Below are 41515 nucleotides of genomic sequence, written 5' to 3'. Positions count from 1 at the left end.
ATCACGCCAGAGGAGCACTGCAGGCGTTTTGCCGAAGAGTATCCTGACAAGGGAAGAAAGGCTGCATAAGTAACACGGTACTCTGGATATTTAGTTCCTGACCACTCCTATATCGGGGATGGTCTGTTAAGGTTGCCTTTTTTGCTCTGTTGTAACAAATTTAACTTTTTTATATCACCTCTTGACATTTCTTAGCTGGACTTTATGCCTTCCATCTGGTTGATCCTGCTGGCCAGATAGCCGGCTCCAAATCCATTGTCAATATTCACCACGCTGCACCCGGACGCGCAGGAGTTCAGCATGGACAGAAGGGCTGACAGTCCTCCAAAGCTGGCTCCGTACCCCACACTGGTGGGCACGGCGATCACGGGGCAGTCCACCAGGCCGCCCACCACCGAGGCCAGGGCCCCCTCCATACCGGCCACCGCCACCACGCAGCGGGCGCTCATGAGCACATCCAGGTTGGAGAGGAGCCGGTGAAGGCCTGCCACGCCCACGTCATAGAGCCGGGTCACCTGATTTCCCATGGCCTCCGCCGTGAGGGCCGCCTCCTCAGCCACAGCCATGTCGCTGGTCCCCCCTGTGGCCACTACGATATTGCCTCTCCCGGGCCGCTCTTCCGGAAAGGCGATGGCCAGTCCGGGAATGGGGTGATAGTCCACCGGGACCACTGCCGCCAGCTCGTCTGCCGCCTCCTGTCCGACCCTTGTGACGAGGATGTTGCGGCATCCTCTCTCTCCCATGGTCTTCACAATGCCGATGATCTGCTCCGGCGTCTTCCCGGCACCGTAGATGACCTCCGCCGCCCCCTGCCGGACGCTGCGGTGGAAATCAATCTTGGCGTAGTCCAAATCCTCAAAGGGCTCCTCCTTCAGAGACAGAAGGGCGTCCTCCGGGGAAGTCTCCCCCTGGGCCACGCTCCGGAGCAGCGCAAGTATATCCTGTTTATTATCCATTTTTGTCTACCTCCTCTGCACAGACGGACTCCGCTCTTCCAGGTCAAGGAACACAGCCGGGAAAAGGGGCTTCAGCGCCTGCATGATGTCATTTCTTCTCTCCACGGCCAGGGACATCTGATCCCCGGTCATCTGAAGCCGGGCCCCCTCGCGGGAGAGTCTCACCCGGAAGTCTTGAAATCCCAGCGCCATGAGAGCCATCTCCGCCTGCTCTGCCCTCTGGAGGTCCCCCCGGGTGATCTTTGTCCCTGTCGGGATCCTGGTAGCCAGACAGGCGTAGGCCGGCTTCTCCCAGGTGAAAAGTCCTGCCTCCCTGGAAAGGCTGCGCACCCTATCCTTTGTGATGCCGCACTCCCGCAGGGGGGAGCGCACCTGCAGCTCCCGCAGGGCCCGCATGCCCGGCCGGTCCCCGGCGTCGTCGGAGGCGTTGGTGCCGTCCAGCAGGACCGTATACCCGTCCTCTGCCGCCTGCTCCTTCAGCCTCGTAAAAAGAGCCCTTTTACAGTAGTAGCACCGCCTGGGGCCGTTTTCTGCCGCCTGCTGCACGCCCAGGATATCCATGTCTATCACCTGCATGGGGATATCCAGCTCTCCTGCCAGCCTCCTGGCATCCTCCAGCTCAAACTCGGGCTGGAAGGCAGTATGTATATAGTAGGCCTGTATCTGGCAGCCGTATTTTTTTGCCGCCCACAGGAGGAAGGCTGAGTCCGTTCCCCCCGAGAAGGCCACGGCCGCCCGGGGCACTTCCCTGAAAAATGTTTCCAAAGTCATATCATCTCTCCTGTCTTTTTGAAAAATAGCAAAATAAAAAGGCACCTGCCTCTCTTCTGAGTGCAGATACCTTCCTGGTATCCATTTCAAATCTGTCTCATCTTACGCTGGATTTATTTCACACTGGCTGCAGGCAGGCGCTTTCCTGTGCGCTGTGCCTCTGATACCTCCGGGGCTTCTGCCGCCGCATCCCGGCTTCCTGCCGGATGTCATCTGTCTAGTCCATCAGATCAGCCAACGCATCCACTGCGCTCTCCACTCTTTTTGCCATGGTCAGATCTGCCACGCCCACTACGATGTTGTCGCACAGATTGACCGGTATCAGTATCCTTTTTGCCGGGCTCTGCCCGATGGACACCGCCATCCGGGGGGTGATCTCGCCGAGCATGGAGTCAGCGATCACAATCCCTACAGGTCCCATGATCGCGTCCGCCTTCCTGCATGCCACGGCCACGGAGTTCTCCCCTGTGGCCGCCTGGTCCGCCCCTGCCTTCAGCATGGCGTTTGTGGCAGCGCTGTTGGTCCCCACCGCCAGGACCTCCGCCTCGGGATACCGGGCTTTCACAGCCGTCACGAGCTGACGTCCCAGCCCGCCGCCCTGGCCGTCTATAACGAGAACCTTCATACATCCACCTCCGCTGCTCTTCCTCCAGGATTTCCCTGTACAGGCATATTTATGCAGTAAAACAGTCTTTCTATAGTTTACAGAAAAGTATTTTAGCTGTCAAGCAACAAAACATCTGTTTCCATTACAGTCTGTTTCTATTACAGTTTACCGCCGGACGGGCGCAATGGCAAATACCTGTTCGGCATATGCCTGTATACCCGAAAGGCAGAGTACGGTCCGGAAAATGCTATCGCCTCAATCCTGTTGACCTTTACATTCAATTATCTGATTTTCCAAAACATCTTTTTAATGTACGATAATTTCTGTATTCTTTTGTCACCATATTGTTGGAATACTTTTCTTTCTGCATGCTATACGCCTTGTAAGAACCTTGTAGCACCTTGTAATTACCTTTTATTTTAATGAATAAGTATGTGCTGCATCATATTTATTACTATAGCAGGCATCTTCAAGAGACAAAAACAGCCGCCACTACTGCAATAGTGACGGCTGGTGCTGTAAAGCATTAAGTTCGTTCATTGTCAAGGGTAGACTGCTTCTGTGGTTTTTCCTTTTCTATTATCAACATAGCATATCTGACAGCCGGGTTCAAGCCCAATTCTCCGCCGATAAATGCCTTATACCTTAGTTCTGCTGACTCTGCTGGTTCTGCTGCGCCTCGCTGGCGGAGCCAAGGGTGACGCTCACAGTCTGCTCCTGGTACTGTCCCTGGTCAGATCTCTGGACCGTTATGTCCACAGTCTCGCCTGAAGCATAGTACTGGAGTGTATCCTGGAGCTGTGACATGCTGCTGATAGAGCGCCCGTCAAATCCTGTGATGACATCGCCGGCAAGGATACCCGCCTGGTCCGCAGGACCGTTTTCCACAACTGCGGAGACAGCCACACCAGTGGGCATGCCGTACATCTGGGCGGCCTCCTCGGAGACATCTGCTCCCTGGATGCCGAGATAGGATGCCTGGCTCTCGTCCACCTTCTCACGGGTCGTCTGGTTCATCAGATTCTGCAGGCTCTCCTCTGCCTTGTTGATGGGGATGGCAAATCCGATGCCGTCCACGGTGGTTCCGGACTGGGTCGTGGAGCTCTTGGCCTCGTTGATGCCGATGAGCTCACCGCTCATGTTCAGCAGAGCGCCTCCGCTGTTGCCGGAGTTGATGGGAGCGTCTGTCTGGATCAGTCCTGTGGAGTTGATGGTATTGCCGCTGTTGTCTGTGAGCTGGAGATCACGGTCCAGCGCGCTCACGTAGCCGCTTGTCACGGACTGGCCGTAGCCAAGGGCATTTCCGATGGCCACGACCTGCTCGCCCAGGACGAGGTCATCTGAGTTGCCGATGGTGGCTATCTTGATCTGGCTCATGGTATCGCTGGAGATATCGGACAGCTTCACGGCCACGACCGCCAGGTCATTGTCTGCATCTGTACCCTTGATCTGTCCTTCCACTGCCGACTCGTCTACAAATCCCACGGACAGGCTGTCCGCCCCTTCTATCACATGGTTGTTCGTGGCGATGAGGAGCTCTGTGTCGTTCTTTCCCACGATGACACCGGTCCCGGCTCCCTCCACCTCATACTCCTGGGTGCCGCCAAAGAAGCTCTGCATCTCCTCGACGGACATGGTGGAGATGGTCACAAGGGAGGGCATGGCGTTCTGGGCCACCTGGGCCACTGTACCCTTGTCCTCAGTACTTTCCGAGCTGGACACGGTCTCCGTGTTTGACAGGTTATTCTCCGCATTTTGCCTGTCGTAGATGCTGCTGGCCGCCACATTGACTCCAAAGGCCGTTCCCCCGGCCACAGCGCCGAAGACCAGGGCCATGGAGACCAGAACAGCCCATCTCTTCTTCATGCTCATGGGACCCCCGGATGCTTTCCTTGCTTTTTTAGCTTTTTTCATCTTCTTTTCCGGAGCAGCTCCCCCGGCCTCTGCGTATTCCATATACCCGGCAGCATCTGTCTGCCAACCGTTCTCCTGACCAGACTGCTGGCCTGCCTCCTGGTTCGCCTCCTGACCAGCGCTCTCCAGCAGTTCGTGCTGCTGCTCCGTCTGTCCGCCGGTCTCCCGCGTCTCCCTGTTTTCTCCTGTATATCCTTCTGTATATCTTTCATCCATCATATGCTCCTGCCTCTCTTCTTCTGCGAATAGTCTTTTTCTTTTTACAAGACCGATTATAGGCTGGTTCTGTGATGGAATTGTGAAGAACTTTTTATGTTTTTGTGTTTTTTAGGATGCCTCTTCCTTCTGCTGGTTCACATTCATGACAAGCATCTGGAGGCGGTTCTCAATGTTAGCGAAGCTGACATCCGGGTCATAGTCCAGAGGCAGGATCTGCACATCCGGGTACATTTCCTTCAGCTTCTTGGCAATGCCCCTTCCCACCACGTGGTTGGGCAGGCAGCCGAAGGGCTGCAGGATGACAAAGGCCCGGCAGCCCTTTTTGGCGTGGTGCAGGATTTCCCCTGATATCAGCACGCCCTCCCCCGCGTCAAAGGTGTGATGGATAACTGCATCGCTGTCCTTCACCATATCCTCCATCCGCAGGGCCGGCTCGTAGAGAGGATGCCTCTTCGCGATCCGGTCTGTCATGTCGTGGGCAATGTCAAAGGCTTTGTTTGCCACATGATACCAGATCTTCTGGATGAGAGGACGCTTCAGGTGGTACTCCCTGTTCTGGCTGTCGTGGTAAAAATAGGTCTTTCGGATGACGTCCGTCATGCGGGCCTCAATGATCTCAAACCCGTTCTTTTCCAGATAGGCCTCGATGTCGTGGTTGGCGCCGGGATGGAAGTTCAGCAGGTACTCTCCAACGATCAGCACGCCCGGCCTGGGGCTGGTTCGGTCGTACTCTATCTGGTTCATAATATCCACGGCCTTCTTAAAGCCCCTCCTGGCGCCCGGGATGCCCTTTGTCTCCAGCCCTTCCACCACCGCGTCCATGGCTTTCTCAAAGGCCTTATCCGCGCTTCCTTTTACCTTCTCGTAGGGCCGTATCTTCCGCAGGAGCTCCTCCAGCACATCGATCATGGGCAGAGAGAAGGCGATCTTCAGGGAGGTGAAAAGATTCATCTTAAATCCAGGATGCAGGTTGTGGGAGTCCGCATCATCATTGGTAAGGATGGGCACCTGGGAAAATCCCGCGTCATCCAGCGCTTTCCGAAGAAGGGCGCTGTAGTGGGTCAGACGGCAGTCTCCCACGTATTTGCCCATGGCGATCGCCGTGTGGTCCGGGTCGTACTTTCCGCTGCGGAGGGCCTCCAGGGCCTCACCGATAACGATCTGGGCCGGGAAACAGATGTCGTTGTGGACATACTGCTTTCCAAGCCGGATGGCCTCCCCTCTTCCAATCTCCAGGGGCACGGTCTTCACGCCCTGCCCCGCAAAAGAGGCGGCCATGATCCGGCTGAAGGCGTGGGACGTGTTGGGCACCAGCACCACTTTGTCCGCCCTGTCCTTCTTTTCAAATTTCACTGGATAGGGGTCCTTAAGCTCCCTCGTCTTCAATCTTTTCTTTTTCTCTCTTCCCATGGCCACTGTCTCCAGGAAGGACCGGACGCGGATACGCAAGGGGCCCTGGATGTCGCTCTCGTCCAGCTTCAGGACAAGAGGGATTTTCCCGGATATCTCGTGCATCAGCCGGATGATCTCATCCGACAGGTAGGCGTCATGGCCGCAGCCAAAGCTCACCACCTGCACGTACTCCAGGCAATCGCTCTGAGCCGTCAGGATGGCGGAGGAGAGCATCCTTGCGTGGAAGTTGTTGACAATGTCGATCCTGCTTTTACTGAGATCCACATCCTCGATACCCGGAACCGAGTCCGCTGTCAGCACGGGAATTCCCATGGTGACAAACATCTCCGGCAGGTCGTGATTAACAAGGGCGTCGTTCTGATAAGGCCTGGACGCCAGGACAACAGCAAACTTCCCTTTCTCTTTCACTCTCTCAATGATGGCGGCTCCCTGCCTTTTCAGCTCTGCCCGGAAGCTCTTCTGGGCCTGCTCTCCCGCTGCAATAGCTTTCTTTGTCTCCGCCTCCGGTATCTGGAAATGCTCTTTCATATAGATGGTAAGCTGCCGGTCCCGGTCCTCTTTTGAGGGCCAGTGGAACAGCGGTTCGTCAAAGGGGATGCCGAACTGTCTCTTGGGGTTGTCCGAGTTTTTCACCACAATGGGATAGCCCTTCACCACAGCGCACATGGACTCGCTTGTCTTCTCCCTGTTCTCTGTGGGAATAGTGGTCACAGCGGGCATGAAGATGCGGTCCACCTTCTTCGCCGCCAGGTTCCGGAGATGTCCGTGTACCAGCTTGGCCGGGAAGCAGACGGTGTCCGAGGTGACAGCGGAAAGTCCCGACTCGTACATTTTTCTCGTGCTCATGTCCGAGAGCTGTACCTTGTACCCAAGGGCTTTCCAAAAGGTGCTCCAAAAAGGCATGAACTCCCAATTGGAGAGGACTCTGGGAAGGCCGATGGTGAGATCCCTCTTTACAGCCGGTTCCGGACAGGGATAGTCTTTGAAGAGAAGTTCTTCCCTTCTTCTGTACATATTGGGCACTCTGTTGACTTTCTGGGTCTTCTCCCTGAGCTGTTTTCTTGCCTGGGCGTCCTCCGGTCTGCCCAGCACCTCTCCCCTCTCGCAGCGATTGTTTGTCACCCAGGAATTGCCGTTTGAGAAAGTGACAATGGTCCTGCGGCAGTGGTTGGTGCAGAAGGGACAGGGGGCGTTGGACTCCTGTGTGTAGGAGAAGTCGTCCAGGCTGTCCAGGTCGATGAAGGTGCGTTTTTCGGGCTCTCCTGCATGCCGCTCTTTGGCGATGAGGGCCACGCCCACTGCACCCATAAGACCTGGATAGGGGGCTCGGACAACCTGGCGGCCTGTGTACTCTTCCATGGCCCGCACAACGGCGTCATTTTCAAAGGTACCTCCCTGGACCACAATGCGCTCTCCCAGAGAGTCCAGGTTGGAGATACGGACCACCTTTGTAAATACATTCTCTATGATGGAGCGGCAAAGTCCCGCCATGATGTCCTCCGGCAGGCGGCCGTTTCTCTGCTCGGTGATGATGCTGCTGTTCATAAAGACCGTACAGCGGCTTCCCAGCTTTGCCGGGTGCTTTGAGGCAAAGGCTGCCTCCGCGATCTTTCTGGCCGGGATATGCAGGGAGGCGGCAAAGTTCTCAAGGAAGGAACCGCAGCCCGAGGAGCAGGCCTCATTGACCAGGATATTGGTGATGATGCCGTTGTCCAGCCAGATGGCTTTCATGTCCTGTCCGCCGATATCCAGAATGAAGGTGGCGTCTTTTACGTACTTTTCTGCCGCCCGGGCGTGGGCCACCGTCTCCACGGTGTGGTACTCCGCCTGGAAGGCTTTGGCAAAGAGCTGCTCCCCGTAGCCGGTGGTGCCCACTGCCAGTATATTCAGATCAATGTTTTCCTTTTTATAGCGGTCCCGCATCTGGATCATGGCTTTCTTGGCCACAAGAAGGGGCTCTCCCTCGTTGGGAGCGTAGAAGGAGTCCAGGATCTCCTCTTTTTCATCCATCAGCACAAACTTGGTGGTGGTGCTGCCGGAGTCAATGCCAAGGTACACGTTGACCTTCTCTCCCGGCCGGGGCTTCTTCCACTGTCTGGAGGCCTTCTCATGCCGTTTCTCAAAGGCAGCCTTCTCCTCCTCCGAGGCGAAGAAGGGACGGGCCTCCTCCCCCTGGCCGCTCTTTGCTTGAAAGGAAGGGCTGCGCAGTGTTTCCAGAAGCTCCCCGGTATCCAGGATCCGCTTCCTGTTTTCAAACATGGTCTCCAGGGAGATAGCCGCCCCGTAAGCCACCATCAGCTCGGGCCTCTCCGGAATGATCACATCCTCTCCGGACAGCTTCAGTCTCTTTGCAAACACCTGTATAAGGGTGGGATTGAAGGTGAGGGGGCCTCCCTCAAAAGCCACCGGCTTTCTGATCTCCAGTCCCTGGGCCAGCCCGCCTATGGTCTGCTTGGCAATGGCGTGAAAAGAAGACAGGGCCAGATCCGCCCTGGCCACGCCCTGGTTCAGAAGAGGCTGGATGTCTGTCTTTGCGTAGACGCCGCACCGGCCGGAGATATCGTATGTAAATCCTCCCTTTTCCGCAAGGGCGTTCAGTTCCTCCACCGGCACCTTTAATATAGAAGCAACTTCATCAATGAAAGCTCCGGTGCCTCCCGCGCAGCTTCCGTTCATCCGCATGTCCGCCACATTCAGATCGCCTGTCTTCTCGTCTTTTCTAAAGAAGATGATCTTGGCGTCCTGGCCTCCCAGCTCAATGGCTGTCCGCACAGAAGGGTACTTCTTTCTCAGCGCCAACGCATTGGCCGCCACCTCCTGTATAAAAGGGATTTTCAGCTTCTCCGCAATGGGCTTTGCACCCGATCCTGTCAGCGCAGGCTCGATCTTCACCCCCGGGAATTTCTCCTGGAAGCCCTCCAGCACACGAATGATGCTCTGCACCTGGTTGGCATGATGTCTTCTGTAATCCGAGTAGACCACTTCCCCGTTTTCCGGGTCCACGGCCGCAATCTTAGTCGTCGTTGATCCAACATCAATCCCGGCAAGAAACACCTTGCCGGGTTGGATCTCCACAAGTTCCTGATCCATCCATCTTCCCTGCCTTCTCTTTAGTTCTTAGTGATGTCATGGCTTCTCTATTTTCAGTTTTTTGCAATTTTAGGGCGGCTGCCGCGTAAAGATTCACGCTGCGCAGCCGCCGGGTATATGTCATGACTAACTCTTTATGAAAGAGTTTATATCACAAACCAGGACAGATGTCAATAATTTTGCAGCACAGCCGCCGGCTAGCGCCTCACATGCCGGATCATCCCCTGCACAGAAGCATTCGCATTGACCACGGTCAGCGTAATATCCGGGTGACGGTTCTGAAACACGCGGAACACCTCGTCCGCAAAGCCCTGCCCCATAAAGTCTATCCCTCTGAAGTCAAAGACAACCTCCTTGAATTCATCCAGCCTGCGCAGGATACGCCTGGCCTGGGATCTGGCCACCGGATCTCCCAGCGGGCACATCTCCCGCAGAAGGATCTCCGTCTTCACGAACCCCTCCTCCAGAGGCGCATATGTGTCAAATACTTCCCTGGATGTGCGCTTTGTATCATTGTCCAGTTTCATCACTGCCATAGTTCCTATCCCCTCCAGTCTTGTATAATAGGAAATCAGATGGGACTGCACAAATCTGTGTCTGTCGCCGCACCGGTAGGCATAGACCGTATTTTCTGACCATATAGCGAACTGCGCCAGCATTTTTGACACAAAAAAGATGCCCTCCCCGGAGTGCCCTTCCGGGTTCGTTGTCAGCTTTCCCTTGTACAGCTCCAGAGCCGCCTGGGCGCTGTCCAGAGTGATGCCTTCCCTCTCCCGCATGTACCTTTGTATGTTCCGGAAGATCCCTGTCCCGTTATCTGTAATAGAAATCTCTGTATACAGAGGGTCCTGCCGCAGGGCGAAAAGGATCCTGCTGCCCCCGGAATGTTCAATGGCGTTATTCATGATCTCTGTAAACGCATAGTACCAGATATCCTTTGCGTTGTCAGACAGCCCGTCCAGGTGCGGGTGGATGTACTCCCAGAAAATGCTGTCCTCTTCAAGCTCTCCGTCATTTTTCAGTTCCCAGTTCTCCGAGACCGTGCGCAGCTTCCAGCCTGCAGGCAAGCTCTCATCTTCCTCCAGAATGCCCTGCTTTGCGCACTCCTTGACGTACCGGCGCACCGATGTCTCGGAAATACCAAAATTCTCCGCCGTCCTCTTGAGGAAATCACTGCAGCCGTCCCGGATCTTGTCCATCATATACCTTCTTATAGCGTCTCTTTTTGCTTCTGTAAACGACATGTCTTCAACCTTATTTTATAAATTCAAAACTATAATTTCTATTTATAATACCATAACACATTTCCGGGTGCGGGACAAGCGGCTGCCTTATTTATCTGTCTCATTTATCCATTTTATTTACCCGGCTGTTTCCTCTGCCATCTCCAGATAGATGCGGCAGTTCTGGTGACTGTGATCCAGCCCAAGGGCTTTCTCAAAGGCCCCGCAGGCCTCCTCCCCTCTTCCGTAGCCCAGATGGAACAGCCCCATCAGATAGTGGCAGTGAACCCGATCAGCTAAGGTCCGGTCCTCTTCAAAGACAAGGAAGTCCGGCAGGGACACAGCAAAGTAGTCCACCTGGGGCCGGTCTTCCAGATGCCGCTCCCCGTAGTCCAGAAGGCTGTTGAAGCAGGCGCAGGCTCCCCTCTCATCTCCCAGTTCCCGCAGGGCCAGCCCCTGGTAGAGGACCATGTCCGCCGGCTGGTCGTAGTAGAACATGGCGCTTCCGATCTCCCGGCTGCCCTCTGTGGCCTTCTCAAAGCAGCGGCGGGCTTCCTCCTCATGCCCCTGTTCCTTTTCTGCCAGGCCCAGGTGATACCAGAGGTGATTGTCCCTGGTTCCTTCCAGGCGCCCCTCTCCTAAATTCTCCGGATAGGTCAGCGCCTGGCGGATACAGGGTAAATCTGGCCATGCCTTTTGTGCCGTACATCTGGTCCACGTCGCTGACCAGGACGGAAGCGCTGCCGTCCGCCTGCTTCTCCATCTTCCAGTCCACCGGAAGATAGGTGGTGGGCCTGTGGTGCTGGGGCCAGTTAAATTCAATGCCTCCGGAGATCCAGGGTCCGGTAAGCCCCACAAGGGCCGGTTTGATGACATGATTGTAATAGACGAAATCATAGCCGTTTGTCTTGTCGTAAGCCCGCTGGATGCGTCCTCCCAGCTCCGGCAGCACCATGACTTTCAGATACTGGTTTTCCAGAAAGACCGCCCGGTACACGTGGTCCGTCTTCTCGTAGCTGATCTTTTCTGTCACCGGGTAGGGATAGACTTTTCCACTGCTTCCCTGGTACACCCTCCCCTCCAGGAACATGGGATTTCTCTGTGGCTCTCCCGGCTCATAGGTGGGGATGTGCATGTCCTCCTGCCAGACTTTTACTTCTTCCATCTTCTTGTCCTTTCCGCAGCCCGGACTGGTCCCGGCTGCCCGTTTATTTTTAAATATTTCTCTTCTGTCTTTCATTTTACCGCCGGAAGTCCACGCATTTCATTATTTTATCTTGCCACTATATTTAAAAAAATTGCTTTCATGGTTGTGCCTTCCCGGAAAAATGATCACAATACAGACAAAGACAAAGAAAGCAGGCGCCAGGGCGCCGGAAAGGAGTCCCCCATGCAGACCCAGGAAGCAAAGATCTCTCCCCGCTCTTCCTACTATATCTACAGCCCCGGCCTTCCGGCCAGGAAACTGTACCTGTACCCGCTGTCCATCGGCCATTTTTATTATGAGCCGGGGTACTTCATACAGCGCAGCCACTTTGACAGTTACCTTGTCCTGTACGTTGCCCGCGGCACATGCCAGGTATCCTCCGGGGATTTCTCCGGGGAAGTCCGGGAGGGGCAGTTCCTCCTTCTGGACTGCTACCAGCCTCACAGCTACGGGGACAGCTCCGGTTTCGAGGCACTGTGGATGCACTTTGACGGCCCCCTTGCAGCCGCCTATTTTGAGGAGATCACCCGCAGGAGCGGCTCCATCTTTCCCGCCGATCCCCAGGCAGTGCTGACGCTGGAACAGCTTTTCCAGACCTTTCACAATGCCCTGCCCATCCGGGAGGCTGCCTTGTCGCGGCAGATCACAGAGCTTCTGGATCTTTTTCTGGCCGCCGGGGAGGCTCCCGCTGCCGGCAGCTCCTACAGCCCCGCTGTGACGGAGACCATCTCCTACATCAGCTATCATTTTTCCGAGGATATCAGCCTTCCCTTCCTGGCGGAGCGGGTCAGCTTAAGCCCCTACTACTTTATCCGCCTCTTCTCCCGGGAAACCGGCTTTACGCCTTACCAGTATCTGATGAACACCCGCCTCTCAGCCGCCAGGTTCCTTCTGCGATCCCCGGATATCTGCATCAAGGACATTTCCCTGCGCACCGGGTTCCACAGCGAGAGCAGCTTCTGCACCTGCTTTAAGAAAGCGGAAAAAATGACTCCCGGACAGTACCGCTCCTCCATTCTTTCGAGGCAGCCCTAGGTCTGTCCGGGAGCCTTTGTGCGCTCCGCCTTCTTTACTTTTTCTTATACTCCCTGCATGCCTCCACGTAGGCCAGGATGTTGGCCCAGGGCACTTCCGGCTCCAACAGGTGGGTGGGGGCCACCATAAGGCCTCCCTTCTCTCCGGCAATGTCCAGGTTTCCCCACACGTTTTCCTTCACTTCTTCCGGCGTCCCGAAAGGCATGACTGTCTGTGTGCCGATGGTGCCGTGGAAGGAGATCCTGTCCCCGTATTTTTCATAGATCTCTTTAAACTCCATGCACTCCGCCTGGATAGGATTGAGCACGTCAATGCCTGCGTCAATAAGGTAATTGATAAAGGGCTCAATGTAGCCGCAGGAGTGGTAAATGACGATGATGTCCGGCCGCACCTCCTTCACTTTTGCGATAAGCCGCTTCAGCCTGGGATAGAGCCACTGGCTGTACATCTCCTCGCTCATCATGATGCTGTGCTGCATGCCGATATCGTCTCCCAGATAGAGGATATCCACCCCCGCCTTTGCGTAGATCAGCGCCCGGTCTGTGGACATCTTCTCCACCATGTCAAAGACTGCCTCCGCCAGCTCCTCGTCGCTTAACATGTCCATCATGAGATTTTCCATGCCCCGGATATACCAGGCGGTCTCCCAGATGGTGCACTGCATGTTTCCCACAGAGGCCAGCCCCTTTTCATGGAGCTCCTTCACTCTGTCCTTCACCCATGCATTTTTCTCCTCCGTGTAGACCGGGATGGGGTAGCTTTCTATCTCCTCCACCTCTTCTGCGTCCTCCAGCGGGTGGAGCATCTTTGTCATATGCATGGAGGTGGGACTGGACTCGTGGCCCACTCCCCACTCGTCGATCTCCATATTGTCCTTGATCTCATCATAGTAGGGGTAAAACCTGGTGATATCCGTGTCCTCCGGGATCAGCTCACCTACCCGGCGCCAGGGCATCCCGAAATACTCCATATAGTCGGCGCCCGGCCCTCCGATCTCCTCCTGGAAACTCTTTTCCAGGCTGGGGCAGAGCATGAACTCCACAGGCACGGTCTCGTAGCCTTCCCTTCTCAGCAAATGAAGCAGATTTTCTCTTGGCGTCATTCTTTTCACCTTTCCTTCTTTTTTATTCTTCGTCTTCCCCGAAGTACATATATTCCATATAAAGCTGCTGGAAGTTCCGGTCTGTGGACAGCGCGATCTCCCGGACCTTGCCGGCAATCTCATCCACAGCGGCCCCTCCGTCCGCCTCTCTCAGATACCGCAGCGCCCCTTCAAGGGACGTATTTCCCGCAGGGCGGGCTTTTCCCACACAGTCCTGGGGCAGAAGTCCGATGCCTGCTGCCTTCTCTATATCAAGCTGGCAGCCAAATCCCCCGGCAATGTAGAACGTATCCACATCCCGGGCCTCCACGCCGTATGCGGCAAGGAGAGTCTCAAGTCCGGCCCGCACCGCCGCCTTGGCAAGCTGGATCTCCCGGATATCTTTCTGGAAGATCCGTATCTTTCCCTCCCCATCCAGGGGAAATCCCTCCTCATCCCAGGGCTCTTCCAGCCGCCCGGTCTCATCCAAGATCCCGGCTTCCATCATCTCGTACACAGCCTCGATGATCCCGGTGCCGCAGATCCCCACAGGTGCTCCGCCGCCGATGGTCTGAAGCTCCATCTGCTGTCCGTTCCACCGGGCGCCGCAGATGGCCCCCGGTATGCTTCCGGTGCCGCAGATGATATTGCCTCCCTCAAAGGCTGGGCCCGCGGCTGCGGAGGCTGCCAGGATCCGGTCCTTATTTCCAACCGCCATCTCCCCGTTGGTCCCCAGGTCCACAAGAACGCTGACTTCCTCTTTTCTGTGGAAATCCAGGGCATAGAGGCCGGCAGTGATGTCCCCTCCGATGTAGGCCGACACCCCCGGGAAAACGGACACGTCAAAGTCCTCCGCCGCCTCCCCCAGCAGCGCCTGCCCGTCTGTGTCTATCCGCTCTGTGGAGCAGGGCGTAAAGGGATAGACTCCCAGGGAATGACAGGGGTATCCCATCAGCAGATGGACCATGGTGGTGTTGGCTCCGATGACCATCCGGTCTATATGTTCCTTCCCGCCATCCGTGAGACGGGCCAGTCCTTCCCGCAGGACATCCCGGATACAGGTCTGTATCTCCTTTGCCTTTCCCTCGTCCGCCGCCTGGATCCGGCTGATAACGTCCGCCCCGTACTGCCGCTGGGTGTTAAGAGACGTGTAGATCCGGGGCCTCTCCCCCGTCTCCAGGTCCGCCAGCTCCATGGCCACAGTGGTGGTTCCGATATCGACAGTCACGCCTTTCCTGCCGGCCTTTCCTGCGCTCTTAAGTTCCAGACTTTCCTCCCCGGCTTTTTCCCGGCTGCCGGGAATATAGAAGGCATCCTCCCGGGCTTCCTTAAGCCGGATCACGCAATCTCCCGCAGGGTGGGCCCTGCAGGCCAGGCGCATACCATTTTTCAGCTCTTCTTCAGAGAAATGGCTCCGGTCCGCCTCTGTCACGGCCAGCTCACCCTTTACAAGGCGGATCCGGCACTTCCCGCAGGTGCCTCTCCCGCCGCAGGGGACATCCAGATAAATCCCCCACGCCCGCAGCGTCTCCAGAATACTCTGTCCTGCCTGCACATGGCCTCTGATCCGTCTTCTCTTTTGTCCGTCCCTGTCCACTGTCTCCACCTCAAGAACAGGGGGACGGCCCTTTCGCATCCGACAGGAAGTGTCGGGACATCCGCTGCAGTCATGTTCCCAGAAAAACTGATCCCTGTCTCTTGTAAGGAGAAAGACCTGGCAGGCGCTTTTTACCGGCCGGTACATAAGACCTTCCGTGATCTCCATGCCCCCCTCTCCGGCGCCGGAGACCTGGAGAGCTTTCCTCTGGATCACCATGGGAGCGTCCTGGGGCGCCTCCAGCCGCCGTCTGATCCCCAGGCCCTGCTGCCTGCACAGCCCCAGGATAGGCTCCCGAAGCTGCCGGTCCATCTGAAAGAGACAGTGATCCGCAATGGCATCTGCCAGCATGGCCTTCACACAGTCGCCCTCTCTGAAAAGCTCCCCGGACCAGCCGCTGAGCGCTTCCCCCACTGTGGTGATGACGTACAGGGCCTCCTGGCCTTCTTCTGCCTCTTCCTCATAAAGGACGCCTTCCGTGTCCCCCACCCCCAGAAACGCCTGCGGCTCCAACCGCTCAAAGGCTTCCGGGAGCATCTCTTCCAGCTCTTCTGCCAGTTCCCCGCCAAGAGTGCTTTTGTGCCCGTCCAGCAGACGGCAGACCTCCTCAGCTGAAATACTGATGTGAAAATCCGTGTACCGCATTACGCACTCTTCTTTTCCAGGACCACGCTTCTGGCTGTCTCTGCCGCAGAAGCCGCATCCGGCGTGTAGTAGTCCGCCCCGATCTGCCGGGCAAAGTCATCTGTGACAGGGGCGCCGCCGATCATGACAATATACTTTTCCCGAAGTCCCCGCTCTTTCAGACGGTCAATGCAGGCCTGCATCTGACACATGGTGGTACTTAAAAGGGCTGACATACCGATGACGTCCGCGTACATCTCCTCCGCCTTGTCAATAAAGGCGTCTGAGCTGACGTCCACGCCCAGATCACAGACTTCAAATCCGGCCCCCTTGAACATCATGCAGACCAGATTTTTGCCGATATCGTGCAGATCTCCCTGGACAGTTCCAATGACAGCCCGGCCTACCGGTTCATTTCCGACCTCCACCAGCTTTGGCTCCAGGATGGAGAGCCCGGCGTTCATGGCACGGGCAGCCACCAGCACCTCCGGCACGAACACCTCGTTGTTCTTAAATTTTCCCCCAATGATCATCATGCCCGAGAGCAGTCCCTCGTTTAAGATCTCTTTCGGGTCCACTCCCTCGTCCAGTGCCTGCTGCACCAGCGCCTTCACTTTCTTGGCCTTTCCTTTCTGCAGAAGTTCCGACATTTCCTGTAAAAGTTCCATCTCTTTATTCTCCTCTCTGTTCTATACCCTCTTACGCTTTCCCATAAAATGTTTCTGCCGCATCAAAAAATGCCTGCAGGTTCTCAAGGGGTGTCACCGGCGGGATATCACATCCGCTGGAGAGCAGGAAGTTGTCATATTTCCCACAGGTTTCCAGAAGCTCTGTCACGGCATGTTTTACTGCCTCCGGTGTGCCGCTGCGCAGGATCCCCACCGGATCGATGTTTCCAAGCACCAGCCTGTCTGCCGGCATCTGCTTCAGCACCGTCTCCATATTCACCGCGTTCCCGAAACTGTATCCGTGTGCCGGGATATCTGCGATGTCCCCAAGAAGGGGTTCCACCATGCCGCAGTTGTGATAGATCATCACAAGCCCTGCCTCCTCTGCCGCCTGGCAGATCCTTTTCACATACGGCACAGAGAACTCTCTGAAAAGCCCCGGGGAGAGAAGTCCGGCTGCCGGTTCTGCCATGACAATGCCGTGGGCTCCTGCCTCCTTAAAAGCTCTGGCGTAATCGCAGAGAAATCCTGTCACCTTCTCCAGCACCGTCTCCACCATCTCCGGCTCCTCGTAGCAGAGGATCATGATCTCTGTCATGTCCAGAAGCCGTCCGGCCAGGGAGTAGGGGCCGATCATGCCTGCAAATACAGGCCTGTCCTCTGTCACTTCTGCAATCTTCCGGATGCCTTCCAGGCACTCCCCGGTCCTGCCTGCCCCCACTTCCGGCACCTGCAGTGCCTCCGCCTCTTCTTCCTCCTGGATGATGGCTGCCGTCACAGTAGGTACCTCCTGGCTGCTGTAGCGCACCGGACTTCCGAAAGCCTCCGCCTCCACGGACAGGTCCATCAGCCCCAGCACGGCTGCCATGTCAAATCTGTCCGCAACCGCCTTCATGCACTCCGCCTGCAGATTTCCGCTCCTTACTGTCTCCTCCACCGTGTGTCCCGTAATCTGGATGCCCGGAAAGGAAAGCACCGGAAGAGGCCTTTTCCTGCCCTGGCAGATCATATCCTGCACCCATCTTGTCCTGTCAAGATCCATCTTTGTTTCCCGCTCCTTTTCTTTTTTATCACTATTTACATTTTATCCGCCGGATGCTATGATCTACATGTCTGTTATGGTAGAAAAAATGTCATATCTGGTAAAAGAAGGGAGGATTTTCATTGCTCCACATCCCAAAGGAACTTTTCGTCACCAGGTCCGTCCACAGAACGCTGGGACTGGACCCCAACAACTCCATCCTAAGCTGTGGATTTATCCACCACACCCGCCATCTCCCCCAGAACGAAAATCTGGTTTTTAAGTACTATGGCGCCCTTCTTCTCCTGAGCGGGGAGGGCACCTACATGGACAGGGACGGAAAAAGCACCCGGATCTATCCCGGATGCTTTATACAGCGTATTCCCTATGTCCGCCATTCCACCATCACAAAGGAGGACGGGAAATGGCTGGAGTTTTTTGTCTGTTTTGGGTATGAGACCTACCGGGCCCTCACCCACATGGGGCTCCTCCAGGACCAGCCGGTCCTCTGCCCGGGTCTTAACCAGTCCCTTCTGGACCGGTGCCTTTTGTTCTACGACCACCTGGAGCACTCCTCCCCGGAGCAGCTCCCCTATCTGCTCCTGGAGGCTCAGCAGCTCGTCTTCGGCATCTATGACATGCACAGGAAGCAGAGTCTCCACCCCTCTGTGCGCAGTCTCCTGTACCAGGCAAGAGACCTCCTTGGAAGCGGACAGATCCCGGATGACAGCTGCCGGGGCACGGCAGAGTATCTGGGGCTTGGATATGAGAATTTCCGGAAGCTGTTCCGCCAGGAATTCCAGATCCCTCCTCACACCTACCTCATACAGAAGCGTCTGAACAACGCCAAGGAGTTTCTCCTGCAGGACGATCTGTCCGTGCAGGAGATCGCCGCACGGACAGGGTATCCGGACAGCTTCTCCTTCTCCAAGCAGTTCAAAAAGTATACCACCCTGACGCCCCGCCAGTTCCGGGCCCTGCACCAGGTGCCCGGAACTGGCAAAGGGAGCAGCTAGACCGTGTAGATACCCTCCCGCTTCAACTGACGTATGCACTGCTTCCGCACGATCCAGAAGCACACTGCCTGCATGGCGATGGTAAATATCCAGGACCCCGGGTAGGAGATGAACAGGAAGCGCAGTGTCCTGTTATGGGGGAAGAACCCGTATATCCACACGATCCTGGTCCCCACTGTCCCGATCACGGACAGGATCATGGGGACAGCGGAGCGCCCCATGCCGCGCAGAGCCCCCGGGAAAAGGTCCATGATGCCGCAGAGGAAATAGGGGACTGTTGTGATGGACAGGATTTCCAGACCGCACTGCACCACCTCCGCGTCCGAGGTGTATATCCCAAGGAGGCGGGAACCGAACACATAGGCGCCCACGCCCAGCACCAGGGCCGCACCTGCCGACAGGATCATGCAGTCTGTCAGGACCCGGTCCATCCGCTTCTGCTTGCCCACACTGTAGTTCTGGCTGGTAAAGCTCATGCAGGCCTGGGTCACTGCGTTCACAGACACATAGAGGAAGCCCAGGATATTGTTGGCGGCCGTGTAGCCTGCCATGGCGATGGAGCCGAAAGAGTTGACCGAGGACTGGAGCATGGCGTTGGAAAAATTGATGACCGTGCTCTGGATGCCCGCCGGTATGCCCACCTGGAAGATCCGTTTCAGGTAGACAGCTCTGATCCTAAGCTTTGAAAAGCGGAGCTGATAGCTCCCCTCCGTCCTGTGGAGGCACCGGAGCACCAGGATGCAGGAGACCATCTGGGAGGCCACCGTACCAATGGCCACGCCGGCCACGTCCAGGGGGATGACGATGACTAGCAGGAGGTCCAGCGCCACATTTGCCAGGCCTGCCGCACAGAGGAACATCAGGGGCCGCTTCGTGTCACCCACTGCCCGCAGGATGGCTGCCCCGTAGTTGTAGAGCATAAAGAAGGGCATGCCCAGGAAGTAGATGCGCATGTACGTGGTGGACTGACCGATCACATCCCCGGGCGTGTCCATCAGCTCCAGGGCAAAGCGGGACATGGCAAAGCCCACAAAGGCCATGATGACGCCGCTGACCAGAGCCAGGGCGATGGCTGTATGTACCGACTCTGACATCTCCTGATCCCGCCCGGCCGCATAGTACCTTGCCGCCAGCACGTTCGCCCCAAGGGATATCCCAATAAAGAGATTGGTGAAAATGTTGATCAGAGCCGTGGTGGAGCCTACGGCAGCAAGCGCGTCGCTCCCGCTGAAGCGCCCCACCACGATGATATCCACCGCGTTGAACATGAGCTGAAGGATACTGGTCAGCATCAGGGGAAGCGAAAATGAGATCAGCTTATCCATAATGGTTCCGTTGCACATATCTATTTCATATTTATTCCTTTTCAAGGTCCGGTCCCTCCATTTTACTTTCTGCCATGGCTATCTTACTGCTTTCTCCCGTTTTCGTCAATAGACGCCGGCTGCAGTTATCCGGGGCTCCTTATCTCACAGCCACTCCCCGTACCTGCGCATATAGAGCTTCTTCACAGCGGTGGCCAGCGCCATGTACCCGGCCACGATGGCGGCGAGCCAGGCAAAGTACGCAGCCGGCAGCGGCGCAAGGCCCAGAGCGCCTCCCAGAGGTGTGAAAGGGAGACAGGTGGCGGCCGCAATGCCCGCCAGAGACAGGAGGGTGACCGGGGCGGAAGCCCGGCCCTCCTGTCCGGAAATCCGGGAAAACAGCTGGCCGCCTGTACACGCGGGGCAGATCACAAAATACAGCACCCCGAAGGTGACAATGTCGAACACTGAGCTCACCGGACCGTTCCAGAGCATAAATCTGCTTATCCCGGAGGCGTCCCATTTTCTCGGCACCCGCAGCCAGTCCTCATCTACATTGTCCCAGGACATGGCCGTGCAGGAAATATCGTATGTCGCTGTCATGCTTCTGGTCATTTTTTTCATGCTTCTGTACCTCCCGACGTTTTATTTTTGTTCAGTGCGCTGGTAAGAGTACAGCGGTCATCTGCCGGGGGACTTTTATATGCCAGGAGCCTGTCATCTCCGGAAAATAAAAAAACCACCGCCTGTAAGATTTTCTCACAAAACGGTGGAAAAGCATGCAGAAATAAAGCTACGGACCGGCACACCCATGCCTCCGCAGCAGAGATCCACGCTCTGCCCGACACCGCTTTGCACTTCCGCTGCTGCTACTGTGATACATAAGTGTGCCCACCTTCCTTTCGTCCTCCGCATTTTCTTTCATGCACCTTTTCTCCCGCCCGGCTCCTCCAAAAGCCTCCGGCAGAATAAAAAACCCTGTATGTCCGGTGAACATACAGGGAAAGCATACCTTTCGCATATTCGTATGAGCTTTAACTCTGCAGGGCGGTGAAACTGTATTATGGTACACCTTGCTGTCGATGCACCCTGTTCAAACCCTCTCATAGTGTCTCCACTATTTCGCGGCAACAGTCCATATCCCTTGCAGTAGCCTTACCTACCGAACAGCTAAAAAATAACATGTTTCAAAAAATCTGTCAACCATTAAAATCTCTTTATCTTTCTCGTCGTGGTCTTCTCAAATTCCTTGTCCCGGACGACGAGGCTGTAGATCTTCTTCTGGGAAGCCGCCGTCCTGTTGTACTCATCGATGACCTCCTGGAGGGCCGCCCTCACGTCCTTCACCCTCTTCTTTTTCACGTAGTCCTGGTCCGGATAGATCTCTGCCTCGATGACGCCGCCCTTCTCACGGACGAGCACCTCACCCACAAGGCGGTTCCCGCTGAGGGCATTTTCCAGTTCCTCCGGGGACACGTTCTCCCCGTTCTTTGTGATGATGAGGTTTTTCTTGCGGCCTGTCAGGTAGACAAAGCCCTCCTCGTCCACATAGCCCAGATCGCCGGTCTTCAGCCAGCCGTCCTCCAGGGTCTCCGCCGTCTCCTGGGGCATCTTGTAGTAGCCCTGCATGACGCTGCTGCCCTTCACCCAGAGCTCTCCGTCCACTGTCTTCGCCTGGCAGTTGGGCACAAGCTGTCCCACGGAGTCGCTGCGGATGTTCCACCTCTGGGAGATGCTGATGACAGGGGAGCACTCGGTCATACCGTAGCCCTGCTGGATGACAATGTCATACTTCTTGAACATGTCGATGTATTTGGGGTCCAGGTAGGCGCCGCCGCTGCAGATGGTGTGGAACTGCTTTCCGAACACCTGGTTCTTCACGATCTTCGCCGGCAGTAGGGAGGCCTCCTCCAGCTTCTTTGCCATGGTCTCGATCATCAGGGGGACCATCAGGATCATCTCCGGCTTAAAGAGCTTGATGTTCTTGGCCACCCGCATGAGGGAGTCATTGATGCAGATCACCGCCGCCAGGGACACGCCCTTCAGGATATCCATGCTGAGACAGTAGGCGTGGTGGATGGGGAGCACGGTCATGATGACGATCCGCTCCGGGATCTTCATGTCCAGGCAGGTGGCGTTCTCCGCCACATTCCTGTGGGTCAGCATGACACCCTTGCTCTTTCCCGTGGTGCCTGAGGTGAACATGATGGTGCAGAGCTGGTCCGGCCGGGGCTCATAGTCAAAGCTCCCCCTGTGCTCCTCAAGCAGCTTCCAGAAGGCGGAGGCCTGCTCGTCGTGATCCTCCTTCTGCATGGAGATAATGCTGCGAAGCTGAGGGCATTTCTCCTTCGCCATGGCGGCCACGTCTTTTCTCACCTCATCGCAGACGAGCACCGTGGAGTCCGACCGGCTGATCAGGTCGCACACGTCCTCCGCCGGCAGGTTCACGTCCAGGGGCACCACCACGCTGCCGCTGTCCACAGTGCCAAAGTAGGCCACCAGCCACTCGTAGGAGGTCATGCCGATGACCGCGATGTGGCTTCCCTGCTCTCCCAGGTCTCTGAGGGCGCAGGAGAAGCTCTCGCTGTCCTCCTTTAGCTGTGTGTAGGTTTTCGATACAATTTCATTTTTACTCACTTTATAGCGTATCGCGTCCTTTGGCCCGTACTTTTCTTCCGTACCTGCCAGTATCTCACGGACAGTACTGCAAAGCATATCTTCCCACCCTTTCTTCTGCTTTCAGATCAATTTTCAGCGGTCAGCTTTTCCAGATAGTCCACAGCCTCCTGCACGGTGCGGATGTTTGCGGCCTCTGTCTGCTCCACTTCCACGTCGAACTCGTCCTCTATCTCGCCCAGCATGCTCATGAAGTCAAAGGACGTAAAGCCAAGGTCCTCCATAAAGCGTGATCCCGGATGGATGTCCTTTGGCTCCACCTCCACATAGTTACAGATGATATCAACTAATTTCTCAAACATGGTCCTTCTCCTTTTTCTACACTAAACTAATTTGATGATCTCGCCGATGGTCAGGTCCGGGTTCTCCGCTCCCTTGAACATGATACGGCACAGATAGTAGTACAGGTACTCCAGCTCCTCCTTTGACACTGCCTTGATCTGGTGTTCAAAGTTGAAGTCCAGCCCGTTGTCCTCCGGACGGTGCATGACAGTCAGGTACATGCCCTGGGGACAGATGCCGTTGGGGTACCATTTCGTCTTGTACCGGATGTCTCCCAGCTGGTCCAGTCCCTTCTCCTTCAGGGTCAGCGGCTGGTAGGTCAGGGAGATGGGCTCGTAGCCCAGTCCCGCCTGGGGCTGGGGATAGGTCTTGGCCCGGTAGGCAAAGTAGGCTGTGGGGTCGTAATTCGCGTGGCGGAAGTACTCGTTCTGTTTGTCCCGGATGGCGTATACGCCGTCGATAAATTTCATGTCCTCCGGGAAAATGGTCCGGAAGGGGAAGGAGTGGATCCTGGTGCCGCCGGACTTCTTCTCCTTCAGGGTGGCCCTCCTTGCGATAGTGGTGGTCAGGGACACATCCTCAGATCCGTTCATTTTCTGGTAGTAGGTGCGAAGTCCCATGAGGAGCAGGCATGCCAGGGACACGTGGTATTTCTCGCAGAAATCCATCAGCCTCTTTGTGGGCTCTGCCTCCAGGTGGAAGATATCCAGGGCGGAGGTTGTGTCGTCGGTGACGCAGAAGGCGGACCGAAGCTCTGGATTTTTAAACCTCTCCCTCATGGACTCCAGCTTGGCCGTGCCGTGGAGGTCATTGTAGATGGGCTCGGACTTCTCGATCTCCTTCTGGAAATACTCGCTGTCTCTTTGCTGCGCCCTGCTGCCCGCCTCGTAGGCGAAATCCCTCTCGATCTGCTCAATGTAGGAGGCCATATCCTTAGGGTAGGGAACGCCCTCGTACTTGGCGCTGCAGTACAGCTCGATGATATCCTTCAGGAAGCAGATGAGGGACTGGGCGTCCACGATCATGTGGTTACCAAGGAAGTACACGCCGTTAAATCCGTCCGGCATCCTGATCATGACGATCCTTGTCAGGGGAGAGTCAAACATCTTGAAGGGCACGGTGGTCCACTGCTGCATCTGGGCCTCCGCCTCCTCCACAGTCCCGCCGGAGAAATCCGCGAACTCGATATCCATCTCCTCCGGGTCCGTCACATACTGATACCAGGTCCCCTCTTTATCCCTGGCAAAGCGGACGCGCATGGCCTCGCTCCTTGCGTAGGCCTCGTTGATGGACTTCTTCAGCTGTTCCCAGTCAAGCTCCACCTCGATGGTCAGGCTTGTCCCGATATTCAGCACCGCCATGCTGGGGCAGTGGGGCGCATAGTACATGTGGAATTTCTGGGCTACAGTCAGCGGATACACTTTGTGACCTTTTCTTGTTCTCATCATTTCATTATTCCTCCGATAAATACATCCAGGGCCTCCTCGTACGCCTTGGTATCTTTATAGTAGCTCTCTCCGTGGCCCGCACCCTTGACGATCAGCTTTGTCTTGGGCGACGCGCAGTTCTTATAGATTTCCTCGCACATCCAGCAGGGTACGAAGATATCCTCATCCCCGTGGATGAAGAGGAAGGGCACCTTTGCCTTTCTCACTTCCCTGGCCGCATTGCAGTCGTCCAGGCCGTAGCCCGCCTTTTTCCGGTTTACCCTGTCCGCGATCTGAATCATGGGAAACGCCGGCAGGTGGTACATGCTGTGGAGCACATGAGTAAACACGTCCCTGGCGGATGTGAAGGCGCAGTCGGACACGATACCCTTCACCTGCCGCGGAAGGTCCATGCCGCCCATCATGCAGACGGTGGCGCCTCCCATGGAGTTTCCGTGGAGCAGGATCTGGGCGTCATCGCCGGTCTTTTCGATCATCCATCTGACCCATTCCAGTCCGTCCAGCCGGTCCATGGTGCCAAATCCGATGTAGGTGCCTTCGCTGTCGCCGTGGGCTCTCTCATCGATGAGGAGCATCCGGAAGCCGTGATCCAGATAGTAATAAGAAAGACTTCCATAGTCGTTCAGCCCCTTGCTGGTGTACCCGTGGAAACAGATGACAGCCTTTGTCCCCCCGTTCCCCGGAAAATATGTACCGTGCAGCTTCAGCCCGTCCTTGGACCGGATCCACACGTCCTCGTGGGGCTGCGCCATCATCCAGTCGCTGCGCTCATGCATGAAGGGAAAATGGCTCTCCCAGTCCACGCCGGACATCTTTATGGTGCGCTCCACCTTTGCGTTGTATCTCTTCATGGTCCTTCTGTAGAAGTAAGCTGTCCCGCCGGCTTCCGCCGCGGCCGCGGCCCCCAGGAGCAGGGCCGCCCCTTTCAGTAATCTGCCCATTCTTCTCACCTGCTTTTCTTCTTGCTGTTGATCAGATCCTTCAGTTTTATAGCTTTATCGATATTGCCTTCCACCTTCAGTTTTCCAAGCGTCACCGCAAGGATGGGGTCCGTCTTTCTGTCCGCGATCTTGAACAGTGTCTCCGCGGAGCAGGTAAACATGGCGTCCCTGTCAAAATACTCGTAGGGCTCCACATAGAGCTGCCCGTCCTTCACCTCCGCGTAAAAGATCCCTTCCGCCTCACCGGTGATGTTGAACTGGTATGCCAGATGCTCGTGGATATCGCTGACATCCGCATCCATCAGCATGCCCTTTACCTTTGAAAACATATCTGCGTAGGTCATAGCATCCTCCTTCTCGACCGTTTTCTCTCTTTTTCGACCAACGGTCATATCCTTTTCCCTGTTAGAGTAACATCTTTTCGGCCAGTGGTCAACTATCGTTACCCTCAAAATACAGCCATGTTTTTTCTGTTTTTTGTGCGTTTTTACAGTTGGCCCGCACCCCCGTTCTGTGGTATATTGTATGTTGAATTCATGCAGGCGGATACCAGCGGGAAGGACCGGAAGGAAAGGTGACACACATGCCAAATCAACTGAAATATAACAGGATCCTGGACGCTCTCCAGGAGCTTTTGAAAAATCAGAAAATGCAGACCATCTCTGTCAGCGACATCGCCCAGACCGCAGGCATCGGCAAGGGGAGCATCTACTACTATTTCCCCTCCAAGGACGCTATCCTGGACGCCCTTGTGGAGCGGAATTACGAGAAGCCTCTCCGGACCGCGAAGGACCTGGCAGACCAGACGGAAATCTCGCCCTTCACCAGGATGGCTATGATCTTCCAGGCCTGCCGCAGCTCCTCCTCCGAGTTCCTCAAGTCTGAGGAGCGGGCTGGCTCCGACACCCAGGAGAAGGTCTTCCTCCGCCAGAAGTACGTCAATCACATCATCACAGAGCTAAAGCCCGTCCTGGCGGAGATCATCCGGCAGGGTGTGGAGACAGGAGATATCCACTTCAGCGATCCCGATGGCCTGGCCGAGATCGTGCTGATCGTCCTGGCAGTCAAGTTCGACAACTCCCTTGTCCCCTCCTCAAAGGAGGACATCGAGCGGACCATCAACGCCCTCATCCTGCTGCTGGAGAAGGGGACGGAAAATCCGGCGGGCTCGTTGAACTTTTTGAGGAGCCCTCTGTCATGAAAGTTTCCCCGGTTTAAAGAGACTGCTGTCACAGGAAAGAAGCCTCCATATTTTCCATGATGTGTCAATTTTCAGAAAGGAGCTGTCCTGCCATGTATTATAAAGAGTTTAGAGGAAACAAGATCTCCGCACTGGGTCTGGGAAGCCTGCGGCTCCCCACCGTGCCCGGAAACGCAGCCTCCATTGACCGCACAGGGGCAATGGAAGTGATCGACCAGGCCTTCATCGAAGGGATCAACTTTTTCGATACTGCCTTCACCTACCACAATACTGACTCCGAGAGATTTCTCGGCGAAGCGCTGTCCCGCCATCCCCGCGACAGCTACTATCTGTCCTCCAAGTTTTATGTGGGAGCCCGGACTGATCTGGACCATGTCTTTGAGGAGCAGCTTGCGCGCTGCCGGACAGAGTATTTTGACTTTTACATGCTGCACAGCGTGCAGGAACAGTTTTTCGACGACTATATGGATCCGGAGCGGGATTATATAGGCTACCTGCTCAAACAGAAGGAGGCCGGCCGGATCCGCTATCTCGGCTTTTCTTCCCATGCGGCGCCGGATGGGCTGGAAAAATTCCTTCAGTGGCACCCCGGCTTTGACATGGCTTTGATCCAGCTCAATTACCTGGACTGGACAATGCTGGACGGCAGACGTCAGTACGAGATCCTGGCTGAACACAATATCCCGGTCTGGGTCATGGAGCCTCTGAAGGGCGGCCGCCTCGTACACTTAAGCCAGGAGGCGGAGGACATCCTGCATGCCGCCGCACCGGGACAGTCAATCCCCTCCTGGTCCTTCCGCTATCTGATGGGGCTGGACAATGTGCAGTGCGTCCTCAGCGGCATGTCCTCTCCCCAGGAGGTCCGTGCGAATGCAGAGGTATTCAGGGAGTCCAACGCACTCTCCGCAGCAGAACGTACAGCGCTGGAAAGGGCAGTAAATGCTTTCCGGGATTCCTTTGGCGTCCCCTGTTCCTCCTGCCGCTACTGCTGTCCCGTCTGCCCGGCGGATCTGGATATCCCGGCTCTGATCCAGGGCTACAATGAACTTACTGTCGGCGGGGAGCCGTGGAAGCTGTTCCAGCTGACTCAGATAAAGGGCCCGGAGGCCTGTCTCCAGTGCGGAGCTTGTGTGAGGAGGTGCCCCCAGAGGATCAACATTCCTGCTGTCATGAAAAAATATGCAGAGCTTCGCTGATCTGCGGAATTTGACCGGTCTTTTTACTCTGTTTTCCGCAGCACGTTGTCATCGCAGAACAGAACACCCGAGTGCGCCGGAGTGATATATCATAAGCAGCATCCGAAAAGGGAGAGGCCGGAATTGGTCTCTCCTCTCTCATTTTTACTCACGGTATAACAGATTGGCATTCCCCAAAAGAGAAAAAGAAAAAAATTCAAAAAAGTGCTTGCATTTTTGGAAAAGCCTGCTATAATAATATTTGTTCGCTGAACAAAACGAACACAGAAGCTTAGTAATGCGGATTGGTGTAATGGCAGCACAGCAGACTCTGACTCTGTTAGTAGAGGTTCGAGTCCTCTATCCGTAGTTCCTTGGCAGGGGCACCGGAACTTCTGTAAAAGGAAGTTTCGGTCAATATCAACGGAGTGTGGCTCAGCTTGGTAGAGCGCTACGTTCGGGACGTAGAGGTCGCAGGTTCAAATCCTGTCACTCCGACTTATCCCTCGTTTTCACGGGGGATTTTCTTTTTCTAAAATCAGAAAGCCGGTTGCTTTTTCATTTTCAGTTTTGTGGATACAACCGCCGTACATCCGTTTTCAAAGGTATGCAGTGACAGGAAATCTGCATATCTTTTTATTGTACGATCAAGAAGACAGAATCATACTGTGGACAGCAGTTACTGAGCAAAAGATAAATGATCGAAAACATTTGAACATTCAGACGGAGGAAATGCACGGCAGATACTTTGTACAATGTACTCAGCGAAGAAAATCAGGGGGAGATTGACGATAGCGAGGACGGATATTCTTATGGGTTTCTAAATATCAGCGTTGGAATATATCGCCCCTCTGTCCCCGAAGATGTGGAGGATATGATAGCGGAAGCCACTGCGGACGGAAAGCCGATGGATGAAGCCGAAATCGAAGACGAGATGAAAAAAGCAAACTATTGGGCCACTATCGGCATCGGCGTCAGGGACTATTACAGGCAGCCTCTATTTTGAGTGTCCACTTTTTTCTCAATTGTCAAAGCTGTGTCTCCCCGTATTGGCTGACCACTCCTCTATATTCCAGCAAAACCAATGCGAAAGTGTGTCCCTCCCGGTCACAATTCACACAATTCCCCACCACAAAAGATAATCGGGGACGTGATCCTTTTTAAAAGGATCACGTCCCCGATTACGATTACATTTTCTTTATCCTATCAATGGCCGCCACTGTGTTCTCATAGGAGCCGAAAGCGGTCAGCCGGAAGTAGCCTTCTCCGCTGGGGCCAAAGCCTGAGCCCGGCGTACCCACAACACCGGCGTTCTCCAGCAGGTGGTCGAAAAACTGCCAGGATGTCATGCCGGCCGGTGTCTCCAGCCAGATGTACGGGGCGTTGACGCCGCCGGATACGTTGTAGCCCGCATCCTTCAGTCCCTGATAGATGACTTTTGCATTGTTCATATAGTAAGCCACCTGCTCTTTCAGCTGTGCTTTTCCTGCCTCAGAGTAGACAGCCTCACCGGCCTTCTGCACGATGTAGGGCGCGCCGTTGTACTTTGTGCCATGGCGTCTTGCCCACAGAGAGTGGAGCATCACATCGCCGGACTTAATGTCTTTCGGGACAATGGTGGCTCCCAGGCGCACGCCTGTAAATCCTGCGTTCTTGGAGAAGCTGCGCAGCTCGATGGCACAGGTCCTTGCCCCCTCACACTCGTAGATAGTGTGTGGAACACCCTCCTCGGAAATATATGCCTCATAGGCCGCATCGTAGATGATGACAGCGCCCACCCTGTTGGCGTAGTCCACCCACTCCTGGAGCTGTGCCTTTGTGATGGTGGAGCCTGTGGGGTTGTTGGGGAAGCACAGATAAATGATGTCCGGTGTCTCCTTCGGAAGCTCCGGAGCAAAATTTGTCTCCTTTGTGCAGGGCATGTAGATCACATCGCTCCATGTCTCTGTCTTCGGGTCATAGGTGCCTGTGCGGCCCGCCATGACATTTGTGTCCACGTACACCGGGTACACAGGGTCACACACAGCGATCCTATTGTCCTTTGCAAAAATCTCCTGGATATTTCCGGAGTCACACTTTGCGCCGTCGGAGATAAATATCTCGTCCGCCTTAATGTCGCAGCCCCTGTCCTGGTAGTCATTTTTCGCCATGGCACTGCGCAGGAACTCGTAGCCAAGGTCCGGCGCATAGCCGTGAAAGGTCTCCGCGTGAGCCATCTCGTCAACCGCGCCGTGGAGCGCGTCGATGATGGCCGGAGCCAGCGGCTGGGTCACATCGCCTATACCCAGGCGGATGATGGATTTCTCCGGATTCGCCTCCTGGTAAGCTGACACCTTCTTTCCGATGGTTGAAAAAAGGTAACTGCCGGGCAGTTTCAGATAATCTTCATTTACTTTGAACATCTCTTGTATTCTCCTTATCTTTTACTATCTTTTATACCTCACCGTCAAACACATGGACAGCGGGCCCTGTCAGCAGAATCTCACCGGTTTCCTCCCTCCACTCCGCCAGCAGGTCTCCTCCTATTAATTTTACCGTAACCTGGCGGTCTGTCAAGTCATTTAATACACCAGCCACAAGAACCGCGCAGGCCCCGGTGCCGCAGGAAAGGGTCTCCCCGCTCCCCCTCTCCCACACCCGCACCCTGGCAGTCCGCCGGTCCTCCACCTGGGCGAACTCCACATTCACCCGCCTGGGAAAGCGGCCGTGGTACTCTATAGACGGCCCCAGCCGCTGCAGGTCGATCCCCCTCACATGGCCCGTGAAAATGACCGCATGAGGATTTCCCATGGAGACTGCCGTCATCGGGTACTCCACACCGCCAACCCGCACGGGCTCATGTACCATGCAGGTGTGCTCCGAGATGGCGGGCACCTGGTCCGCCTCCAGGACAGGCTTCCCCATATTCACCTCCACCATGCGGATCTCGCCGCCTGCCCCGTCCCCCTCCCCCGGGAAAAGCCGAAGATGCCGGGTGCCGGACCCGGTCTGTATATCCAGCTCTCTCTTATCTGTGAGTCCCCTGTCGTACACATATTTTCCGAGACAGCGGATGCCGTTCCCGCACATCTCTCCCCGGGAACCGTCCGCATTGTACATCTCCATAGCAAAATCCGCTCTTCCGGAAGGGCGGATCAAGACGAGGCCGTCCGCACCCACGCCGAAATGCCGGTCGCTCAGGCGCCTGGCAAGGATATCCGGCTCGTTGACCACCTCCTCCAGACAGTTCACATAGATATAGTCATTCCCCGTGCCCTGCATTTTCGCAAACCTCATAGCACGCCTCTGCCTCCTGGCCTGTAGTCCTTCTTGTTTCATATATACGGCCGCAGCCACCTGTTTTAGAAGTGCGCCTTCCACGAAAAAAAACGGAAGCCCGCCGGGCCGTCCCGGGAAATCATCCCGGAGACAGCCTGGAGAGCTCCCGTCATTGGGAACCAGCCATATCCTCGCGCCAGTATTTATACCTTTGCCGTCAGCGTCTTTGCCGTCACACCGGGCTGCATGCCAAGCTTGCCGGAGAGCGCGCTGGCCACCTCTCCCGGCGCGTCCATCACCACACTGATGATAGACACATTTCTCTGTCGGTAGGGAATGCCCATCCTGCCCACGATGTACTGTCTGTACTCGTGGAGCAGATCATTCACCGCCGCAGCGGCCTCCTCGTCCCTGACAATGATGCTGACCACCACTACTTTACTCTCCATCCTGCATCTCCTCCACGATCTGCTGCGCAAATGCGTCCAGCTCAGTCTCTCTTCCGTTCTGGAGTGCAGACCTGATGGAAATCTTTGTGTCCAGGAGAGTGATATTCTTCATCTCTTCCAGCTTTGCCGTGATAAGCCGGCCGGATGCGGCCGCCCAGGTGCCGTTTTCCATGAGAGCCACAGTCCTGTTCTGCGCGGAGAGTGCCTTCATATCCTCAAGCAGGTCGGCCATGGGCGGGTAGATGCCCCCGTTGTATGTGGAGCACGCCAGCACCACATGGCTGCACCGGAATATCTCCGCAATGAGCTCTGACACATGAGTCCGGGACACATCGTACATCTTCACATCCTTCACGCCCTTGTCCGTCAGTCGGGAGGCAAGTGCGTCCGCCGCATTCTCCGTATTTCCGTAGATGGAGCCGTAGATGATGGCCACAGCCTTATCCTCGGGCTCATACCGGCTCCACTTGTCATACTTGTCCATGAACCAGGACAGACCGCTCCTCCACACCGGTCCGTGAAGGGGGCAGATCATCTGGATATCCACAGCTGCCGCCTTCTTCAGGAGAGCCTGCACCTGGACACCATATTTGCCCACGATATTTGCGTAATATCTCCTGGCATCCGGCAGCCACTCCCCCTCAAAGTCCACCTCATCGCTGAAAAGCTTTCCGTTCAGCGCACCGAAGGTGCCAAAGGCATCCGCCGAAAAGAGGGCCTTGTCCTTCTCGTCATAGGTGACCATGACCTCCGGCCAGTGTACCATGGGCGCCATGAGAAAATGGAGGGTGTGCGCCCCTGTGGCCAATGTATCGCCCTCCTTTACAGCCATCATCCGCTCTTCAGCGTCGAAACCGCTGACATCGTAAAACTGGCCGATCATCTGGAGTGCCTTGACACTGCCCACCACCTTTGCCTGGGGATAAGTCCTCATGACCTCCACGATCGTCCCGCAGTGGTCCGGCTCCATGTGCTGCACGATAAGGTAATCGAGGTCTCGCCCCTTCAGGGCATAGGCCACATTCTCAAGGAACTGCTGGGATGCGCTGCTGTCAACTGTATCCAACAGGACAGTCTTCTCATCCTGGATGAGATAAGAATTGTAGGAGACTCCGCGTGGAATGGGAAACAGGTTCTCAAAGAGAGCCAGTCTTCTGTCATTGCAGCCAACCCATGTAATGTCGTCTGTTACCTTTCTTGTGATCTGCATATACTAAACCTCCTGTTTATCTATCCGTTTTTTTGCCACCTTATTATACCATGGCCGCACGGCGGCCATGGGCCTCCGGCAGATGCGCGGCGGATTTCTGCGGTTCCGCAGAAACCGCTCTATGCGCAGGTATAATAACCACGCTGTGGTTATTATACCATACTTATCCTTCTGTGTATGCTGAATTTTTGACGTATTTTTCGCAGCATAGCGGCAATTTACACAAAAAGGGACAGGCCTTTCCCTGTCCCTCGTACTTTTCCGGCTGTTCAGAATGTAAGCTCCATCCTGGTACCCTTTCCCAGGCTGCTGTCCACATGGATGGAGGCATTGTGGAGAATAGCTCCGTGCTTAACAATGGAAAGCCCCAGTCCCGTGCCTCCGGTCTCCTTGGAGTGGCTCTTGTCCACCCTGTAGAAGCGCTCGAATATCCGTTCCTGCTGGTCCTCCGGTATGCCTATACCAGTGTCAGTGACGATCACCTTCACTCCCTTCAGAGTGCTCCCCACCCAGACGTCCACCTTTCCGCCGGGTTTATTGTACTTGATCGCGTTCTCACAGATATTGTAGATCATCTCGTTGAGAACCTGACGGATGCCCAGGATGCTGACCGGCTCCCCGGACACCTCCACATGTACACTGTGCTTCTCCGCCTTGTGGGCCAGACGCGAGCACACCTCTCTTGTGAGGGCATAGAGATCAACCTCTTCCTTCTCGACCTCACCGCCGCCTTCATCCAGCTTGGAGAGCCGGATGATATCCTCAATGAGCACGATAAGGCGGCTGGCCTCATTGTAGATCCTCTCGGAAAATCCGCGCACATCCTCGGGCCTGACAAGCCCGTTCATCATGATCTCCGCATATCCGGAAATGGACGTGAGCGGCGTTTTCAGCTCATGAGAAACATTTGCCGAAAACTCCTTTCTCATATTTGCAATTGCTTCTTTTTCCTTATTTTGCTTGTCCATACTTTCTAACAATGGAGTCAATTCCTCATAAACATCATTTTCCAGGGGATGTTCCAGATTCAGTTTATTGATAGGTTCTATCAGCTTTGACACCTGCCATTTTGACAGCATCCAGGCCAGGCCTACCATCAGCACTGCTATCACTGCCATTCCCGGCAGGATCTGCAGCGCCGAGCCAAGAGCGCTGGAGATTGTTTTTGAGACCCGGAGGACCGAGCCGTCCGAGAGACGCTGCGCATAGTAAAACATCTGTCTGCCCAGTGTATCGGACTCACGTATATCCTGTCCCGCTCCGCTTTGGAACGCCTCCCGCACCTCCGGCCGGTCCGCGTGGTTCTCCATATCCTCCTGTCCCTCCGAGGAATCATACAGGACATCTCCGTCACTGCCGATCCAGGTGACCCTGGTCTCCTCCTGCTGGGCATCCATCTCCTCCAGATATGCGGACCCGGACGCCTCTATCGCCGCACAGATATACCCTGCCTCCTGCCTTGCTTCCTCCTCCATCAGCCCCACGTTCTGCCTGTACACGACAAACGTCAGGAGGGCCATGGAGACCAGGAGCGTGGCCGCAATAACAAGGATCATGCTCCGCTGTATTTTTCGTCTCATAAAATCTCCTATTCGCTCATGCGGTAGCCCACACCGCGGACAGTCTGTATCTGTTCTCCCGCACTTCCAAGCTTCTGCCTGAGAGTCCGGACGTGGACATCCACCGTCCTTGTCTCCCCGTCAAAATCATACCCCCAGATATCCTCCAGCAGCTGATCCCTTGTCAGCACGATATCCGGGTTTTTCATCATCCGCTTCAGGAGCTCAAACTCCTTCAGGGTCAGTGTGACTACTTGTCCGTCCGCCTGGACCTCATGCTTTTTCACATCCATGACAATGTGGCCCAGGGCAATCTTGTCTTCAATCTTCACAGAATTCTTTTTACTCCTGCGCAGCACCGCCTTGATCCGGGAGATCAGCTCCATCATGCCAAAGGGCTTTGTCACGTAGTCGTCAGCCCCCAGGTCCAGTCCCATCACCTTGTCGTACTCTGTCCCCTTTGCGGTCATCATGATCACAGGGATGTCCTGGGTCTTCACCGACGCCTTCAGCTGCTTGAGCAGGGAGATGCCGTCCTCTCCCGGGAGCATGATATCAAGAAGAATAAGCTCTGGCGTTTCCAGCGCCAGAGCCTCAAGAAAACTGCTCCCGTCCTCAAATCCGCGGGCTTTGAATCCTGTTGTCTCCAATGTATATACAACCAGTTCTCGGATGTTGCTGTCATCCTCCACACAAAAAATCATCAGTTTTCTCCCTCGTTATCCTTTATGCCTCGACCGCCTGCGCTCCTTTATGGACACCTGTGATGGAGAACTCCACCCACTCGGCGATGTTGGTGGCATGATCGCCGATACGCTCCAGATACTTGGCGATCATGATCAGGTCGACGCCCTGCTCTCCTCTGTTGCCCTCCGCGATCAGATTGATGATGCTGCCGCGGATGTCGTCAAAGAGCCTGTCGATATTGTCGTCTGCCTCCATGACCTTTCTGGCCAGCTCAAGGTCGCGCTCCACGTAGGCAGTCACGCTGTCATTTACCATCCTTGCCACACCTGCGGACATCTCCTCGATCTTCTTGACATCTCCCGCCTCGGACATGCCTGCGGAGATGATGATCTCGGCAATGTCGGCTGTCTGGTCGCCGATACGCTCCATATCCGTGATCATCTTAAGAGCTGCGGAAATCTGGCGCAGGTCCTTTGCCACCGGCTGCTGCTGAAGAAGAAGCTTCAGGCAGAGACGCTCAATATCCTTCTCCATCTGATCGATCTCCTCATCTGCGGCCATGACCTTCTTTGCCTGTTCCAGGTTTCCCTCCACAAGGGCCTTTGTCACCCGGTTGATGGCCAGTTCGCAGAGCTCTCCCATACGTGTCAGTTGTTCGTTGAGCAGCTCAAGCTGCATATCAAATTTATTACGCATATCCTAACCAAACCTCCCTGTGATATAATCTTCTGTTCTCTTGTCTGAGGGGATGGAGAACAGTTTCTCTGTATCATTGTACTCAATGACCTCACCCAGCAGGAAAAATGCTGTATTGTCAGACACACGCACGGCCTGCTGCATGTTGTGTGTGACCATGACAATAGTATAGTCCTTTTTCAGCTCCATCGCAAGGTCTTCGATCTTGGAGGTGGAGATGGGGTCCAGGGCGGATGTGGGCTCATCCATGAGGAGCACCTCAGGCTCCACAGCCAGGGCTCTGGCGATACACAGCCTCTGCTGCTGTCCGCCGGACATGCCAAGGGCACTGGTCTTGAGACGGTCCTTGCACTCATCCCAGATTGCTGCATTCCGCAGGGATTTCTCCACGATGTCATCCAGCTTTGACTTGGAGTGCACGCCGTGGGTCCTGGGACCGTAGGCGATGTTGTCGTAAATGCTCATGGGGAAGGGATTGGGCTTCTGGAACACCATTCCCACACGCTTTCTCAGCAGATTGACATCCATCCCTTTGAAGATGTTCTGTCCGTCCAGCTCGATGCTCCCTTCGATCCGGCAGCCCTCCACCAGGTCGTTCATGCGGTTGATAGATTTTAACAGGGTAGATTTCCCGCATCCGGAAGGTCCGATAAAAGCGGTAATCTTATTGGCTTCTATTTCAAGATTTACATTTTTCAGAGCCTTGAAGTCACTGTAGTACAAGTCAAGGTTCTTAATACTTATCTTCGACATTTCCTTTACCTTTCCTATGCTTTAGTCAGTTTTCTTGCGATCACGCTTGACAGCGCGTTGATGCCTACAACGAGGACGAGCAGGATGACTGCCGTCGCGTACGCCTGGTCCATGTAGAGACCTTCACTGGACAGATTGTACATGTGCACAGCCAGTGTACGTCCGGAACCGAACACGCTGGTGGGCACCTGTGCCACTGTACCGGCAGTGTAGATCAGAGCGGCTGTCTCGCCTACGATACGTCCGATGGCCAGGATGATACCTGCCAGGATACCGGGGATAGCAGACGGAAGCACGATGCGGAACACGGTCCGCAGCTTACCTGCCCCCAGCCCGAAGCTTCCCTCACGGTAGGAGTCCGGAACTGCCTTTAACGCCTCCTCCGTGGTCCTCATGATAAGCGGAAGGATCATGATGGACAGGGTAAACGCACCGGCCAGGAGTGAGAAGCCCCACCCCAGCGTGTTTACGAAGAAGAGCATACCAAACAGGCCGTACACGATGGAGGGAATACCGGAAAGTGTTTCTGTTGTAAGACGTATGACCTCCACGAACTTGTTGCCCTTGCCGGCATATTCCACAAGGAAGATAGCGGAAAAGATACCAAAGGGGATGGCAATGATCAGGGAGAGCAGCGTCATGATCACTGTGTTGATGAGGGCCGGCACTACCGACGCGTTCTCAGAGGAATATTCCAGCGAGAACAGGGACGGGGTGATGTGGGGCAGCCCGTTTACAAGGATGTATACGATCAGGAAGATCAGCACCGCAAAGGTAATGACCGCCGCGAGCATAACAAGAAGGAATACCACGAAGGAGCCCGGATGCTTCAGATAGGTATTGAACTTATCTTTTATTGTCATTTTGTTACTCATGGTCCGCCCCCCTCTTAAGTAATGCCACGCTGAAGTTGATGATCAGGATGAACACAAAGAGCACAACGCCTGTAGCGATCAGCGCTTCTCTGTGCAGCCCTGTAGCATAGCCCATCTCCAGGACGATGTTTCCTGTCAGGGTACGGATACCCTGGAGGATGCTGGCTGTCAGACGGGGCTGGTTGCCCACGATCATGATGACTGCCATGGTCTCGCCGATAGCCCGGCCGATGCCCAGGACAATGCCTGCGATCACACCTGATTTTGCCGCCGGGATGATGACCCGGAAGATACTTCTCTCCTTTGTCGCTCCCAGAGCGAGAGAGCCCTCATAGTAGTGGGCGGGCACCGCTCTCATGGCGCTCTCTGTTGTGCCGATGATGGTCGGGAGGATCATCATGCCGAGGATAAGGGAGGTAGTCAGGATGCTGTTTCCGTCTCCCGCACGGTCCACCAGTCCCAGGCTCTTTAATGTCCGTCCGAACTCGCGGATGAGCGGCACAACGACCACCAGGCCGAAAAAGCCGTACACAACGGACGGGATGCCTGCCAGCAGCTCCGTGGCAGCCTTCAGCGGTTTATAGATCTGCTTCGGACAGTACATAGCCATGAAGACAGAGGTGAGTATACCGATGGGCACACCGAAGATGATGGCCCCCGCTGTCACATAGAGACTTCCGATGATCATCGGGAAGATGCCGAACAGCTCATTGTTCGGGCGCCAGATATCACCCGTAATAAACTTTACAAATCCGATTTCACCAATTGCAGGGATACCATTTGCAAAAAGAAAGATACAAATGAGTGCTACCGCCAGCACCGAAGCGCAGGCGGCAACTAAGAACACTCCCTGCATGAATTTTTCAGTCCATGCTTTAGATTTCATTTTTTACTTTTTCCTCTTATCTTATAGTAGGATTACTCAGCAATCTCATCCCAGGAGAATACTTCGCCTGTGTAGATCTGTTTTACCTGGTCAGATGTCATCTCGTCTGTCGGGTTGTTGTTGTTTACGATGACTGCAATACCGTCTGTAGCGATCACGGTCGGTGTAAGCTCAGCAGCCTCATCCTCCTTCAGCTCTCTGGATGCCATACCGATGTCGTAGCTTCCCTCGATAGTGGATGTCATACCTGTTGTGGAGTCAGATGTCTGGAGCTCGATGTTAGCGTTGGGGTTCACTTCTTTGTAAGCCTCTACCAGCTTCTCCATCAGAGGAGATACAGAAGAGGAACCACCTACTACACAGTCGCCTGCCGGCGCTGTTCCTGCATATGCCTCAACGTCTGCCACCGGGATGTAACCCTCGTCAGATACAACCTGCTGTCCCTCTGTGCTCATGATGAAGCTCATGAAGTCTGCGGCAACCTCGTTTGTGCTGTCAGGCTTTACTGCTACATTGAAAGGTCTGGATACCTTGTAGGATCCGTTCTCGATGTTCTCTGCTGTGGCCTCTGCTCCGTCAATGGAGAGAGCCTTTACGCTGTCATCCAGAGAGCCAAGAGAGATGTATCCGATCGCGTACTCGTTCTCAGCAACTGTTGTCATCATAACGGAGGTGTTGTTTGTGATCTGAGCGTCTGCTGTTGTCATGTCAACATCCTCGCCATCTACCTCCTCAACAACGCCGAACAGCTCTGTGAAGGCGCCTCTTGTACCGGACCCGTCCTCACGGGATACGATGGTGATATCGTTGGAGGCATCCCACTCACTTGCTGTGTCTGTGCTGCCGCTGTCTGAGGATGTGTCATCAGATGAGCTGCCGCATCCTGCGAGCATGCCTGTCATCATTCCTGCTACTGCCAATACTGCCATAAACTTTTTCATTTTCATGGTTTTGATCTCCTTTTGTTTTCCTGCGAAATTTTGTTATGTATTTTCTTGACAGTAGCTATCTTATAAGAGCAATGTTAAATCTGAAATCACCCGAATGTTAAATCTACGTAAAATCCTGAAGACTTGTAGAAATCTTACTGCCAAAAAAATACCCTTCCCACACAGGGCACACCTGGTGTCCCCATATGGAAAGGATATCCATTTTTCTGCAAATTACACATTTTCATCTGTTTTAGATGCCCGGCATCCCCGGCAGGTCAGAGTCTCTTCTCAAAGTTTCCATCCACCGCGCATCCCTCTGTAAATATCATGAAGGCATGGGGGTCGATACTGTGCACGATCTGCTTGATCTGCCCCATCTCATATTTGGATATCATGACAAACAGGATGTAGGAGGTCTTGTTTGTGTAGGCACCCTCCCCGTCCCAGTTGGTGACGCCCCGGCCGAGCTGTTCCATGATGGCCCGGGAAATGCCCGTCTTTTTTGTAAAGATCATAACGCTCATATTGATATTCTGCACATGGACACGGTCAATGGCAATAGACAGGATGGTCGTGTAGATGAGCGAGTAGATGACGATCTCTATGTTGAACATGAACAGACAGATTGCGTAGACGAGCACGTTCATCATGATATTGACCCTGCCCACACTAAAGCCGGGGTATTTCTTTGTGCAGCACAGGCCGATGATGTCCTGTCCGCCGCCGGAGCTGCGCCCCCTGAGGATCAGGCCGGTACCGGTACCCGCCACGATGCCGCCGATGATGCAGGAGGTGAGGTAATCGTCTACCAGGGGGGCTGCCGGAATGGGCACGATGGTCAGGAACACACTCTGGATGCCTACGGTCACCAGCGTCTTCACCGCAAAGCCCTTCCCCAGGACCCGGTAGCCCATGTAAAAGAGGGGGATGTTCATGATAAAGTAGATGATACCAGACAGGTCCACCCCCGCCGGCACCGGTACGTGTATCACCTGGACAATGAAGGTCCGGATCAACTGGGCGATACCCATGAAGCCCCCGTTGTAGAGTCCCAGGGGCGTGATCAGCACGTTGACGCCGAAGGCGAACAGAAAACTGCCTCCCACCGCATACACCACCTGGATCACGGCCTCTCTTTTTTTTGCGTCTGTCATTTTCTCTCTCATTCCCTTTTTTCCTCCTGTATCTTCATACTCGTCCGCCGTGCGGTCATCCCCCCGCACGCTTCCTCCCGCTTTAGAAAAAGGACCTAAGCTTCTGCTTAAGTCCCTGACTGCTGTTCTTCCAGACACGCCTGTATCGCCTCGTTCAGCGACAGCATCTTCTCGTCCAGTGTGGAGACCATCTCCGCACATTCCCGGAGATCGCGGCTGATATATTCCGGCGCGTTTCCCTCGAATTTATAATAAATCTTGTGCTCAAGACTGGCCCAGAAATCCATCGCGATGGTCCGGATCTGGATCTCCACCTTCGTGTCCACCACGCTGTCCGAGAGGAAGATGGGGACGGACACCAGCATGTGGTAGCTCTTGTACCCGCTGGGCTTTGGATTTTTGATGTAGTCCTTGATGGAGAGCACCTTCAGGTCGCTCTGATTGCCGATCATCTCAGCCAGCTTGTAGATGTCTGACGTAAATGAGCAGATCAGGCGGACCCCCGCGATGTCATTGACATACTTTACCATATTCTCAATGGATGTCTCGTATCCGTACCTTTTCAGCTTCTTGACAATGCTCTCCGCTGTCTTGATCCTGGTCTTGATATGTTCGATGGGATTGTATTGATGGACATGCTGGAATTCATCATTGAGGATCTCCAGCTTTGTCCCTACCTCCTTCAGCGCTGAAGAATAGAGGAACATGATCGTCTTCCAGCTGTCTACATCCTCATAAATCTTAAGTGGTGTTTCCATAGCTGCTATCTGTACTCCTTACTATGCCGCAGGCTGTATGTATATCCTTTTTATCTCCTGCAGCAGACTGCTTACATAATAGTATATCACACTCCGGAAACAATGTCATAGACTTCACACTTATTTAAGAAAGTAGTTATATTCGCTCCATACAGGGAGACGGCTTAAAATTCTATCCCCTCCCTGGCGCTCCTCCCCTCATCGTAGGGGTGCTTCACCTTCCGCATCTCTGTGGCGTAATTGGCCATCTGCATCAGCTCGTCCGACACGTGATGTCCTGTCATGACAACCTCCAGCCCCCTGGGCTTGTGCTGCAGGAAGTGGATCAGCTTCTCCTCGCTCAGGAGCCCCAGGTCCGCCGCGCAGACTGCCTCGTCCAGGATCAGCACGTCAAAATTGATGCAGAATTTAGCGATCTCATCCAGTGCCTTTGTGTTGTAATGTCTGTATTCTGCCTTCTCTTCCCTGTTCATCTGGTTGTAGAACTTCACGTGGCGTTTTCCCGGCAGACAGGTCACATTGGGGATCTGCTCCAGGATCTTTCTCTCGTTTGAAGTATTATTTTTCATAAACTGGAAGACAAGGACCTTCAGCCCGCTGCCCGCCGCCCGGATCGCCTGGCCCATGGCCGCTGTCGTCTTCCCTTTTCCGTCTCCGTAATAAATGTGTATCAGTCCGGTACCTTTCATTCCTATACCCCCTTGCTGCTTCAGGTAGTGTCAAATACTACCTGTTTTTTTGTATCTAAATTCTATAGAAACCTTGATTTTTAGGGAAATCTTCAATAAAAAGAGCATTGACCTCCCTTTTCTGGTATAATGTCTATCGC

37 protein-coding genes, 2 tRNA genes, 1 pseudogene and 1 riboswitch are annotated in these 41515 nt (G+C 54.9%); of the genes and pseudogenes, 7 read left to right on the top strand and 33 right to left on the bottom strand.

Annotation, left to right across the window (positions count from 1 at the left end; all coding sequences use genetic code 11):
• Nucleotides 1–191: 191 nt before the first annotated feature.
• The 8 genes and pseudogenes from larB to B5E62_RS15180 form a co-directional block, all read right to left on the bottom strand.
• A complete protein-coding gene (larB, locus tag B5E62_RS15215; protein WP_087175365.1) occupies nt 192–956 on the bottom strand; it encodes a nickel pincer cofactor biosynthesis protein LarB in 765 nt (254 codons plus the stop codon).
• A 6-nt stretch (nt 957–962) separates the two neighbouring features.
• Nucleotides 963–1727 carry an ATP-dependent sacrificial sulfur transferase LarE gene (larE, locus tag B5E62_RS15210; RefSeq protein WP_087175364.1) on the bottom strand — a complete coding sequence of 255 codons (765 nt, stop codon included), beginning with the start codon at nt 1725–1727 and terminating at the stop codon, nt 963–965.
• A gap of 217 nt (nt 1728–1944) precedes the next feature.
• Nucleotides 1945–2352, bottom strand: a complete 408-nt coding sequence (locus B5E62_RS15205) for a DUF3842 family protein (protein WP_087175363.1) — start codon at nt 2350–2352, stop codon at nt 1945–1947.
• A 627-nt stretch (nt 2353–2979) separates the two neighbouring features.
• Nucleotides 2980–4467: a S1C family serine protease gene (locus B5E62_RS15200; RefSeq protein WP_087175362.1), complete on the bottom strand. Its 1488-nt coding sequence runs from the start codon at nt 4465–4467 to the stop codon at nt 2980–2982.
• 108 nt (nt 4468–4575) lie between these two features.
• Nucleotides 4576–8970 (bottom strand): acyl-CoA dehydratase activase, encoded by a 4395-nt coding sequence (locus tag B5E62_RS15195; protein ID WP_087175361.1) that lies wholly within the window; start codon nt 8968–8970, stop codon nt 4576–4578.
• Nucleotides 8971–9167: 197 nt separating this feature from the next.
• On the bottom strand, nt 9168–10172 hold the full coding sequence (locus tag B5E62_RS15190; protein WP_242957980.1) for an STAS-like domain-containing protein: 1005 nt from the start codon (nt 10170–10172) through the stop codon (nt 9168–9170).
• 159 nt (nt 10173–10331) lie between these two features.
• Entirely contained in the window at nt 10332–10691 is a 360-nt protein-coding gene (locus B5E62_RS17150) for a hypothetical protein (protein WP_206414331.1), read from the bottom strand.
• A 169-nt stretch (nt 10692–10860) separates the two neighbouring features.
• Nucleotides 10861–11358 (bottom strand): annotated as a pseudogene (locus tag B5E62_RS15180) (DUF5107 domain-containing protein); the annotation flags it as partial.
• 225 nt (nt 11359–11583) lie between these two features.
• On the opposite strand from B5E62_RS15180, the gene B5E62_RS15175 reads away from it, so the two are divergent.
• A complete protein-coding gene (locus B5E62_RS15175) occupies nt 11584–12435 on the top strand; it encodes a helix-turn-helix transcriptional regulator (RefSeq protein ID WP_162610328.1) in 852 nt (283 codons plus the stop codon).
• A 34-nt stretch (nt 12436–12469) separates the two neighbouring features.
• Here the strand turns inward: B5E62_RS15175 and B5E62_RS15170 are convergent, their stop codons facing one another.
• Genes B5E62_RS15170 through B5E62_RS15155 form a run of 4 tightly spaced genes read right to left on the bottom strand, consistent with a single transcriptional unit; the run spans nt 12470 to nt 17447 of the window.
• A complete protein-coding gene (locus B5E62_RS15170; protein WP_087175357.1) occupies nt 12470–13537 on the bottom strand; it encodes a uroporphyrinogen decarboxylase family protein in 1068 nt (355 codons plus the stop codon).
• A gap of 22 nt (nt 13538–13559) precedes the next feature.
• Nucleotides 13560–15758, bottom strand: coding sequence for an ASKHA domain-containing protein (locus B5E62_RS15165; RefSeq protein WP_087175356.1), 2199 nt, complete (start codon nt 15756–15758; stop codon nt 13560–13562).
• Nucleotides 15758–16405: a corrinoid protein gene (locus B5E62_RS15160; protein WP_087175355.1), complete on the bottom strand. Its 648-nt coding sequence runs from the start codon at nt 16403–16405 to the stop codon at nt 15758–15760. The genes B5E62_RS15165 and B5E62_RS15160 overlap by 1 nt, the downstream gene beginning before the upstream one ends.
• Nucleotides 16406–16436: 31 nt before the next feature.
• Complete coding sequence (locus B5E62_RS15155; protein ID WP_087175354.1) at nt 16437–17447, bottom strand: uroporphyrinogen decarboxylase family protein; 1011 nt, start codon at nt 17445–17447, stop codon at nt 16437–16439.
• A 122-nt stretch (nt 17448–17569) separates the two neighbouring features.
• On the opposite strand from B5E62_RS15155, the gene B5E62_RS15150 reads away from it, so the two are divergent.
• Complete coding sequence (locus B5E62_RS15150) at nt 17570–18442, top strand: helix-turn-helix transcriptional regulator (RefSeq protein WP_087175353.1); 873 nt, start codon at nt 17570–17572, stop codon at nt 18440–18442.
• Here the strand turns inward: B5E62_RS15150 and B5E62_RS15145 are convergent.
• The 7 genes from B5E62_RS15145 to B5E62_RS15110 all read right to left on the bottom strand — a co-directional run bounded on the left by B5E62_RS15145 (nt 18439) and on the right by B5E62_RS15110 (nt 25437).
• Entirely contained in the window at nt 18439–19767 is a 1329-nt protein-coding gene (locus B5E62_RS15145) for an MATE family efflux transporter (protein WP_242957979.1), read from the bottom strand. The two genes, B5E62_RS15150 and B5E62_RS15145, sit on opposite strands and share 4 nt — an antisense overlap.
• 144 nt (nt 19768–19911) lie before the next feature.
• A complete protein-coding gene (locus B5E62_RS15140; protein ID WP_087175352.1) occupies nt 19912–20370 on the bottom strand; it encodes a hypothetical protein in 459 nt (152 codons plus the stop codon).
• 391 nt (nt 20371–20761) lie between these two features.
• Nucleotides 20762–20920, bottom strand: a riboswitch (M-box (ykoK) riboswitch).
• A 32-nt stretch (nt 20921–20952) separates the two neighbouring features.
• Nucleotides 20953–22461: an AMP-binding protein gene (locus B5E62_RS15130; protein WP_087175350.1), complete on the bottom strand. Its 1509-nt coding sequence runs from the start codon at nt 22459–22461 to the stop codon at nt 20953–20955.
• Between the two features lie 29 nt (nt 22462–22490).
• Nucleotides 22491–22724: an acyl carrier protein gene (locus B5E62_RS15125; RefSeq protein ID WP_087175349.1), complete on the bottom strand. Its 234-nt coding sequence runs from the start codon at nt 22722–22724 to the stop codon at nt 22491–22493.
• A gap of 21 nt (nt 22725–22745) precedes the next feature.
• Nucleotides 22746–24149, bottom strand: coding sequence for a condensation domain-containing protein (locus tag B5E62_RS15120; RefSeq protein WP_087175366.1), 1404 nt, complete (start codon nt 24147–24149; stop codon nt 22746–22748).
• Entirely contained in the window at nt 24149–25093 is a 945-nt protein-coding gene (locus B5E62_RS15115; protein WP_087175348.1) for an alpha/beta hydrolase, read from the bottom strand. Before B5E62_RS15115 ends, B5E62_RS15120 begins: the two co-directional genes overlap by 1 nt.
• A gap of 5 nt (nt 25094–25098) precedes the next feature.
• Nucleotides 25099–25437, bottom strand: a complete 339-nt coding sequence (locus B5E62_RS15110; RefSeq protein ID WP_087175347.1) for an SCP2 sterol-binding domain-containing protein — start codon at nt 25435–25437, stop codon at nt 25099–25101.
• 239 nt (nt 25438–25676) lie between these two features.
• Between B5E62_RS15110 and B5E62_RS15105 the strand changes: the two genes are divergently transcribed.
• The 5 genes from B5E62_RS15105 to B5E62_RS15085 all read left to right on the top strand — a co-directional run bounded on the left by B5E62_RS15105 (nt 25677) and on the right by B5E62_RS15085 (nt 28475).
• A complete protein-coding gene (locus tag B5E62_RS15105; RefSeq protein WP_076776217.1) occupies nt 25677–26294 on the top strand; it encodes a TetR/AcrR family transcriptional regulator in 618 nt (205 codons plus the stop codon).
• Between the two features lie 92 nt (nt 26295–26386).
• Nucleotides 26387–27490 carry an aldo/keto reductase gene (locus B5E62_RS15100; protein WP_162610327.1) on the top strand — a complete coding sequence of 368 codons (1104 nt, stop codon included), beginning with the start codon at nt 26387–26389 and terminating at the stop codon, nt 27488–27490.
• A 278-nt stretch (nt 27491–27768) separates the two neighbouring features.
• Nucleotides 27769–27839, top strand: a tRNA-Gln gene (locus B5E62_RS15095).
• 54 nt (nt 27840–27893) lie between these two features.
• Nucleotides 27894–27967 (top strand) — tRNA-Pro (locus B5E62_RS15090).
• 250 nt (nt 27968–28217) lie between these two features.
• Entirely contained in the window at nt 28218–28475 is a 258-nt protein-coding gene (locus B5E62_RS15085; protein WP_087175345.1) for a hypothetical protein, read from the top strand.
• Nucleotides 28476–28656: 181 nt separating this feature from the next.
• On the opposite strand, the gene B5E62_RS15080 is transcribed toward B5E62_RS15085, so the two are convergent.
• From B5E62_RS15080 to B5E62_RS15015, 14 genes are all read right to left on the bottom strand, one after another.
• Nucleotides 28657–29871 (bottom strand): LL-diaminopimelate aminotransferase, encoded by a 1215-nt coding sequence (locus B5E62_RS15080; RefSeq protein WP_076776210.1) that lies wholly within the window; start codon nt 29869–29871, stop codon nt 28657–28659.
• A gap of 31 nt (nt 29872–29902) precedes the next feature.
• Nucleotides 29903–30745 (bottom strand): diaminopimelate epimerase, encoded by an 843-nt coding sequence (gene dapF / locus B5E62_RS15075; protein ID WP_076776208.1) that lies wholly within the window; start codon nt 30743–30745, stop codon nt 29903–29905.
• Nucleotides 30746–30930: 185 nt separating this feature from the next.
• Nucleotides 30931–31176, bottom strand: a complete 246-nt coding sequence (locus tag B5E62_RS15070) for a TM1266 family iron-only hydrogenase system putative regulator (protein WP_087175344.1) — start codon at nt 31174–31176, stop codon at nt 30931–30933.
• Nucleotides 31166–32386, bottom strand: a complete 1221-nt coding sequence (locus B5E62_RS15065) for an FprA family A-type flavoprotein (RefSeq protein WP_087175343.1) — start codon at nt 32384–32386, stop codon at nt 31166–31168. Before B5E62_RS15065 ends, B5E62_RS15070 begins: the two co-directional genes overlap by 11 nt.
• Before the next feature lie 269 nt (nt 32387–32655).
• The gene (locus B5E62_RS15060; RefSeq protein ID WP_087175342.1) at nt 32656–33966 is read right to left on the bottom strand and encodes a sensor histidine kinase; all 1311 of its coding nucleotides are present in this window, start codon (nt 33964–33966) and stop codon (nt 32656–32658) included.
• 8 nt (nt 33967–33974) lie between these two features.
• On the bottom strand, nt 33975–34649 hold the full coding sequence (locus B5E62_RS15055) for a winged helix-turn-helix domain-containing protein (protein ID WP_087175341.1): 675 nt from the start codon (nt 34647–34649) through the stop codon (nt 33975–33977).
• 22 nt (nt 34650–34671) lie between these two features.
• The gene (gene phoU / locus B5E62_RS15050) at nt 34672–35328 is read right to left on the bottom strand and encodes a phosphate signaling complex protein PhoU (RefSeq protein ID WP_087175340.1); all 657 of its coding nucleotides are present in this window, start codon (nt 35326–35328) and stop codon (nt 34672–34674) included.
• A gap of 3 nt (nt 35329–35331) precedes the next feature.
• Nucleotides 35332–36081, bottom strand: a complete 750-nt coding sequence (pstB, locus tag B5E62_RS15045) for a phosphate ABC transporter ATP-binding protein PstB (RefSeq protein WP_076776197.1) — start codon at nt 36079–36081, stop codon at nt 35332–35334.
• Between the two features lie 14 nt (nt 36082–36095).
• Nucleotides 36096–36956 carry a phosphate ABC transporter permease PstA gene (pstA, locus tag B5E62_RS15040; RefSeq protein WP_033125695.1) on the bottom strand — a complete coding sequence of 287 codons (861 nt, stop codon included), beginning with the start codon at nt 36954–36956 and terminating at the stop codon, nt 36096–36098.
• Nucleotides 36949–37842: a phosphate ABC transporter permease subunit PstC gene (gene pstC / locus B5E62_RS15035; RefSeq protein WP_076776194.1), complete on the bottom strand. Its 894-nt coding sequence runs from the start codon at nt 37840–37842 to the stop codon at nt 36949–36951. Before pstC ends, pstA begins: the two co-directional genes overlap by 8 nt.
• A 32-nt stretch (nt 37843–37874) precedes the next feature.
• Nucleotides 37875–38789: a substrate-binding domain-containing protein gene (locus B5E62_RS15030; protein ID WP_076776192.1), complete on the bottom strand. Its 915-nt coding sequence runs from the start codon at nt 38787–38789 to the stop codon at nt 37875–37877.
• A gap of 260 nt (nt 38790–39049) precedes the next feature.
• A complete protein-coding gene (locus tag B5E62_RS15025) occupies nt 39050–39940 on the bottom strand; it encodes a YitT family protein (protein WP_242957977.1) in 891 nt (296 codons plus the stop codon).
• A gap of 95 nt (nt 39941–40035) precedes the next feature.
• Nucleotides 40036–40686, bottom strand: coding sequence for a GTP pyrophosphokinase (locus B5E62_RS15020; protein WP_076776190.1), 651 nt, complete (start codon nt 40684–40686; stop codon nt 40036–40038).
• A 164-nt stretch (nt 40687–40850) separates the two neighbouring features.
• A complete protein-coding gene (locus tag B5E62_RS15015; RefSeq protein ID WP_076776188.1) occupies nt 40851–41375 on the bottom strand; it encodes a cob(I)yrinic acid a,c-diamide adenosyltransferase in 525 nt (174 codons plus the stop codon).
• Between the last annotated feature and the right edge of the window lie 140 nt (nt 41376–41515).

Origin of the sequence: Lachnoclostridium sp. An118, from assembly GCF_002160985.1 — a bacterium.
Classification (GTDB): domain Bacteria; phylum Bacillota; class Clostridia; order Lachnospirales; family Lachnospiraceae; genus Claveliimonas; species Claveliimonas stercoravium.
This window is presented reverse-complemented; position numbering and strand designations above follow the sequence as displayed.

Excerpts from the sequence above, each read along its gene's own strand:
- larB (WP_087175365.1), bottom strand. The coding sequence starts at position 956 with ATGGATAATAAACAGGATATACTTGCGCTGCTCCGGAGCGTGGCCCAG.
- larE (WP_087175364.1), bottom strand. The coding sequence starts at position 1,727 with ATGACTTTGGAAACATTTTTCAGGGAAGTGCCCCGGGCGGCCGTGGCC.
- B5E62_RS15205 (WP_087175363.1), bottom strand. The coding sequence starts at position 2,352 with ATGAAGGTTCTCGTTATAGACGGCCAGGGCGGCGGGCTGGGACGTCAG.
- B5E62_RS15200 (WP_087175362.1), bottom strand. The coding sequence starts at position 4,467 with ATGATGGATGAAAGATATACAGAAGGATATACAGGAGAAAACAGGGAG.
- B5E62_RS15195 (WP_087175361.1), bottom strand. The coding sequence starts at position 8,970 with ATGGATCAGGAACTTGTGGAGATCCAACCCGGCAAGGTGTTTCTTGCC.
- B5E62_RS15190 (WP_242957980.1), bottom strand. The coding sequence starts at position 10,172 with ATGATGGACAAGATCCGGGACGGCTGCAGTGATTTCCTCAAGAGGACG.
- B5E62_RS17150 (WP_206414331.1), bottom strand. The coding sequence starts at position 10,691 with ATGTTCTACTACGACCAGCCGGCGGACATGGTCCTCTACCAGGGGCTG.
- B5E62_RS15175 (WP_162610328.1), top strand. The coding sequence starts at position 11,584 with ATGCAGACCCAGGAAGCAAAGATCTCTCCCCGCTCTTCCTACTATATC.
- B5E62_RS15170 (WP_087175357.1), bottom strand. The coding sequence starts at position 13,537 with ATGACGCCAAGAGAAAATCTGCTTCATTTGCTGAGAAGGGAAGGCTAC.
- B5E62_RS15165 (WP_087175356.1), bottom strand. The coding sequence starts at position 15,758 with ATGCGGTACACGGATTTTCACATCAGTATTTCAGCTGAGGAGGTCTGC.
- B5E62_RS15160 (WP_087175355.1), bottom strand. The coding sequence starts at position 16,405 with ATGGAACTTTTACAGGAAATGTCGGAACTTCTGCAGAAAGGAAAGGCC.
- B5E62_RS15155 (WP_087175354.1), bottom strand. The coding sequence starts at position 17,447 with ATGGATCTTGACAGGACAAGATGGGTGCAGGATATGATCTGCCAGGGC.
- B5E62_RS15145 (WP_242957979.1), bottom strand. The coding sequence starts at position 19,767 with ATGGATAAGCTGATCTCATTTTCGCTTCCCCTGATGCTGACCAGTATC.
- B5E62_RS15140 (WP_087175352.1), bottom strand. The coding sequence starts at position 20,370 with ATGAAAAAAATGACCAGAAGCATGACAGCGACATACGATATTTCCTGC.
- B5E62_RS15130 (WP_087175350.1), bottom strand. The coding sequence starts at position 22,461 with ATGCTTTGCAGTACTGTCCGTGAGATACTGGCAGGTACGGAAGAAAAG.
- B5E62_RS15125 (WP_087175349.1), bottom strand. The coding sequence starts at position 22,724 with ATGTTTGAGAAATTAGTTGATATCATCTGTAACTATGTGGAGGTGGAG.
- B5E62_RS15120 (WP_087175366.1), bottom strand. The coding sequence starts at position 24,149 with ATGAGAACAAGAAAAGGTCACAAAGTGTATCCGCTGACTGTAGCCCAG.
- B5E62_RS15115 (WP_087175348.1), bottom strand. The coding sequence starts at position 25,093 with ATGGGCAGATTACTGAAAGGGGCGGCCCTGCTCCTGGGGGCCGCGGCC.
- B5E62_RS15110 (WP_087175347.1), bottom strand. The coding sequence starts at position 25,437 with ATGACCTACGCAGATATGTTTTCAAAGGTAAAGGGCATGCTGATGGAT.
- B5E62_RS15105 (WP_076776217.1), top strand. The coding sequence starts at position 25,677 with ATGCCAAATCAACTGAAATATAACAGGATCCTGGACGCTCTCCAGGAG.
- B5E62_RS15100 (WP_162610327.1), top strand. The coding sequence starts at position 26,387 with ATGTATTATAAAGAGTTTAGAGGAAACAAGATCTCCGCACTGGGTCTG.
- B5E62_RS15080 (WP_076776210.1), bottom strand. The coding sequence starts at position 29,871 with ATGTTCAAAGTAAATGAAGATTATCTGAAACTGCCCGGCAGTTACCTT.
- dapF (WP_076776208.1), bottom strand. The coding sequence starts at position 30,745 with ATGAGGTTTGCGAAAATGCAGGGCACGGGGAATGACTATATCTATGTG.
- B5E62_RS15070 (WP_087175344.1), bottom strand. The coding sequence starts at position 31,176 with ATGGAGAGTAAAGTAGTGGTGGTCAGCATCATTGTCAGGGACGAGGAG.
- B5E62_RS15065 (WP_087175343.1), bottom strand. The coding sequence starts at position 32,386 with ATGCAGATCACAAGAAAGGTAACAGACGACATTACATGGGTTGGCTGC.
- B5E62_RS15060 (WP_087175342.1), bottom strand. The coding sequence starts at position 33,966 with ATGAGACGAAAAATACAGCGGAGCATGATCCTTGTTATTGCGGCCACG.
- B5E62_RS15055 (WP_087175341.1), bottom strand. The coding sequence starts at position 34,649 with ATGATTTTTTGTGTGGAGGATGACAGCAACATCCGAGAACTGGTTGTA.
- phoU (WP_087175340.1), bottom strand. The coding sequence starts at position 35,328 with ATGCGTAATAAATTTGATATGCAGCTTGAGCTGCTCAACGAACAACTG.
- pstB (WP_076776197.1), bottom strand. The coding sequence starts at position 36,081 with ATGTCGAAGATAAGTATTAAGAACCTTGACTTGTACTACAGTGACTTC.
- pstA (WP_033125695.1), bottom strand. The coding sequence starts at position 36,956 with ATGAGTAACAAAATGACAATAAAAGATAAGTTCAATACCTATCTGAAG.
- pstC (WP_076776194.1), bottom strand. The coding sequence starts at position 37,842 with ATGAAATCTAAAGCATGGACTGAAAAATTCATGCAGGGAGTGTTCTTA.
- B5E62_RS15030 (WP_076776192.1), bottom strand. The coding sequence starts at position 38,789 with ATGAAAATGAAAAAGTTTATGGCAGTATTGGCAGTAGCAGGAATGATG.
- B5E62_RS15025 (WP_242957977.1), bottom strand. The coding sequence starts at position 39,940 with ATGAGAGAGAAAATGACAGACGCAAAAAAAAGAGAGGCCGTGATCCAG.
- B5E62_RS15020 (WP_076776190.1), bottom strand. The coding sequence starts at position 40,686 with ATGGAAACACCACTTAAGATTTATGAGGATGTAGACAGCTGGAAGACG.
- B5E62_RS15015 (WP_076776188.1), bottom strand. The coding sequence starts at position 41,375 with ATGAAAGGTACCGGACTGATACACATTTATTACGGAGACGGAAAAGGG.